32 protein-coding genes and 1 pseudogene are annotated in these 44,305 nt (G+C 60.7%); 13 read left to right on the forward strand and 20 right to left on the reverse strand.

All coding sequences use genetic code 11. The annotated features are described in order from the left end of the window. Positions 1–454 precede the first annotated feature (454 nt). A complete protein-coding gene (locus ACS5Q0_RS22955; protein ID WP_473129001.1) occupies positions 455–1,375 on the forward strand; it encodes a LysR family transcriptional regulator in 921 nt (306 codons plus the stop codon). A gap of 124 nt (positions 1,376–1,499) precedes the next feature. Here the strand turns inward: ACS5Q0_RS22955 and ACS5Q0_RS22960 are convergent, their stop codons facing one another. After that, complete coding sequence (locus ACS5Q0_RS22960; RefSeq protein WP_473129002.1) at positions 1,500–2,270, reverse strand: TSUP family transporter; 771 nt, start codon at positions 2,268–2,270, stop codon at positions 1,500–1,502. A gap of 960 nt (positions 2,271–3,230) precedes the next feature. On the opposite strand from ACS5Q0_RS22960, the gene ACS5Q0_RS22965 reads away from it, so the two are divergent. Further along, positions 3,231–3,659, forward strand: coding sequence for an Lrp/AsnC family transcriptional regulator (locus tag ACS5Q0_RS22965; RefSeq protein ID WP_473128973.1), 429 nt, complete (start codon positions 3,231–3,233; stop codon positions 3,657–3,659). Positions 3,660–3,775: 116 nt separating this feature from the next. After that, a complete protein-coding gene (locus tag ACS5Q0_RS22970; RefSeq protein ID WP_473128974.1) occupies positions 3,776–6,811 on the forward strand; it encodes an aminotransferase class III-fold pyridoxal phosphate-dependent enzyme in 3,036 nt (1,011 codons plus the stop codon). A gap of 295 nt (positions 6,812–7,106) precedes the next feature. On the opposite strand, the gene ACS5Q0_RS22975 is transcribed toward ACS5Q0_RS22970, so the two are convergent. The 15 genes from ACS5Q0_RS22975 to ACS5Q0_RS23045 all read right to left on the reverse strand — a co-directional run bounded on the left by ACS5Q0_RS22975 (position 7,107) and on the right by ACS5Q0_RS23045 (position 25,922). After that, the gene (locus ACS5Q0_RS22975; protein ID WP_473128975.1) at positions 7,107–8,219 is read right to left on the reverse strand and encodes an amino acid ABC transporter permease; all 1,113 of its coding nucleotides are present in this window, start codon (positions 8,217–8,219) and stop codon (positions 7,107–7,109) included. Between the two features lie 3 nt (positions 8,220–8,222). Continuing rightward, positions 8,223–9,395 carry an amino acid ABC transporter permease gene (locus ACS5Q0_RS22980; protein ID WP_473128976.1) on the reverse strand — a complete coding sequence of 391 codons (1,173 nt, stop codon included), beginning with the start codon at positions 9,393–9,395 and terminating at the stop codon, positions 8,223–8,225. Positions 9,396–9,461: 66 nt separating this feature from the next. Next, a complete protein-coding gene (locus ACS5Q0_RS22985; RefSeq protein ID WP_473128977.1) occupies positions 9,462–10,499 on the reverse strand; it encodes an amino acid ABC transporter substrate-binding protein in 1,038 nt (345 codons plus the stop codon). Positions 10,500–10,783: 284 nt separating this feature from the next. Next, positions 10,784–11,500, reverse strand: coding sequence for an amino acid ABC transporter ATP-binding protein (locus tag ACS5Q0_RS22990; protein WP_473129003.1), 717 nt, complete (start codon positions 11,498–11,500; stop codon positions 10,784–10,786). Between the two features lie 71 nt (positions 11,501–11,571). Further along, on the reverse strand, positions 11,572–13,023 hold the full coding sequence (locus ACS5Q0_RS22995; RefSeq protein ID WP_473128978.1) for an amidohydrolase family protein: 1,452 nt from the start codon (positions 13,021–13,023) through the stop codon (positions 11,572–11,574). Positions 13,024–13,054: 31 nt separating this feature from the next. After that, complete coding sequence (locus ACS5Q0_RS23000) at positions 13,055–13,738, reverse strand: aspartate/glutamate racemase family protein (RefSeq protein WP_473128979.1); 684 nt, start codon at positions 13,736–13,738, stop codon at positions 13,055–13,057. Positions 13,739–13,751: 13 nt separating this feature from the next. Beyond that, positions 13,752–15,101 carry an amidohydrolase family protein gene (locus ACS5Q0_RS23005; RefSeq protein ID WP_473128980.1) on the reverse strand — a complete coding sequence of 450 codons (1,350 nt, stop codon included), beginning with the start codon at positions 15,099–15,101 and terminating at the stop codon, positions 13,752–13,754. Positions 15,102–15,266: 165 nt separating this feature from the next. Then, positions 15,267–16,730, reverse strand: a complete 1,464-nt coding sequence (gene hydA, locus ACS5Q0_RS23010; protein WP_473128981.1) for a dihydropyrimidinase — start codon at positions 16,728–16,730, stop codon at positions 15,267–15,269. A 107-nt stretch (positions 16,731–16,837) separates the two neighbouring features. Next, positions 16,838–18,064, reverse strand: coding sequence for an MFS transporter (locus tag ACS5Q0_RS23015; RefSeq protein ID WP_473128982.1), 1,227 nt, complete (start codon positions 18,062–18,064; stop codon positions 16,838–16,840). A 151-nt stretch (positions 18,065–18,215) separates the two neighbouring features. Then, positions 18,216–19,670 (reverse strand): amidohydrolase family protein, encoded by a 1,455-nt coding sequence (locus ACS5Q0_RS23020; RefSeq protein ID WP_473128983.1) that lies wholly within the window; start codon positions 19,668–19,670, stop codon positions 18,216–18,218. A 19-nt stretch (positions 19,671–19,689) separates the two neighbouring features. Continuing rightward, entirely contained in the window at positions 19,690–21,420 is a 1,731-nt protein-coding gene (locus ACS5Q0_RS23025; RefSeq protein ID WP_473128984.1) for a dipeptide ABC transporter ATP-binding protein, read from the reverse strand. Further along, entirely contained in the window at positions 21,417–22,331 is a 915-nt protein-coding gene (locus ACS5Q0_RS23030) for an ABC transporter permease (RefSeq protein ID WP_473128985.1), read from the reverse strand. The genes ACS5Q0_RS23025 and ACS5Q0_RS23030 overlap by 4 nt, the downstream gene beginning before the upstream one ends. Continuing rightward, the gene (locus ACS5Q0_RS23035; RefSeq protein ID WP_473128986.1) at positions 22,328–23,299 is read right to left on the reverse strand and encodes an ABC transporter permease; all 972 of its coding nucleotides are present in this window, start codon (positions 23,297–23,299) and stop codon (positions 22,328–22,330) included. Before ACS5Q0_RS23035 ends, ACS5Q0_RS23030 begins: the two co-directional genes overlap by 4 nt. A gap of 61 nt (positions 23,300–23,360) precedes the next feature. Further along, positions 23,361–24,929, reverse strand: coding sequence for an ABC transporter substrate-binding protein (locus ACS5Q0_RS23040; RefSeq protein WP_473128987.1), 1,569 nt, complete (start codon positions 24,927–24,929; stop codon positions 23,361–23,363). 243 nt (positions 24,930–25,172) lie between these two features. After that, on the reverse strand, positions 25,173–25,922 hold the full coding sequence (locus tag ACS5Q0_RS23045; protein ID WP_473128988.1) for a GntR family transcriptional regulator: 750 nt from the start codon (positions 25,920–25,922) through the stop codon (positions 25,173–25,175). 316 nt (positions 25,923–26,238) lie between these two features. Between ACS5Q0_RS23045 and ACS5Q0_RS23050 the strand changes: the two genes are divergently transcribed. Genes ACS5Q0_RS23050 through ACS5Q0_RS23085 form a run of 8 tightly spaced genes read left to right on the forward strand, consistent with a single transcriptional unit; the run spans position 26,239 to position 35,364 of the window. Continuing rightward, the gene (locus ACS5Q0_RS23050) at positions 26,239–26,973 is read left to right on the forward strand and encodes an aspartate/glutamate racemase family protein (protein ID WP_473128989.1); all 735 of its coding nucleotides are present in this window, start codon (positions 26,239–26,241) and stop codon (positions 26,971–26,973) included. A gap of 53 nt (positions 26,974–27,026) precedes the next feature. Next, on the forward strand, positions 27,027–28,601 hold the full coding sequence (locus ACS5Q0_RS23055) for an ABC transporter substrate-binding protein (protein WP_473128990.1): 1,575 nt from the start codon (positions 27,027–27,029) through the stop codon (positions 28,599–28,601). A gap of 58 nt (positions 28,602–28,659) precedes the next feature. Next, positions 28,660–29,655: an ABC transporter permease gene (locus ACS5Q0_RS23060; protein WP_473128991.1), complete on the forward strand. Its 996-nt coding sequence runs from the start codon at positions 28,660–28,662 to the stop codon at positions 29,653–29,655. Continuing rightward, positions 29,642–30,604, forward strand: a complete 963-nt coding sequence (locus tag ACS5Q0_RS23065) for an ABC transporter permease (protein ID WP_473128992.1) — start codon at positions 29,642–29,644, stop codon at positions 30,602–30,604. The genes ACS5Q0_RS23060 and ACS5Q0_RS23065 overlap by 14 nt, the downstream gene beginning before the upstream one ends. Positions 30,605–30,627: 23 nt before the next feature. Next, complete coding sequence (locus tag ACS5Q0_RS23070) at positions 30,628–31,818, forward strand: amidohydrolase family protein (protein ID WP_473129004.1); 1,191 nt, start codon at positions 30,628–30,630, stop codon at positions 31,816–31,818. After that, the gene (locus ACS5Q0_RS23075) at positions 31,818–33,323 is read left to right on the forward strand and encodes an amidohydrolase family protein (protein WP_473128993.1); all 1,506 of its coding nucleotides are present in this window, start codon (positions 31,818–31,820) and stop codon (positions 33,321–33,323) included. The genes ACS5Q0_RS23070 and ACS5Q0_RS23075 overlap by 1 nt, the downstream gene beginning before the upstream one ends. Then, positions 33,320–34,351: an ABC transporter ATP-binding protein gene (locus tag ACS5Q0_RS23080; protein ID WP_473128994.1), complete on the forward strand. Its 1,032-nt coding sequence runs from the start codon at positions 33,320–33,322 to the stop codon at positions 34,349–34,351. The genes ACS5Q0_RS23075 and ACS5Q0_RS23080 overlap by 4 nt, the downstream gene beginning before the upstream one ends. Next, positions 34,348–35,364 (forward strand): ABC transporter ATP-binding protein, encoded by a 1,017-nt coding sequence (locus ACS5Q0_RS23085; RefSeq protein WP_473128995.1) that lies wholly within the window; start codon positions 34,348–34,350, stop codon positions 35,362–35,364. Before ACS5Q0_RS23080 ends, ACS5Q0_RS23085 begins: the two co-directional genes overlap by 4 nt. Positions 35,365–35,806: 442 nt before the next feature. Here the strand turns inward: ACS5Q0_RS23085 and ACS5Q0_RS23090 are convergent, their stop codons facing one another. Both ACS5Q0_RS23090 and ACS5Q0_RS23095 read right to left on the reverse strand, forming a co-directional pair. Next, a complete protein-coding gene (locus tag ACS5Q0_RS23090) occupies positions 35,807–36,640 on the reverse strand; it encodes a transporter (RefSeq protein WP_473128996.1) in 834 nt (277 codons plus the stop codon). 480 nt (positions 36,641–37,120) lie between these two features. Continuing rightward, positions 37,121–39,232 carry an alkyl/aryl-sulfatase gene (locus ACS5Q0_RS23095; protein ID WP_473128997.1) on the reverse strand — a complete coding sequence of 704 codons (2,112 nt, stop codon included), beginning with the start codon at positions 39,230–39,232 and terminating at the stop codon, positions 37,121–37,123. Between the two features lie 1,811 nt (positions 39,233–41,043). Between ACS5Q0_RS23095 and ACS5Q0_RS23100 the strand changes: the two genes are divergently transcribed. After that, complete coding sequence (locus ACS5Q0_RS23100) at positions 41,044–42,114, forward strand: L,D-transpeptidase family protein (RefSeq protein WP_473128998.1); 1,071 nt, start codon at positions 41,044–41,046, stop codon at positions 42,112–42,114. Positions 42,115–42,231: 117 nt separating this feature from the next. Here ACS5Q0_RS23100 and ACS5Q0_RS23105 read toward each other — a convergent pair. Next, positions 42,232–42,550, reverse strand: a pseudogene (locus ACS5Q0_RS23105) (ZIP family metal transporter); the annotation flags it as partial. Between the two features lie 143 nt (positions 42,551–42,693). Next, positions 42,694–43,365, reverse strand: coding sequence for a transglutaminase-like cysteine peptidase (locus ACS5Q0_RS23110; protein ID WP_473128999.1), 672 nt, complete (start codon positions 43,363–43,365; stop codon positions 42,694–42,696). A gap of 235 nt (positions 43,366–43,600) precedes the next feature. Here ACS5Q0_RS23110 and ACS5Q0_RS23115 point away from each other — a divergent pair, with 235 nt between their 5' ends. Continuing rightward, on the forward strand, positions 43,601–43,984 hold the full coding sequence (locus ACS5Q0_RS23115) for a hypothetical protein (protein ID WP_473129000.1): 384 nt from the start codon (positions 43,601–43,603) through the stop codon (positions 43,982–43,984). The last annotated feature ends 321 nt before the right edge of the window (positions 43,985–44,305 follow it).

Genomic DNA, 44,305 nt, shown 5'->3' on the forward strand with positions numbered 1-44,305 from the left:
GGCCTGCGACCTGGTCTTCAAGGGCGCCGCGCAGCCCAACGGCTATACCGAATGGATCCTGCACGAACGCCGCCGGGAAGCAAAGGCCGAAGGCGCCGCAGACCTCACACACGAGAGCGGGGTTCAAGGCCGATAAGGCAGTCCAGCCCCTCACGTGAGAGGCTGGCTCGGAAAGGTGTCGCGTGGGTTTCCCTCCCCACAAGGGGGAGGGCAGCTCGCGCTTTACGAGCCAGATTTTGAGGAGGCTGCAAGACGAAGCCCGTTAGACAAGCTGAAGACGTCTGAACAAGAGTTCGATTTATCCTCACATTTCCTTCGGGTCGGAGCAAATTAATCTAACCCGCCTGCTTCCGTGGGGTCTTTGACCGTAAGTTCGCATACCCTCTTGCATCACACCTCGCAGCATGCTCCTCACTGGACATATTTCTGCGGGGAGGAGCCATCTGTGCGGACCTTGGATCATCTTCGTGACCTTGAAATTTTCGCAGAGGTCGTTGCTGCAAAGAGCATGTCAGCGGCCGGGATAAATCTGGGTTTATCGCCAGCTGTCGTCTCGAAGCGGATCCGCAGGCTTGAGGAGCGTTTGGGAGCGAGGCTTCTACAGAGAACCACGAGGCAGCTCGCACTGACGGAGATTGGTCAAGGGTTTTATGACCGCGTCCTGTCCATCCTTGCGAGTGTCGAAAATGCGGAGATGTGGGTTGCTCACGGAAGCGCCACAGTTCGCGGCCTGCTGCGGGTTTCTGCCCCGACATCATTCGGACGGATGCACATTGCTCCGCACCTGAGGGGCTTTCTTGAACTGTATCCGGCTTTGACCGTCGACCTGGTACTCTCCGACACATTCGTCGATATCATTCGCGACGGTTTCGATCTCGCGATCCGCATCGCAGACTTGGAGGACTCAAGCCATGTTGCTCGGCGCCTTGCACCGAATTACCGACTTCTGTGCGCAGCGCCGATTTACTTGGCCCGTCATGGAATCCCCAAGTGTATCGATGATTTAGCCAACCATGTGCTCCTCTCTCACGCGTCAGCGGAATGGCAACTAGAAGGACCCGATGGGCCTAAGACTGTTCGAGCCGAGGGGAGACTGCGGACGAACTCTAGTGAGGTCGTGAGGGAAGGGGTCATTGCGGGCATCGGAATCGCTCTGAGATCAACGTGGGATATTGGTCCAGAGTTAAAGAGCGGATCCGTTGTACAGATACTTCCAGAATACACAGGATCGAGGCGCGTGGCTGTTCAGGCGGTATATCCTAGCCGACGACATCTTGAGCAGAAGGTGCGCGCGTTTATAGACTATTTCCGGTCTGTTTACGGAGAGATACCATATTGGGATAGAGGCCTGAACCTGACGCCAGTTTCTGACTGACTTTCACGACGGGGGATATCGAGGCTAGCGTTGCTGATGAGCCGAATCGATAGGTAAAGTATCCCATATTGAGCAAATTCTGTACGGCTGATGATGCCGTGCTCCGCACCCTCCCTTTGCGCTGTCACGAATGGCCTCCGATCATGTGTAGGACGGCGGGCATGCCGAGCGACACGCCTGAGAGAAACAAAAGGATAAACACGATCCGGCGCATCGTCAGCGGTGCCAGCGGCGGCGGCCAGCGCCGGGCTGCATAGGTGGCACTCATCACGACCGGAATGGCGAACAGCCCCGACCACACCAAGTCTGATGGCAAATCGCCGGAAGCCACCACGATGCCATTGCGGCAGAGCGCATTAAGCGCGAACACCGTCACGAGCGTCTCACGGATCTTCACCAAGGGCATGGGCTGGCGGTAGAAGTGGTAGACGAGCGGCGGGCCGGCGGTCGAGAACAGGCCGCTCATCAGCCCCGCAATGACACCGAAGAACAGGAAGGAGACCTCGCGCGACTGGCGCGGCAGCGGCTCCGGCTTGTGGGCAAGCTGCAGGCTGGACGCGATGATCACAAGGCCAAGGGCCAGGCGCAGGGCATCAGCACGAGTATCAGCGAGCCAGCCGAGAAGCAGATAGCCGATTAGGAGCATAGGAATGCCGGCAGCCATAATGAGCCCGAGCTGGCGCCAGGCGACATCGCGCCAGCCCTTGAGGAGCATCTGGGAGGCATTGACCAGGGTAAGCATGCTCACGAGCATGGCGGCATCAGGCAAGGAGAGCAGGCCGCTGAGGCCCACGCCCCCCATGGTGATGAGGCCGAAAGCGAAGCCCGTCAGGGTTTGCAGGTAGGCTGCCACGCCAGTGAGCAGCAGGAACCCAATCAGTTCCACAGACGACATCACTTATTCATTCCTTGATCCGGCGAGCAGCTCCGCGCCGCCGGAATCGCGTCGTTGCGGGATAGGTGGATGATCGAGGCGCGCTGGGGCCGCTGCTCCCTGCCCACCCGACGGTACGGCTCGATCAAGCCTAGACCTAGTCCGCACTCTTCGGAGGATCCGTGGCCACTCCATTTGGTACTGTCGCAAACCCATTCGTAATTCAGCTTGGCCTATATGCCGGCAACCTCCGAGACCAGCAAGCGTGTTGATGCGCCTGAATCTCTGGAATGCGAGGATGGCGAACTCAACGATATGCCCACATGAGCGCCGATGATTCGGTTTCTTTGGCGCGCTGAAAATAAGCTCTCGCCTTGAACAACGTGGTGGGGACCCGCTTCTGAGTCCATCGGCAGGAGGTCGTGCATTGAAATGCGCGCATGGGTGGACTGACATTCCGGAGTGCGAGAATCGGCTGTTCTCGGATCACGATGTTTCGGATCGGAGCATTCTGGACGAAAACCGCAACGATTCTCTGGAAAACGAGGGGGAGCCCTACTCAACTGAAGGCCGCTGCGAGCAGCGGATTTTTACGGGGACCATGCCAGGGTATGACTTGAATGACGAGCACCGGACCAGATCAGGTGGAAGCGGAGGTACGAGCGCTTCTTAAGGAAGCCATTGAGCGCTGTGGGTGGTATCCTATCCTTTACTCTCAAGAGCGATGCAAGCGTGTCGAGCAGAATGCCGAGCGCTACTGACATTTTTCAGGCTAAAGACGTGGAGAGGCAGGTAGAACCCGTTTATTTGACGATGCTTCGCTATTCAAGCTCGCGGCATTCGCCGAGATCCGCTCGTTACAGGCGCCGCAAGCCTGTTTCGTGACTTCTCTACACCTGTGGTAAGGTATGTGGCTGCTCTACCTTACCTCTCCCGGACAATTTGAATTCTTAGGCCATAACCGTTCTAGGCTTGCACTGCATGGACGACAAGAACCAACAGATATTGCGGCTTCTCCAGCAGAACGCCCGGCTTCCACTCAAGACTCTCGCCGGCAAGGTCGGGCTAGCGCGTAGTTCCGTTCGCGAACGGATCGCCCGTATGGAGGCCGAGGGTATTATTCTCGGCTATAAGGCGGACGTGCAGCCGGACCAGCGGGGAGGCGAAGCTGTTTATGCTCTGCTGATGATCCGGCTGAGGAGAACGCCGGCGCGGGAGACCGTTTCCCGCATCACGGCCCTACCGTCCGTTCGCCGGTGCTTTTCCGTTAGCGGCGACCTCGATCTTGTGGTCGAAATCGAAGTGGCCGCCATGTCGGGCCTTAATGCAGCCCGGGACGAGATCGCTCTCATGCCAGACATCTCAGACGTTACGACGGCGATTGTGCTTAAGGATGAAAAGCCTATATAGGGAATTAAAGCAAAAAATAGGCCGCCGAAATGGCGGTTTGACCGCCATATTGACTAGTGCGGCCGCCACTCCGTCGGTGTCATATTCTGGGAAAACCACAAACCCGGAATGCTGCCGTGACCATCCTCAACAACCCTCGTCCCACCTTCTCCAGCGCCGAGGCGCTCGGATATCTGCGGGCGCATTTTGGCATCGAAGGTGAGTTGACCTCTCTGCCGAGCGAGCGGGACCAGAACTTCCTTGTCGAAACGGCAGACCAGCAGAAGCTGACGTTCAAGATCATGAACGCTGCGGAACCTCTCTCAGCCATCGAGTTTCAGACCTCTCTCCTGCGCCATTTGGAGAGTTGCGATCCAGGCTTGGCCGTTCCGCGCATCCTGCCCACGGTCGATGGACAGGATTTTGCCCTGATCAACAGCGTGTCAGGACGGCATGCTCTGCGTCTTGTCTCCTATCTTCCAGGGCGGCCGCTCGCTGAGGAGGTGAAGACGCCGGAAATTCTGCACAGCCTCGGGAGGCTTCTCGGGCAGCTGGATCGAGCACTTGCCAGCTTTGGTCATCCAGGAGCGCACCGTTCCTTCGATTGGGAGATCCGGACGACGCCATGTTCTCGAGAGCGTCTGCGTGCCATCACCGATTCCGAGCAGCGTCGCCTGGTAGAGAAAGCTCTCGACGCTTACGATGCTCGTGTCGCGCCGGCCCTGAAGCACCTACGCTGCGGAGTGATTCATAACGACGCAAACGATTGGAATGTCCTTGTTGCCGACGGGTGCGTGAATGGCTTGATCGACTTCGGCGATGCCGTGCATTCCCCCATTGTCGCTGAAATCGCCGTCGCCTGCACTTATGCGATGCTGGATGAGGTCAACCCGATCGAGGCAGCTGCACGGATCGTCGCCGGCTACCATGCCCAATATCCTTTCCAGGATGCGGAATTCGCCGTCATTCTGGATTTGATCATCGCCCGCCTCGCTATCAGTGTCACCATGTCGGCAGCCCGTCGTGCGGGTGCAGCTGATGATCCATACCTTTTTATCAGTGAAAAACCTGCATGGGATCTGTTGCGAAAACTCTCGGTAATCGATCATCGCATCGCAACAGGTATCCTGCGCCAGGCTTGCGGGCTTGAGGCCGTCCCCGGGGCTCGTCGCGTTCGGGAGTGGCTCTCCACCAATCGCCGGAATTTAGCGCCTTTCATGAAACCCCACCCAGCGCGCCAGGCAAAGCATGTCTTGAATCTCGGCAGCCTTGACGAGCCCTTGGCCGCTGCAAGCGCCGCCCAGGACAATGCTGGCGCCGACCGCGCTTATGCAGAACTCGTGCAAAGGCACAAGTTCACTCTTGGCCTGGGGCCCTGGGGGGAGCGGCGCGTCATCTATACTGCGCCGTTCTTTGAATCCGTGCTTGCCGAAGGCAAGCGCCGCAATGTGCATCTGGGTCTCGACATCTTTGCGCCGGCCGGAACCGAAATGTTCACGCCGCTGCCGGCAACAGTCGTCGCGGCCACGATCAACCCGGAGCCACAGGATTATGGCGGTCTCATCCTGCTTGAGCACGAGCCGGAGCCCGGCTTGCGCTTTTGGACTCTCTGGGGCCATCTCGACCATGCCTCTATTCGAAAGCGCTACATTGGAGAGCGGCTCGATGCCGGTAGCTTCGTGGCTCGACTCGGGGATTATGCGGAAAACGGCGGCTGGGTACCCCATGTCCATCTGCAGCTGATCACGACGCCTTATGACGATGTCAGCATCATCCCCGGCGTCGGTGAAGAGGCGTTCGTCGCAGTCTGGGAAGATCTCTACCCCCGTCCTTACGACTTTGCGGGCCTGGCACCCGAAACCTTCGTGAGGACCGGCCGCACCAGAGAAGAACTGGTCGGGAAGCGGCGCGAGCGGCTGGGCCGCAATGTCAGCATGTCCTACAATACGCCCCTCAAGATGGTACGAGGTGAAGGCGTCTGGCTCTTCGACGATTCAGGGCGCGCCTATCTCGACTGCTATAACAACGTGGCTCATCTCGGACATTGCCATCCCACCGTGGTGAGCGCAATCGCCCGTCAGGCAGCGCTTCTCAACACCAACACGCGTTACCTGCACGACACCATCATCGACTATACGGAGAGGTTGACCAAGACGCTCCCGAAAGAGCTCGACACGTTTTTTATCGTCTGTACGGGCAGTGAGGCCAATGATCTGGCCTTGCGCATGGCGCGAACCTTCACGGGCCGCAAGGACATGTTGGTGCTGGACTGGGCCTATCATGGCCACACACAGGCCCTGATCGATATCAGCCCCTACAAATACAAGAGAAAAGGGGGTGGTGGGCGGCCTGCCCTCACTCATGAGCTCCCGATACCTGAAGTCTATCGCTCTCCCATTGAAGGAGCGCCAGAAGATGTCGGGCGGTATTATGCCAACGAGGCGGGGAGGATGATTTCTGACCTCGTGTCGCAAGGTCACGCTCCGGCAGCTTTCATTGCCGAGACAATCCCCAGTGTGGCCGGTCAGATCTTTCTTCCTCCGGGATACCTGAAGGAGATCTATGCACATGTTCGTCGCGCAGGCGGCGTCGTGATCGCCGACGAGGTCCAGGTCGGGTTCGGTCGTGTCGGAAGTTCCATGTGGGCATTCGAGGAACACGGCGTCGTTCCGGATATTGTCACGATGGGCAAACCCATCGGCAATGGCCATCCTCTTGCGGTGGTCGCAGTTCGCCGCGAAGTCGCGGATGCCTTCGCAAACGGCATGGAGTACTTTAACACCTTCGGCGGGAATCCCGTATCCTGTGCCGCGGGTCTTGCGGTCCTTGAAACCCTTGAGCAGGAGAATCTGCTCGCGAATGCTTCAGAGCAGGGCGCTTATCTCCTTGAGGGCATGATGAACCTTCAGGAGAAGTATCCGGCAATCGGTGATGTGCGCGGCCGTGGTCTGTTCCTCGGAATCGAGATCGTGCGGGATCGCTCAACGAAGGAGCACGCAGGCGACCTGGCCTCAAGGATATCCAACAGGGCGAAGGAGCTTGGCGTTCTTATGGGCACCGACGGACCTTACGACAATGTCATCAAGCTCCGCCCCTCGATGATCTTCAAGCGCGAACATGCGGATCTGCTGCTGCAAATTCTCGATCAATCGATGGCCGACATTCTGCAATGAGATCTCCATCGTGGTTTTTGAGGCGGAGCGGTTGGCTGGGGCGCGTCGGGCCGCAATGGAAGCTTCGTCGGCCCTGGCTCTGCACGGAGCGACGCTCCCTTCGGAGTTGCTGCAATTGAGCTCATGAATTGGACCTATCAGGCCACGGACCTTGCCAAGGGGCATCGCGCGGCAGTGCTGCGTGAAACAGCTCTCCGCATCACGAACAGCAAAACTGAGAGGCCTCTCGATAGCTCGAGAGGCCTTTGGCATAGGGTGAGTTGAACAAACTGAGTGGATAGATCCCTCAAGTTCATCAGTCGTATCCAAGACGCATGCGACGCTCCAGGAAACGGCTATAAGCGCCCATTCCATAGGAGAAAATCAGGAACACCACAGCAGCGAAGACATAGCCTTCCATCACTGCGATGCCGACCCAGTTCGGATCCTGCATCGCCGTGCGAACGGTGGAGAGGAAATCCAGAAGGCCAATGATCGTGACAAGCGTCGTGTCCTGAAAGAAGCCTATTGAAATATTCACCAGCGGTGGAATCGAGATCTTCAAGGCTTGTGGCAGAACAACGAGCCGCATAGCCTGCCAGTAGTGGAGCCCCATCGCACTTGAGGCTTCGTACTGTCCTCGTGGGATCGCCTGCAAGCCACCACGGACTGCCTCCGCAATATAAGCGGCAGCGAAGATGATGATCGCAATCTGCGCCCGCAGCAGCTTGTCCACCGTGATGCCGCTCGGCATGAAGAGGGGCAACATGACGGAAGCCATGAACAAGATGCTGATCAGTGGGACGCCTCGGATCACCTCGATGAAGACGATAGCGATCACCCGCACCGCGGGAAGCTTCGAGGAACGGGCCAGAGCCAGCACGACTCCAAGAGGGAACCCGAGTGCCAGCCCGACTGCCGAGAGCAGGAAGGAAAGCGGCAAGCCGCTCCATTGCGTGGTCGGTACATAGGTGAGACCGAAAACGCCGCCCCCGATCAGCACCGCCGTTGCCACAATCGTCGTGCCCCAGAGAACGAGAAGCATCCTGCTCCAGAAACGTGGGATCATCGTAATGATGATCGCGCTCAGGAAGAGGATCATCGCCAGCAGGACGCGCCAATGTTCATCGTAAGGGTAGATGCCGAAGATCATGAAGCGGAGCTTTGCTTCATAGAAGGGCCAGCAGGCCCCTTGCCCCACTTTGCAGGCTTGCGCCCCTCCCTCTGTCACGGCTCGGGTCACGAGCCAGCCGTAAGCGCCCTTTGCTCCAAGCCACAGGATCCAAAGACAAACCAGTGTGATCACTGCATTAGCAGGGGTCCCGATGAGGGGCTTGAGCGTGCGTCGAAGCATGCGACGCCCCACATCCGGCTCGCGCTGGACAGGCATCTTCAGTTGCGCTTCGGCAATGTCGGTCGCAGTCGTCATGGCCTAGCGCTCCTTTAGCGCGACACGGCTATTGTACCAGTTCATAAATACGGAAATCGAAATCGACAGGCCGAGATAGACCAGCATGAAGATCGCGATTCCTTCGATCGCCTGTCCGGTCTGGTTCATGGTCGTGTTCGAAACCATCACGAGATCAGGATATCCAATGGCAATGGCCAGCGATGAGTTCTTGAAGAGGCTCAAGTAGCTGCTGGTCAGCGGAGGGATGATCACCCGAAGCGACTGGGGAAGAACAACGAGGCGCATAGTCAGGCCATCTCTCAGCCCCAGAGCCCGGGCCGCTTCCCATTGTCCTTTGTGCACCGAAAGAATGCCGCTTCGTACAATCTCGGCGATGCCGGCCGAAGCAGAAAGAGCAAGGCCAACAAGTAGAGCGGTGAACTCAGGCCTGAGCTGGGCGCCACCCGTCAGACGGAAGCGCCCCTTCTCGGGAAGGCTCACCGCGAGATCAGGCTGAACGATCAGAAGCGCGAGAACGGGCGGGATCAGAAGTGCCAGAGCCGTCAAGGGCCAAGTGATCCGCTCCTTGCCGGTTCTGATCCGCTCGGCGGTGGCGCGACGGTGCACAGCAACTGCCAGGATTCCTCCGAGGACCAGCGCGGCAAGGACGATTGTATGGGCGCTCGTCCACGTCAAGGACGGCACACTCAGCCCGCTATTGCTGAGGAAGACATGGGGGATAACCTCCCATGCCTCGCGGACACCCGGCAGGCCCGTAACGATCAGGGCATACCAGAGGAAGAGATAGAGCAGGAGAGGCACATTCCGGAGCGCCTCCACATAGAGAAAGGAAAGCAAGGCAAGGAGCGGATTGCGCGAGAGGCGGGCAATGCCGACGAATAAGCCGATGAGCGTGGCCAGCACGACGCTCCAGGCCGAAACCCAGACCGTGTTGACGATGCCGGCCAAAATGGCCCGGCCATAGGTATCGGTCGGCTTGTAGTCGATCAGTGTCTGGCTGATAACGAATCCTGCCTCGCGGCTCAAGAACGCGAAGCCTGTCGCAATATTCTGCTCTTCAAGCTTCTGCGAGACATTTGAAAAAAGGTAGAGTCCCAGAAACAAGATGCTTCCAACGGCGAGCACTTGATAAAGGATAGCTCGGAAGCGAAGGTTGTAGAGAAGCCTCGTCCCGCTCAACGCATCGACGCGCATGATAGTCCTTCCCGGAGAGTGCCGAGGGGGAAACGGGCAGCCTTGCGGCCGCCCGTCAATCTCAGATTACCGGAATGGCGGCGAGTAAAGCAGGCCACCCTTTGTCCAAAGCTCATTGGGACCGCGTGAAAGACCCAGCCGGGTCTTCGGACCCAGATTGCGGTCGAAGACCTCTCCATAGTTTCCGACGGACTTGATGATGTTGTAGGCCCATTTGTCGTCGAGGCCGAGCATCTTTCCGAAGTCGCCGTTCACGCCGAGCATCCGCTGAACTTCCGGATCCTCGCTCTTGAGATGCTCATCGACATTGGCCTGAGTTACGCCCTTCTCCTCGGCCCCGATGAGGGTGTAGATCGACCAGTTCAGGATGTCGCGCCAGTTGGGATCGTTCTGGCGGATCGTCGGAGCAAGCGGCTCTTTTGAGATGGTCTCGGGTAGAACTACATATTGCGAGGGGTCGTTGGCTATGGCGCGCACGGAAGCAAGGTCCGAGCGGTCTGTCGTGATCGCATCGCAACGTCCATTGAAGAAGGCATTCCGCCACTCATCGGAGTTTTCAAACACGACGGATTCGTACTTGATGTTCCTGGGCCGGAAGAAGTCCTCCAGGTTCTGGAGCGTCGTGGTGCCGGGCAGCAGGCAGATTGCTGCATCGGCAAGTTCGCCAGCGCTCTTCACGTTGAGCTTGGCCGGAACCATCAGACCCTGGCCGTCATAGAACACCACGGGCCCGAAATCGAGGCCAAGGGATGCGTCACGTGAAAAGCTCCAAGTGTTCTGGCGAGAGAGAATATCTACCTCACCCGACTGAACAGCCTGAAAGCGTACGTTGGTGTTGAGCGGAACATATTCGACCTTGTCAGGGTCGGCGAAGACCGCAGCCGATACCGCACGACAGATATCGATGTCGAATCCGCGTCGAACGCCCTTGTCATCGGCATAGGAGAAGCCTGGGGCAACGGGCGACACGCCGCAGAGAATCTTGCCGCGCTTTTTGACAGTCTCAAGTGTCGTTTGAGCGGATGCTGGTGCGGCGGACACCGCAGCAACGCTGACAATGAGGCCCATTGCAAGCCAGTGGGCCTTAACCTTTGATCTTATCATTTCACTCCCTCCTTCGCGCCTTATCTGGTCGCTAACAACTGAAGCTAGCCCTGAAATAACCAGATTTTCAAGCGTAGATTTTCCCGCAGTAGAGCATTTAAGGTCCTGTTCGCTTGATAAAAGGTATGCTCGACTTCGTGGACTTGCGTTGCAACTTCTTTTTTGTTGCGCGAGTGCTCTATGACCTTCTTATCAAAAGCCGATACTGTCCTCACGGACGGCGCACCTTTCGAGGATTTTCAGAACAGGTGGCCGAAGCAATCTCTCTAAGGATAAGGCAGATTTCAGTGCAGGATCTGGGACAGGAAGAGCCTGGTGCGCTCGTGCTGCGGGTTCTTGAAGAACTCGTCGGGCGTGTTCATTTCCACGATCTGTCCGTAATCCATGAAGATCACCCGGTCGGCCACCTGGCGGGCGAAGCCCATCTCGTGGGTGACGCAGAGCATGGTCATGCCTTCTTCAGCCAAGCCCACCATGGTGTCGAGCACTTCCTTGACCATCTCGGGATCGAGAGCGGAGGTCGGCTCGTCGAACAGCATGATCTTCGGGCTCATGCAGAGCGAACGGGCGATCGCCACGCGCTGCTGCTGACCGCCGGACAGCTGGCCCGGGTACTTGTTCGCCTGCTCGGGGATCTTGACCCGGGTCAGGTAGTGCATCGCGACCTCTTCCGCCTCCTTCTTGGGCATCTTCTTCACCCAGATCGGCGCGAGCGTGCAGTTCTCGAGGATCGTGAGATGGGGGAAGAGGTTGAAGTGCTGGAACACCATGCCGACGTCGCGCCGCACCTCGTCGATGCGCTTGAGGTCGTTCGTCAGCTCGGTTCCGTCGACGATGATGCGCCCCTTCTGGTGCTCTTCCAGGCGGTTGATGCATCGGATCATCGTGGACTTGCCGGAGCCGGACGGGCCGCAGATGACGATGCGCTCGCCCCGGCGCACGTTGAGGTTGATGTCGCGCAGCACGTGGAACTCGCCATACCACTTGTGCACGTCGATCATCTGCACGGCGGATTCGGTCTGCGGGTCGCGGGCGGCCTGAACTGTTTGGGATGTCATTGCCTGTTCTCTCGTCAGCCCCGGATAGGAAACACTCGTGGGCTCAGTTGCTCCAAGCCTCGACCGGCCCAGTCACGCTGGGGCGCCGCCGCAATCGCCTCGGCCTGTCCTCTGCGCAGCATCTCAAGATCCTCGCTGATGTCAAAATCAAGCACTCCTCCGTCGCGAACGACCTGACGGCCATCGACATAGACATCCTTGATGGCTCTATCATTGGCGGAGTAGACAAGACTGCGAATGGGTTCGTAGTCGGGCTGCATGTAGGGATTACTCATGTCGACGACCGAGAAATCCGCTTTGCAGCCGGGGGCAAGACGCCCGAGATCGGGACGGCGGATCATGTCGGCGCCGACGGCCGTAGCAGCCATGAATGCGTCATGCGTGGTCGCAGCCGTGAAGCTTCCAGCAACGATGCGGCCTGCGTAGCAGGCCATACGCAGTTCATCGAGCATATTGTGCGGGAAACTGTCCGTGCCGATCCCGCACGGGATGCCCGCCTTTGCGTAGCGGCTAAGGGTGTTCAGGGCAATGCCGCGACGGGCGAAGACGACGGGGCAGTGCGCAACCTGAGCGCCGCTGTCGCGCAGACGCTCGAAGTCGTTGGCATGGGGCCAATGGATCCAGGGATGATCGTTCAGGAAGATGCAGTGGCCGATGATCGTGTCCGGTCCGAGGGCACCGATCTTGTCCAGCCATTCAATCGGCGTACAGCCATAGCGGCGCATGATCTCCTGGAATTCCACGATGCTCTGGGCGGCGTGGATTTGAATCGGCTGGTTCCGATCGCGTGCCGCATCCAGCGCATCGCGGATCTGCCCTTCTGTGCAGGTATCGATCTGAGCCGGGCTGATAAATCCTGTGATGCGTCCGCTTGGATGCTTCGACGCGGCATCGGCGATCTCGATGGCCTCACGCAACAGTCTGTCCCCAGTAGCCGGATCGAGATCATACTCGACCGAGTGCCCATTGGTGGTCTTCCAGGGGCCGGACCGGAACATTCCCCAGAGCACGGCGCGAATTCCCGTCTCGGCATATTCGTCGGCCCAGCTGTCGCGGGGTCTGCCGAGGTCGCAGATGGTCGTTACGCCGCTTTTCAACAACTCCGATGTCGCGACACGAAGAGCCGGGCGGGTGTACTCGGGCCCGATCTGGAAGACCGGCATGAACTCGTACAGCGAGCTCTGACCGAGGCGCGGGCTGCCCAACTCTTCCAGCATGCCCTTCCAGCCAGGTTCATGACCAGGGTGGCTGTGCACGTCGACGAAGCCTGGAATGATCATCATCCGGCGCCCATCCACCTCGGCGTCAGCTGTACCGGTATATCCCTCTCCGACATGGATGACATCGGCGCCCCGAATCACGAAATCCGCGTTGCGGAGGTAGACATGGGATCGCGCTTCTGCATCCCATGCGACAATCCAATCGCAGTTCCGGAAGAGCGTCGTCTTGGGGGCAGCACTGGTCATTTCAGACTCCAGGTCAGAGAGATTCAACATACTACAAGTTCAGCGAGCATGCGGGAGCTTGCGATAGACGAACATGGCCGACAGCCATAGCGACAGCAGCCTGAGTAGGCTCGACGACAGGAATGCCGACTGTCTCCTCGACGGACGCGCGGTAGCGGGCCATGCCAGCGCACCCCATCACCAGGACGTCGGCGCCATGGACCGTCTTCAATCTGCGGCCCACGTCGATCATGCGGCTTAGGGTGCGCTCTTCATCGGAAAGCTCCGCAACACCAAGTCCAATCGGCAGGTCAGCTGCAAAACGGTCCATAACTCCCATCGCGCCGAAATAGCGAAGATGGCGCGGAACAGAGGTGGGGAGAATAGCAATGACGCCAAAGCGTTGCCCAAGTGTGAGAGCAGTCAGAACCCCGCATTCGGCGATGCCGTAAACCCTATGGCGGCTCTGTTCGCGCAAGGCATGGAGACCAGGATCCGAGAAACAGGCGATCACAAAGGCAGCTGCGCTCTCCTCAAGCTCGGAGCTCTTGCGCAACAGGGGCACGATCACGCCGTCCACGTCCCCTTGCGATTGGATCCCGGGCGGACCCTCCGCCAAGCCAATGCAGATGATGTCCGGCCCATCGGTGCTTCTCAGGGGAGCCACAGCCCTATCGATCGATGCCGTCACAGATTGTGAGGAATTGGGGTTGATGACATAGACCGAAGATCCCATGGCGGTCTCAGCCTCAAGCCAGTAGCGGAAGGGAATAGGGAGCGAGCACGCTTAAGGGGCGGCCTTGCGGATCGCTCTGCTCGGCGCATTTGGACGCACGCCTTTGCGCATCCCGCAGCTCTCGTACCGCGCCTTCATAGTCAAGGTTGGCTACACGGTGATCCCTGACGACGGCTTGCCCATCGACATAGACGTCCCGAATGGCACGCTCGGCGGCGCAGTGGATCAGATTGCGCAGCGGATCATGGACCGGCTGCATGGTCGGATGAGTCAGGTCCACAATCGCCAGGTCTGCTTTGGCGCCAGGAGCCAGCCGTCCAATGTCAGCGCGGCCAAGGGCCTTCGCTCCGCCGATGGTGGCGGCGGAGAACAGGCCCGCTGTATCGAGATCGAAGACGCTTCGCCCGGCGATGCGCGAACAGATCAGGGCCTCTCGCATCTCTTCCAGCATGTTGAAGGGATAGCTGTCGGTGCCGATGCCGAGATTCACGCCCGAGCGGCGGTAGGCGCCAAGGCTTTCCAGCGTCATACCGCTGCGTGCGAAGGTGACGGGACAATGGGCGACGGACGTGCTGCTTCGGGCAAGCCGGGTGAGGTCGTCACGGCTGCGTTGCCGGGTCCAGGAATGGTGATCGAGGAAGATACAATGGCCCAGGATCAGGTCCGGGCCAAGGACCCCCAGACGCTCTAGGAGGGCAGGAGCCGTTTCGCCGGTTCTGCGCAGCAATTCCTCATGCTCGGCCATGGTCTGGGCCGCGTGGATGGTGATGCGCATCCCACGGCGGCGTGCTTCGGCGACAGCGTCCTGGATCAGTTCCTCCGAGCACGTCTCGATCTGTGATGGCGCGACCACGCCATCGATGCGGCCGCTGGGATGAGCGCGGGCTTGATCCACAAAAGCAAGTGCCTCTGCATAACGTTCGCGCCCTTGCGCCTTGTTCCACTCGAAATCGAGACGATGGCTTCCAGCCATGCGCCAGCTCGCCTCGCGAAATCCTGGCGCTAGGTAGGCCCGCATGCCGCTTTCGACGGCGAGGGAAAGCCATCTGGAATGAGGCGATGCGATATCGAGACAGGTGGTGACGCCGCTGCGCATCAGATCGCACAGCATCACCGTCTGGCAGGCGGCCTTAGCATCCGCATCTGCATCAATCAGCGCAGAGTACTCGTAAAGGGCGTTGCCCCATAGAGCCGCAGTTCCGACATCCTCGAACAAGCCCTTGGCGATGGGCTCGTCCCCGGAGTGGCAGTGGATGTTCACGAGGCCGGGCATGATCATGGCGGATGTCCCGGAGATCACATGATCGGCGCGGCCCTCATAGTTGGGCCCCACATGCAGAATTCCGGCCCTGGAGAACGCCACGTCAACATCCTGCATGTACACATGCTGAGAGGAGGCTTCATTCCAAGCAACGACCCAAGCTGCGTTGCGAACGACCGTTATTGTGTCAGTCATGATGTACCGAGACGATGAAGATGTGCTGGATGGGAAGCAGCCAACTGGCTGCCGGAGAGTTGACGAAGCGGGTCACAGGAGCTGCGCGCCAAAATTGGTGGCGGGATCGAATTCAGGGCTCAGCCTTCCCGTCGGCTTCATGGATGCGGCGCACCCGCGTAGCTGCAGCTGACCGGATCCTGGTGCGGCACAAAGCGCTCCATCGGCGATAATCACATTCCCTCGCAGCAGAACCATTTCTGGCCAGCCTCGCAGCCTGCGGCCGGCAAAGGGGTTATACCTGACATTGTCGTGCAGCCCGTCGTCCGTGAGCGTCACTTCGCGATTGGCATCCCAGATTGCAATGTCCGCATCTGCGCCCACCGCGATGGCTCCCTTACGGGGGTGAAGGCCATAGATCTTCGCCGGGGCCGTCGCCGTCAGCTCGACGAACTTCTCAAGGCTCGACCTTCCCTGGCTCACCATGGCGTCGAACAGAAGCGGCAGGCGAGTTTCGAGCCCCGGCAGCCCGTTTGCGATCTGCTTGAAATCTGGGTTGGGGCCAGCGGAAAGCTTGCCGCTGGCATCGAATCTGTAGGGCGCATGGTCGGAGGAGACAATTTGAAGGTCGCCGAGATCAAGCGCTCGCCACAGTGCCTCCTGATCCGCCGTGGAGCGTGGGGGAGGGCTGCACATCCATTTGGCGCCCTCGAGATCCGGCCGATCCAGGTCCTGCGCCGTGAGAAACAGGTATTGCGGACAGGTTTCGGCAAAGACCTTGATGCCTTCGCCGCGCGCTCGTCTGATCGCAGCGGCGCCCTCTGCGGTGGAGACATGGAACAGCATGATGGGCTGATCGAGAAGCTGGGAGAAGCGAAAAAGCCGCTCGAACGCCTCAATCTCGCATGCCCGCGGATGGCTAACGCTGTGGTACTTTGGCTCAACATAGCCGCGGGACACAAGTCTTTCGGCCATCCATTTGATCATGCCGTGGTTCTCGGCATGAGCGCAGACTAAAGCTCCATGCTTGCGGGCGACCATCATTACATCAAGCACCTCCTCGTCGAGGAGACGTACGCGGTCATAGGTCATGAAGATCTTGATCGAGCGATGTCCGGCTTCGATCAGCCTCGGTAGATCTTGCTCCAGCGTCTCCGGAGTCGGGTCGGAAATCCACAGATGAAAGGCATAATCCGTGACTGCGCCGGCTGCAGCGAGGCGCGAGTAGTTCTCGACAACCTCGCGTAAACTGTCCCCCCGATGCTGGGCCGCGAAGGAAATCACGGTTGTCGTGCCACCGAAAGCGGCAGAGCGAGTGGCTGTCTCGAATGTATCGGCATTCATCATCCCGCTACCGGAGATCTGCTGAATGTGACAGTGGGCGTCCACCCCGCCGGGAAGAACGAGCTTGTCCGTGGCATCAATGGTGCGCCGTCCCTGCTGAAGGCTCCGGCCGAGCGCAACAATCTGGCCATTGTGAATTGCCACATCCATGGTCGAGACGCCCTCGGAGGTGACAACGTTTCCGCCTTTGACGACCAGATCATAATCGATCAATGGTTCCTCCGACGATTGGGCTGTGATGTGGTTCAGCCTTTATTCTCTGTGTAATTTAGGCAGATGGATTGAAGCTCAGCAAGGGGAACTTGACCCGAAGGCCCGTCTCAGTCGTTTAAGCTCGCTCGGGAAAGTCGTACTTGCTCTGGACCGGCCGCCTGCAGGCCGGACCAGATGCACAAAACCACGATAGAAACAAACAGAAGAACAGGCCCCTCCAGCCGGTTCGAGATGCCTCTCAGGAGACTGACGGCGAACGGCCCGCATGACGCGCCAAGATAGCCTATGCTCTGAGACATCCCTGAGAGCATCGCTGCCGCCTCAGCAGAGGGCGAACGGAGCGAGATGAAGAGGAGAGCAAGCCCAAATAGCCCGCCCTGTCCGAGACCCAGGAGCGCCGCCCAAAGGAGTCTGGTTTCGACAGGAGCATAGAGAAGGCCGAGAAAACCCACACCCGTGGCGGTCAGGACGGCCATTACAAGGATGGATGGGGAGAGCTTCTGTGTCGCGAGCATCGGCACCAAGAGGGCCGTTGCCGCTTGAGCCATGATCGATACCGAAGTCACCAGACCGGCATCCACAACAGTCAGGCCGCGGTCACGGAGCAAGGTTGGAAGCCACCCGAGAACAATGAAGGCCAGAGATGCCTGTAGGCCCATGAAAATAGTGACATGCCAAGCGACCGGATCGCGGAGCAGAACGGAGAATGGAGGAAGCCGCGCGGTTCGACTTGCTCCGATTGTTCTGAAGGATAAGGCGGACCACAGCATCGCGGCCAGAAGGGCAGGAGCGCCCCAGAAAGCCAGAGCCCATGTCCAGCTTCGTGCCGCGTGTTCTATCATCGGGGTTGCGCCAGCGGCACTGGCGCCACCGAGACTCAGCACCATCGTGTAAAGCCCCGTCACCAGACCAACCCGTTGTGAAAAATCCCTGCGGATGATGACCGGCAAGAGGACGCCGACCATGCCGATCGCTGCTCCAGCCATCAATGCACTGAACATAAGAGTTCCGGCATATGGGAGGATCCGGAGCCCAAGCCCTCCCGCGAGAAGCAACAGCAGCAGGAAAATGGCTCTTTCCGTACCCAGGCGGAGTGACAGAAGGGGAGCCAAGGGGCCGAAGGCTCCAAAACAGAGCACGGGAAGGGTCGTCAGAACGCCTGTCCAGACGCTGCTCACAGGAAGGCCATTCTGGATCTCGGCAAGCATCGTTGCCACGCTGGTGAGAGCGGGGCGCAGATTGAACGCCGCAATCAGCAGACATGCCGCCATGCCCGTCATGAGGAGAGAGGCGGAAGAGTGCCTTTTAGCGGGCTGCAGACAAACCTTGTCCATGACAGAGACTCAACATCATCTTAGTGGGTGGGCTGGCGTGTGCGGCGGCCTCACCCGGTAGAACAGCGTCATTTGGTGAGCAGGGGACTCGACGCGTCGCAATTCATGAACACCGCAATATTGCGTCGGAGCGAGCATCGCGCCACAGGGGTTAGTGCTCGATCTGGTCTGTTGCTCGGACATGCTTCCAGAACATCGCTGGCGTCTCCAGCATGAACCGGAAGCCGGTCCGATCGAGCATCGCCTCCGTCTCGCGCTGCGCATCGTCGAGCACTTCGTCCTCGTTGACGAACATGGCCTTGCGGCCCTGAAGAACGATGCGGCCGTCGACGATCACGGTTTCCACATCATTGCCGTTGGCGAAGTAGATGAGCCGGAAGAGCGGCATGTTGAGCGGATAGAGATGCGGGCGGCGCAAATCCAGCAGCACCACGTCCGCCTTCTTGCCGACTTCGAGGGATCCGATGTCCTTTTCCATCCCGAGCGCCTTGGCGCCGTCGATCGTGCACATCTCCAGCACACGGCCTGGCGGCAACCAGGTCGGATCCTTGAAGTAGGTCCGGTGGTAATGCATGCATTGCTGCATGTGACGGAACATGTCGCCCGACCGGTCCGGCGCCGTGGCGTCAGACCCGAGGCAGACATTGGCTCCCGCTTCGAGAAGCTCGGGAACAGGACAGCGACCGAGAATCGAGGCGATCGCGCTCGGGTTGTGAGCGATGCTCGTTCCAGTATCGGCCACGATCCGGATCTCATCCTCCGACAGATCGGTCGAGTGCGACAGGAGCGCATTCGGCCCCAGGATCCCGAGCTCCTTGGCATAAGCGACACTGCCCCTGGTATGGCCATCCTGGGTGAAGACAAGGCCGACCTCGCGCGCCAGATCGGCGGTTATCTTCGTTTGGCGACGGGCTTCCATCAGGTTCGCCTCGCCGAGCTGTTCCCGATGTTCATCCCGCAGGGTTGGCGTGATGAGGGCAATGTTGAGACGGCCGCCGTGACTGCCGTGCCTTGTTTTGATCAGCGTCCGGCAGGTCTCGAGCTGCTCCTCGAAGCTGACGGGTCGCTCCACTGTCTTTCCATCGACGAAGCGTGCATAGGTGCGAGGATGCGGCGGTCGCGTTGGGCCAACCGCCACGACCGAACGCGTGCCGACCTCGCGCACGCCTTCGCAATGGGCATCGCCGTAGACAGGCTCGTCGGTGCGCAGGATCGTGTCGCCACCGCCGAGCAGGGAAACACCAGTCGTGACGCCGAACCGAAGTCTCTCGAGCGACGCAAGTCGTGCCTCGGCGCGCCAGAACTCGGGCGTTGACGCGACCGTATAGGCCGCCTCGCAGGCTTGATACCATTGCTCGCTGTCGCCGCCACCCATAGTCTTGATCAGCCCATGTCCGGCATGGGCGTGGCCATCGATGAGCCCGGGCATGACGATCTTGTTTGTGGCGTCGATGATCACTGGCGCCTGATGCGCTGCCAGGACCTCGCTGGTCGATCCCACGGCGACGATCCTGTCTTTGCTGATCGCAACAGCGCCGTCTTCGATCACGCGACGGGTCGGATCCATCGTGACCACGATGCCATGGGTGATGATGATGTCGGCCATTCAGAAAACTCCGGTCGGGTCAGGCGGCTTCGGTCTCACCGCGAATGTGGTCGAGGGTCGGAACGAGAGACAGCAATTCCCGCGTATACGAGTGCTGCGGTGCGTTGAAGAGCGTCTCGGTGTTAGCCTCTTCCACCAGCTTTCCGCGTCTCATCACGGCCACGCGGTCGCACATCTGCCGCACCACCGCTAGGTCATGGCTGATGAGTAGCAGCGTCAGCCCGGTGGCGTCGCGCAGATCTTTGAGCAGGTTCAGGATCTGGGCCTGTACTGAGACATCAAGGGAGGAGGTGGGCTCGTCGCACACCATGAGCCTGGGTCTTGCCCCCAGGGCACGGGCGATTGACAGGCGCTGGCGCTGGCCGCCCGAGAACGCGTACGGGAAGCGTTGGGCCGCGTCGGCCTCAAGCCCGACCGCCTCGATCAGCTGCGCGACATCGCTCTCGGCCTCGGCCTTTGAGGACGCGAGATGGTAGAACAGGATAGGCTCGGCCAGGATCGATCCGATGCGCATGCGGCTGTTGAGAGACGAGTAGGGATCCTGAAAGATCATCTGAATGGCTTGACGCAAGGGGCCAACCCGCCGCGTCGCACCTTCCCCCGCGATCGTCTGACCACGATAGACCACTCGTCCGGATGTTGGCGTGAGGAGCCCCGAGATGACGTTTGCAATGGTGGTCTTGCCGCAACCCGACTCGCCTACGAGGCCAAAGACTTCGCCGCTGCTAACCGAGAAGCTCACATCGTCGACGGCGCGGAACTGATGGCCCTTCGAACCAGGGAGCCAGCCGCTGGTGACGTAATCGACACGCAGATTCTCGGCAGACAGAATGGGAGTGCCCTCGGCGAGGTCGTCTTTGCGCTCCGTCTTCGCGCGCAGAGCTGCCCGGGCCTCGGCTGCGCGCCCCTTGCCCTCCTCGCCTAACACGGGAAAACGTTCCAGCTTCATGTCGATCCGCGGAACGGCGCCGATCAGCGCCTTCGCATAAGGCGCTTTCGGGCGACGCAGAACCTCGACCGTCGGCCCCGTTTCGACCACCTTGCTGCGATGCATGATAGTCACCCGATCGGCAATCTGCGCTACGACACCCATGTTGTGGGTCACCAGCAGGATGCCGATGCCGCGCTGGTCAGCGAGATCGCGCAACAGCTTAAGGATTTGAGCTTGGACGGAAACATCCAGAGCGGTTGTCGGTTCATCCGCGACCACGAGCTTCGGGTCGCAGGACAGGGCAGCGGCGATGACGACCCGCTGGCGCTGACCGCCCGAGAGTTGATGCGGATAGGCTTTGAGTCGGCGCTGCGGCTCGGGAATGCCCACCGCCTCGAGAAGCTGCATGGCGCGCGTGCGGGCTTCTGCCCGATCGAGCTTGAGATGCGCCCGCATGGTTTCGGTGATTTGGCTTTCCACTGTGAACAGTGGGTTGAGGCTCGTCATGGGGTCCTGGAAGACCGCGCCGACGTCACGTCCGAGCACGACTCCCTCAGCAGACCCTCTGGCAGGATCGAACGGTTTGCCACCGATGTGAATCGTGCCGGAGGCAATGCGGCCCGGTTTCTCGAGCAATCCCATCACTGCGTTGCCGATGGTGGTCTTGCCCGCGCCCGATTCACCGACGAGGGCATGGATCTCACCAGGCTGAATGATCAGGGACGCGCTCTCGACGGCGGTAAAGACTGACCCATTGGCGAGAGGATATTCCACCCTTAGGCCATCGATGGCGAGGACAGGCGGTTTATGAAGGCTCATCGTTTCACCCGCAGTTTGGGATTGAACCGGTCGCGGAGCCAGTCGCCGACGATGTTCACTGCCAGCACCAGGACCACCAGGGTGAGGGCGGGGAACAGGGCGATCCACCAGATGCCTGAAAAGACGAACTCGTTGCCGACGCGGATGAGCGTGCCGAGCGAGGGATAAGTCGGCGGCATGCCGACGCCCAGGAAGGACAGGGTGGCCTCCGTCAGCACGGCCGCAGCGAGATTGATCGTGGAGATCACCAAAACCGGGCTCATCACGTTCGGCAGGATGTGCCGGAGCATGATGCGATAGGCGGGAAGGCCGATGACCTTGCCAGCGCGCACGTAGTCCTTGGCCGTCTCGACCATCGTTGCGGCCCGCACCGTACGGGCATACTGCACCCATTCATGGATTGCGATGGCGCAGATGAGAATGACCGGCGCCCATTCGGCTGCCGCAGCGCTGGGGAAGAGAGCACGGGCGACACCACTCACCAGCAGGGCGAGCAGGATAGTGGGAAAGCTCAGGATGATGTCGGCAATCCGCATGATCACCGCATCCACTTTTCCGCCGTAGTATCCTGCGAGCAGTCCCAGGATCACGCCGAGGGTCGCCGCCACGAGAACCGCGCCGCCGCCGATCGCGATGGAGACGCGCGCGCCGTAGAGCATGGCTGACAGGAGATCCCGCCCCTGATTGTCGGTGCCGAGAAGGAAGCGGGCATCTCCATCGGCCGTGAAGGCGGGCGGCAGTTCGGCATTGATCAGCTCAAAGGATGCGAGATCGGTAGGATCGTACGGTGCGATCCGCGAGGCTAGCAAGGCGGAGGCGATGATGACGAGCGCCAGAACCGCTGCGATCATCACGGAGATCGGCGCACCAATGCGGGTGAGGAGACCTGGAGAGGTGGTGAGCGTGTTCATGCGGACCTCGCACGCAGGCGCGGATCGACTACCGCATAGAGGATGTCGACCACGGTGTTGATGAGGACGAAAAGCAGGCCCACAAAGAGCAGATAGGCTGCCATGACGGGGATGTCGGCAAAGCTCACGGCTTGGATGAAGAGCAGGCCCATACCCGGCCATTGGAACACCGTCTCGGTGACGATGGCGAAGGCAATGAGGGAGCCGATCTGCAGGCCCGTAACGGTGATAACGGGCATCAGGGCATTGCGTAAGGCCAGCCGGAAATGAATGTAGCGGGAGGGCAAGCCGCGTGCTCGGGCGAAACGGATGTAGTCGCTAGACAGCACGTCGATCATCTCCGCCCGAACGAGGCGCATGATCAAGGTCAGCTGGTAGAGGGCGAGCGTGATGCCCGGCAGCAGGAGTGATTTCAGACCGCTCGCGGTGAGGAACCCCGTGGACCACCAGCCTAGATTGACGATGTGTCCACGACCGAATGAAGGCAGCCAGCCCAGAGTGACCGCGAAGACCAGGATGAGAACAATTCCGGTTACGAATGTCGGCGTTGAAATACCGATGAGGGAGAGGGCCTGCACCAGCCGTGCTGCGATCCCGTTGGGCTTCAGGGCACAGAGAACTCCGAGCGGGATCCCCAGGGACAGGGAAAGGATCGTTGCGATGATGACGAGTTCCAGCGTCGCCGGCAGACGCTCGGCGATGAGCTCCGTGACGGGCCGCTGGTTGCGATAGCTGATGCCGAGGTCGCCCTGGACAGTCCGTGCAAGGAAACGCCCGTACTGGGCGACGACGGGCTGATCGAGGCCAAGCGAACTCCGCAGCTCGGCCTTCTCCTCGACGGTGGCATTCTCGCGCGACATGGCCGCAACGGGATCGCCGACGAACCGGAACATCACGAATGATACGGCCGAGACGACGAGCATCACGAGAAGCGCTTGCCCGAGTCGAGAGAGAAGGACTTTCAGCATGACCATCTCTGGCAGCCCGCCTCCTTGCTGAAGACGGGCCGCGAGTCCTTTGTGGGAGGGCTTACTTGATGTTGGCGTACCACAGGCGGACGTATTCGTCCGGGAACTGAGGGACCTCGACGCCGTCGCGGGCGGCCCAGGCCACCGGCTGCTGGTGGATGGGGATGTAGGCCACCGTGTCACGAGCGACCTTCAGAGCCTCAATCAGCATAGACCGGCGCTTCTCCTCATCGAGTTCGACCGCGGCTTTGCGCGTCAGTTCCTCGATCTGCGAGTTGGTGTAGCCGCTGGAATTGGAGCCGCCGTAGCCTTCTTTCTTGTCGGTCAGCAGAGAGGCGAGCACGCTGAAGCCGTCCATGGGCGGCAACGTTGCCCAGCCGACCATGGAGACGTCGAACTCACCCCGATCCTGCCGCGGGAAATAGGTAGCGCGGGATTCGGTCTGCAGTTCGGTCTGGATGCCGACCTTGGTCCACATCGACGCGATGGCGATGCAGATCTGTTCGTCATTGATGTACCGGTCGTTTGGACAGTTCAGCTTGGTCTTGAACCCGTTCGGATAGCCCGCCTCGGCCAGAATCTGCTTCGCCTTCTGAGGGTCGTAGCCGAAGGGTTGATCATTGTCCTTGGAATAGCCGGGCACCGGTGGCGCCACGAGGGTGCCGGTGCTGCGGGACTTGTCGCGCATGACGCGCTTCTTGATCGCCTCGAAGTCGATGGCGTGCCACATGGCCTGGCGCACCTTCAGGTCAAGCATCGGGTTCTTCTGACCCGGCATCGCCTTAAGTTCGGGCCCGAAGTTAAGCGAGAGCATGATGAGACGCAGAGACGGCTCTTCGATCACCTTGAAGCCGGACGAAGCGCCGATGCGCTGCAGATCCTGCAGGGGCGCGGGGGCGATCAAGTCGAGCTCGCCGGAAAGAAGCGCAGCCACGCGGGTTGCGTCGGACTTCACAGGCTTGAACTCGATGCGGTCGATGTTGTGCTGGGGCTTGTCCCACCAATCGGGGTTCACCACGAAGGTGGTTCCAGCGTCGGGCTTGTAGGACTCGACCTTGAACGGGCCGGTGCCGACGGCGGAGGTCGAAGCGGCCGTGGTGATACCGGTTGCGATGTTGCCGGGCTTCAGGGCGTCGTTCGCCTCCATCCACTCCTTGTCCATGATGTATACGCCGGCAAGGTCGTTCAGCAAGAGCGGGTAGGGGCCGTTCGTCACGATGTCGACCGTGTAGTCGTCGACCTTCTCGGCCCTGACGACAGTCGCGATATTGCCGCGGGCGCGGGCGCCAGGGTCGAGGAGGCGTGTGAACGAGGCGACCACGTCGTCGGCGGTGAACGGGTTGCCATTGTGGAACTTCACGTTCTTGCGCAACTCGAAGCGCCACGTGTCGGGCTTCACGTTCTTCCAGCTGACGGCCAGGGCCGGCTCGAGTTCAAGGTTGCGGCCACGGCGCACCAGCGGATCGAAGACGTGGTGCAGCATGCTGGTCGTGAAGCTCTCCGTATGGGCATACGGATCGAGGGTGGTGAGGTCGGTTGGCGATGACCACCGCAGAGTCTTGGCCTCTGCGGAGAAGCTCAGCAGGATCCCGACAGCGGCCGACAGACCGACAATGTGCCTTGTTTTCATTGTGAGCCTCCAATGCCCTCTGGCGGGCTTATAATTGAATACAATGGAAACAGAGTTTTGCATACACTATTGTGTGCGTCAATCAGGCCGGGCGGTCTCTGTAAAGTCGATGCTTCAACGAGTGGCGCGGCAGCTGTTCGCCCAAGGCGAGGCACCCGCAGGGGAGCGAGGCGTCGATGGTATTGCGCGCAGGAACGGACTCGTTCCGAACCTAGCTACATTATAGAGCTCGTGTTCGCCCGATCAGCGGGCGTAACGGTCAAGAATGGATCTGATGTCCCTCGGCGTATCCGCTTCAGAGAGGAGCAGGGCACGCTCGGTGACCGCATGCAGGTGATGATCCATTGACGAGATGGCCAAGCTGGCGTCCCGGGCACGAAGCGCGTCAATGATCTGCTGGTGCTCGTTCACCGAGCACTCGGAGGAGTGCGGGCGGCTGTAGAGCGCGAGAATCAAAGAGCAACGAGATGCCAACTCATTGACATAGCGGGCTAGAACGCTGTTGCCGGCAAGCTCCGCCAAAAGAACATGGAATTCTCCGGCTAGACGGATCGCGGCTGCTCCATCGTGTGCGCTGGCCTTGGCCTCCAGGCCTACATGCTGCTCAAGCCGCCGAATATCCTGATCGGTAACCTTCTCGACGAGGCGGGCCAGGACCTGTCTTTCGACGCACATTCGCGCCTCGAAAATGTCATGGGCTTCAGAAAGACTCGGCTGTGCGACGGCAGCGCCTTTATTGGGGGGCAGATCAACCAGCCCCTCTGCATTGAGACGCGCCAAGGCGGCTCTGACAATCGTGCGGCTCACCCCGAACCGCTCTCCGATCAGATCTTCCGTCAGCTTGTCGCCCGGGAGAAGGGCCTGTTCGATGATGGCTCGGCGGAGGCCGGAGTAAACCGAATCGCTTCGAGAGTTAGGCCCGGTCGGCTTCTTGTCCTTGGACTCTGCACTTTGTGCAGACGACTCTCGGGACTTCCATGACTTCGTATCCATCGGACTCTCTCAGGCGCAACGGGCAAATATACCGCTCCCACTGCCTTATGTATACAGTATTTGCTCTTGTGCAACAGTGCAACCGGTCCTCGGCTGAGCAGCCATGGTGGGATGCAGTTGAGTAAGCGCCTCTGGTTTTCGACTCATTCCGGCTGAAAATCGATTTCACTTGTACACTGGCACACAATGTAAAATTTACTCAGTTATATCAATATGTTGTGATGCCAGACAGTATATTTCTGCGGGAATTGATCCACAGGAGGAGAGCGCCAAAAAGAGGATTGTCGAGAATACAATACATGTATACAGTTATTGTATGAATGGTTCATGGCGCCGGCTTCTCCTGATCAATGGCAACACCACCGCCGACCTGACAGTGCGGATGCACCAGCGCGCCTGTGCGGTTCTCGGATCTGAATGGGTCGTTCGAGCAGAGACTGCCGGTTTCGGCTCCCCTTACATTACAAGACGAACTGAAGTGACCGTTGCGGCCCATGCCATCCTTGAGAAGGTCAGCGACGTCGCGGAAAAGGATCCTGGGCTCGACGCGTGTCTGATCGCCTGCTTTGGGGAGCCGGGTATCGCGGCCGTTCGAGAGGCGCTTCCATTCCCGGTTATCGGCATGGCGGAGGCTTCCGTTCTGTGCGCGCTCCAGCTCGCGCGCCGGTACGCGATCGTCACCGTTGGCGAGCATTGGCCCGCCATGATCGAGGATTATCTCCAGGCGGCATCGCTCTACGACCGCTGCCTCGGCATTATCCCTGTCCCCGGCCAAGCCTTGGACTTGGCCGCAGATCGAACCTTCGCTCTCCGTCAGATTTCATCGGTGATCGAGCAGGCTCTGGATCGTGGCGCAGACGCCGTGATTATCGGCGGCGCCGCCGTAGCGGACATGACTGATGATCTGCAGGGAACGTTCCGTATCCCGTTGATCAACTCTTTCGATGCGGGTCTCGCCCAAGTCGAAGCCCTGACGCGGCTGCGGCCGAACAAGTCCGCCAGCGTCGTCGCTCGGCGGAGCATTCCAGCGGTAACAACAGAGGGACACTGACCGTCTGGACGCTCCACTGTCTAAGACACCCGATACATAATGGGAGGAAGACTATGAAACGCACAAGATCCAGGCTCCTGGCCGCCGCTGCCGTCCTGCTGCTTGCCGCTCCAGCAGGCGCCGCGACCCTCAAGTGGGGAGCCCCACGCGACATCGCATCTCTCGATCCCTATTCCTTCGGGGAAACCTTCACGCTCTCTGTCCTCAACCACGTCTACGAGGGTCTTGTCCGCTACGATGCGAACCTCAAGATCGAGCCTGCATTGGCCGAAAGCTGGGAGACAGTCGAGCCACAAGTCTGGCGCTTCCGCCTGAGAAAGGGGGTCAAGTTCCACAACGGAGCCGACTTTACGGCGGATGACGTCGTCGCGTCGCTCAAGCGCGTCAGTCACGAGACCTCGCCGCTCAAGGGAAATCTCCCGGCCTACAAGGACGCCCGCAAGGTCGACGACTACACAGTCGACATCGTGTTGAACGGGCCATACCCGCTGCTGCTCAACGATCTCACCAACATCTTCATCTTCGACAAGGACTGGCTGGTCGCCAACAATGCCGAACTGCCGACGGATTCGGCGAAGGGCGTCGAGGGCTATCCGACGCACAATGCCAACGGCACCGGGCCGTTCAAGGTCGAGTCCCGTCGTCCGGACGCCAAGACCGTGTTCGTCGAAAATACCGGCTGGTGGGACAAGAAGAAGCACAACATCGACCGCATCGAGCTGATCCCCATTACCTCGGCCCCGACCCGCGTCGCTGCGCTTCTGTCGGGTGAAATCAACTTCACCAACGTTGCGCCCTTGCAGGACCTGCCGCGTCTTGAGCAGGCTCCCAACGTCAAGGTGCTGCAGACGACGGAACTCCGTACCGTCTTCTTTGCGCTCAACATGCGCGACAAGCCGTTTGAATCCGATATCAAGGACCGCAACCCCTTCCAGGACAAGCGGGTCCGTCAGGCACTCTACCAGGCCATCAACATCGACCAGATGCAGAAGCGTGCGATGCGTGGCCTCTCGCGCAACACGGGAGCCATCGTGGCGCCTCAGATCCCGGGCTATTCACCCGACATGGACGAGCGATTGCCGTCCGATACCGAGAAGGCGAAAAAACTCCTCGCAGAGGCGGGTTATCCGAACGGCTTCGAATTCGCCTTCGTGTGCTCCACGGATTCCTACACCAACGAGGAAGAGCTGTGTCAGGCAGCCGTCTCCATGTGGTCCCGCGCCGGCTTCAAGCCGCAGCTTAACTCAGGGCCGCGCACGATTCAGAATCCGAAGCGCGTCCGTGGTGATTTCGACGTGACAACGCTGGGCTGGGCAAATGAGCCGATGATCGACGCCTACAGCATTCTGGTCCAGGTGCTGCATTCGAAAACAGGCACGGCAGGCGTCTTCAATTGGGGCAGCTGGGGTAACGCTCGGATCGATGAACTCACCGACAAGTCCGCAAGTGAGCTCAACCAGGAGAAGCGCGTCGCGATGATGAATGAGGCCCTCAAGATCGCTCGCGACGAGATCATGTTCATCCCGCTGCATCAGCAGCCGATGGCCTGGGCCGCCAGCAAGGACGTCACGGATATCGTCCAGCTGTCGGACAACAAGGCTCGTCACTGGCTCACGCGCATGAAGTAGCGCTGCCCCGGCACCTCGCCAACAATGCGCGAGGTGCCGGCAGGGGAGAGGATTTTCCATGTTGGCTTTTGTTTTACGCAGGATCGCAGGTGCCGTCGGCGTGATGCTGACCGTCGCTTTCCTGGCCTTCCTGATTTTCCGGTTCGTCGGCGACCCCGTCGATTTGATGCTCAACGAGCAGGCGACACAGCAGCAGCGCGACGAACTGCGCGAGCGGCTCGGTCTTAACGACTCTTTCGTGGTTCAGTACGGCAAGTTTGTCGTCCGCGCAGTCCAGGGGGATTTCGGGATCTCGTTTCGAAACCAGCAAGACGTGTCGGCGCTGATAGCGGAACGTTTTCCGGCAACTCTTGAACTCGTCCTCGTCGCGACATTGCTGTCTCTCGTCATCGGCATTCCGATGGGCGTCATCACCGCCATCTACCGCCGTAGCGTTCTCGCCGAGACACTTCAATTCGCATCCATCGTCGGTGTTTCGCTTCCCAGTTTTGCAGTGGGTATCTTCCTTATTCTCTTCTTCTCGGTGAAGCTCGGCTGGCTTCCAGCCTTCGGACGCGGTGAGACCATCGATCTCGGTATCTGGAGCACCGGTCTTCTCACACCAAGCGGGCGCGCGGCGCTGATCCTGCCCTCTATCACGCTGGCCCTGTTCCAGATCACGCTGGTTCTTCGTCTGGTGCGCGCCGAGATGCTGGAGACGCTGCGGACGGATTTCATCAAGTTCGCTCGCGCCCGCGGCCTCCCCAATGGGGTTATCTATTTCCGACACGCCCTGCGTAACTGTCTCATGCCCGTCATCACGATCACGGGCATGCAGATCGGCAATCTCATTGCCTTCGCACTGATCACCGAAACCGTGTTCCAGTGGCCGGGCATGGGCATGCTGTTCATCCAGGCGGTCACATTTGTCGATATTCCGGTGATGGCGGCCTATCTGGTCATTGTCTCCTTCATCTTCGTTGCCCTCAACACGATCGTCGACCTTCTATACGGCTTCGTCGATCCGCGTCTTCGTAACAAGGGCGCCATGGGAGGTAGTCATGCCGCAGCCTGACACAACCTCGGGAATCCCCGTGACACTTGCCGGTCGTAAGTCGCTCATCGCCCGCTGGCGCGAAAGCGATCTCTGGTGGAGCCTTACGCACAGCCGTCTCGCTCTGGCAGCCGGGGTCATCCTGGTCCTGACCGTGCTAGGCGCTGCTTTTGCACCACTCCTCGTGACGCAGGATCCGTTCGATATGAGCCAGCTCGATCTGCTCAACGCGGAACTGCCGCCCGTCTGGGAGCCTGACGGCGTCCGCCAGTTCTTGCTGGGAACGGACAATCAGGGCCGCGATGTCTTAGCCGCCATCCTGTACGGCTCGCGCATCTCCCTGATGATCGGAGCTGCGACGGTCGTTCTCTCCTTCGTGATCGGCATTCTGGTCGGCCTCGCATCCGGCTATTTCGGAGGCTGGATCGATAACCTGCTGATGCGTATCGGCGACACGATCCTGTCGATTCCCACCATCCTGGTCGCGATCCTCGTCACCTCTGTGTTCCGGCAGCTTCTGCCGTCCAATCTCCGAGAGGCCTTCGCTGCCCTGATCCTGGTGCTGGCCATCTCCATGACGAGTTGGGTTCAATACGCACGCACCGTACGGGCCGCCACAATGGTGGAGCGGCGCAAAGAATACGTGCAGGCTGCGCTGCTCATCGGCGTCAAGCCGCTGAAGATCATGCTCGGCCATATCCTGCCGAACACCCTCACGCCCGTGATGGTCACAGCGACCCTCAATCTCGGGCTTGCGATCCTGATCGAAGCGACGCTCAGCTTTCTCGGCCTCGGCATGCCGCCGACACAACCGTCGCTCGGAACACTCATCCGTATCGGCAATCAGTATCTGTTCAGCGGCCAATGGTGGGTGATCTTCTTTCCGTCCCTTTATCTCTGCGTCCTCGTCTTGGCCGTGAACCTGCTCGGCGATTGGCTGCGGGACGCACTCAACCCGAGGCTGAAATGACCCAGACGCACACTCTTCCCCAAATGGCCGATCTCGTCGTAACACAGGTCAGGCCAGCGGCCGGGCCGGCGGTGAACCTCGTCGTAAAGGATGGACGGATAGCCGCGCTGACTTCTGTCGCAGTCGAGGCGAAGGAGACCATCGAGGGCGGCAACGCCATCCTCCTGCCCGGCCTCGTTGAAGCTCACACGCATCTCGACAAGACGCTTCTTGGCATGCCTTGGTACCGTAATGAGGTCGGGCCTCGGCTCATCGATAAAATCGACAACGAGCGCCTTCAGAAACGCATGCTCGGCATCGACCCGACCCGGCAATCCGCTCGCCAGATCCAGTTGTCCGTCTCCAAGGGCACGACGCATATCCGGTCCCACGTGGACGTCGACACGGATTGCGGTCTTTCGGGAATCGAGGGTGTCATGCGCTCCCGTGAACAGCTGAAGGACATCTGCGATGTCGAGATCGTGGCCTTCCCGCAGAGCGGAATGCTGGTGCGCCCTGGCACCGTCGAACTGATGACGGAGGCGCTCAAACTCGGGGCGGAGGTCGTGGGCGGTCTCGATCCGAGCGCCATCGACCGCGACCCCAAGGGCCATCTCGATGTGATCTTCGGTCTGGCCGAGCGGTTCGGCCGTCCGCTCGATATTCATCTCCATGAACCCGCCGAACTTGGGGCCTTTTCCCTCGAGATGATCATCGATCGCACACGTGCCTTGGGCATGCAGGGGAGCGTGACCGTCAGTCACGCTTTCTGCCTTGGCATGGCAGACCAGGATTATGTCGCGCGGCTCATCGATGATCTTGCAGCGAACCGGATCCACATCATGACGACGGGACCGGCCTCTCGTCCGGCGCCTCCTGTCAAGCGCCTGCGCGACGCAGGCGTCCTTGTCTGCGCCGGCACGGACGGCATGCGTGACACTTGGGGGCCCTATGGCAACGCGGATATGCTGGAGCGCGCGATGCTGGTCGGGCTCCGCAACAACTTTCGCCGCGACGACGAGCTTGAGATCGCACTCGATGTCTGCACCTACCGCGGCGCCCGTGTGATGGCACTCAACGACTATGGCATCGCTCCGGGTGACCGGGCGGACTTCGTCCTGGTCCAGGGAGAGACCCTGGCCGAGGCCGTCGTCAACCGTGCACCGCGCCAGATCGTCGTTAAAGGCGGACGCGTGGTTGCCCGGGACGGCCAGGCACTTTTCGAGGTCGCGTGATGAGCACTCTGCTTCTTCAGAATGGACGGCCCGCGGGCCGCGTACGCCTGCGCGCCCGCTGGGTCGTCGGCCATGAGGGTGGGCGTCACCGGATCTTCGAGAATGGCGAAATCGTCTTCGAAGGAAACGAGATCGTCTTCGTCGGCCACGATTTTCCGGGCGAGACTGCGCAGGACATCGACTATGGCAAGGCGCTCATTGCGCCGGGCTTCATTGATCTCGATGCGCTCTCGGATCTCGATACGACGATTCTTGGTTTCGACAATCAGCCCTCCTGGCGCAAGGGGCGTATCTGGCCCGAGAGCTACATGAAGCGCGGGCCGTACGAGATGTACACTCTGGACGAGCTTGTATTCCAGAAGCGTTATGCCTTCGCCCAGCTCATCCGCAACGGGATCACGACCGCTCTTCCGATCGCTTCGCTGTTCTACCGAGAATGGGGTGAGACCAACGAGGAATTCGAGGGGGCGGCGCAGGCTGCGGAAGATCTCGGCCTGCGCGTTTATCTCGGCCCGGCCTATCGGACGGGCAACACCTTCGTCCACGAAGACGGCCGCATCGACATGTTCATCGACGAGGAGCGCGGCCTGGCGAACCTTGCCGATGCCATCCAGTTCGCCGAGCGGATCGATGGGTGCGCAGGCGGTCTCGTCCGTGCCATGCTGGCGCCAGACCGGATCGAAACCTGCACTCAAGAGCTTCTTGTTCGCAGTGCGGCGGCTGCGCGGGATCTCGATTGCCCGATCCGCCTCCATTGCTGTCAATCGAAGCTCGAATACGATCTCGTCCTGTCAACGCACGGCATGAGCCCCCCCGAATGGCTGGAGAGCATCGATTTCCTGTCGGAGCGGGCCATTCTGCCCCACGCGACCTATGTCTCCGGGTCGAGCCGCATAGCGCGGCCAGGCCGCGATCTCGAGATCATCAGGGATAGCGGCGCGTCCGTCTGTCACTGTCCGGTCGTGTCCGCGCGCCACGGCTCGGTCATCGAGAGCTTCCGCCGCTTCCGTTCCATGGGCCTGAAGATCGGTCTCGGCACCGATACTTGGCCCCCGGACATGATCTACAACATGCAGGTCGGTATGATGCTCGCGCGGGTAGCGGATGCCTCCGCTGAGGCTGTGCGGTCGGAGGATTATTTCGATGCCGCGACGCTCGGCGGGGCCGACGCGCTCCGGCGCCCGGATCTCGGCCGCCTCGCTCCGGGCGCGAAGGCCGACATCATCGTCGTCGATTTGGCACACGACCGGATCGGTCAAGTGATCGACCCGATCCAGACTCTGATGATCGGCAGCGCAGGACGGGACGTCCGGCATGTGATCATCGACGGACGCTTCGTCATGGTTGACGGCAGGATTCCCGGTTTTGACGAGAGGGCAGGGCATGAGCAAGCCCAGGCGCAGTTTGATCGCCTCGTCTCGCGCTACCCGGAACGCACGCTCGGCCACCCACCGGTCGAGGCGATCTTTTCAACAAGCTACCCGACCGTAAGGGGCTCCTCATGACACGTGTCGCCAATGCCCTTGTGGACCGTGCGCCCGATCCGGTTGTGCAGTCCAGCCGACCCATTCTCAGCGTGCGCGGCGTCGGGGTGGAATTCCCAACCCGCCGCGGCATTCTGAAGGCCACGACCGATGTGAGTTTCGATATTGCGCCCGGCGAGATTCTCGGGATGGTCGGTGAGTCGGGCGCCGGCAAGTCGCTGACCGGCATGTCCGTCGTCGGGCTTCTCGATCCTCCCGGCCGCCTGTCGGCCGGTGAGATCTGGCTCGAGGGTGAACGCATCGATCATCTGCCGCCTCGGGAGCGCCAGCGCGTGCGGGGACGCAAGATCGGCGCGATCTTCCAAGATCCGTTGACAAGCCTGCATCCGCTTTTTTCCATTGGCCGCCAGCTCTGCGAAACGATCGCCTACCATCTGCGCCTCGATGCGAAGGCCGCACGGTCAAGGGCGCTCGAACTCCTCCATCAGGTGGGAATTCCAGGGGCCGAGCAGCGGATCGATCATTACCCGCATCAGTTCTCAGGTGGCATGCGGCAGCGGGTCGTTATCGCTCTGGCCTTAGCTGCCGGACCCAGCCTTATCATCGCCGACGAGCCGACGACCGCCCTCGACGTCTCGGTTCAGGCGCAGATCACGGCGCTCCTGAAGAAACTGTGCCGGGAGCATGGAACGGCGGTGCTGCTTGTGACCCATGATATGGGCGTCATTGCGGAGACGACTGATCGCGTAGCCGTCATGTATGGCGGCCGTATCGTCGAGATCGGTCCTGCGATCGATGTCATTCAGCATCCGCTGCACCCATATACGCAGGGCCTCATGAATGCGATCCCAAGCCTGCGCGGCCGCGTCGAAGCGCTCAACCAGATCGAAGGATCGATGCCCCGGCTCGATGCGATGCCTCCCGGATGCGCCTTTCACCCGCGCTGCCCGCATGCGGGCCCGCGCTGCGCGGTTCAAAGGCCGGCTCTCGCTAAAGTCGCCCACGCCACGGCCGCTGCCTGCTGGCTGCACCAGGGAGGTGTTCAATGAATGCCGCTGAGAAGGACATCGTCGTCGCCGTCGACGATGTCACCTGCCTGTTCGACGTCTCGGCCCCGCTTCTGAACCGCGTCATCGAGCGACAGCCGAAGCGTATCCTGCGTGCTGTGGACGGCGTGAGTTTCCAGGTCCACCGTGGGACGACGCTGAGCCTTGTCGGCGAATCCGGCTGTGGCAAGTCGACGATGGCACGGCTGCTTGTTGGACTGCACCGCCCCACATCGGGAGCCGTGACGTTTCCGGGGCGCGGGGGGCGCCCACGTGTCCAAATGATCTTCCAGGATCCCTATGCCAGTCTCAACCCGCGCTGGCGCGTGCTCGACATTGTTGCGGAACCCATCCGCACGCTGGGATTGCGAAAGGGCGAGGAGGCGGTCAGGGCACGCGTCGCCGAGCTGCTCGGTCTCGTCGGTTTATCTTCGCGGGATGGCGAGAAGTACCCGCATGAGTTTTCGGGCGGACAGCGGCAACGCATCTCCATCGCACGCGCGTTGGCGACCGAGGCGGAATTCCTCGTGTGCGACGAGCCGACCTCGGCTCTCGATGTCTCAGTGCAGGCGCAGATCCTCAATCTCATGCGCAAGCTCCAAAAGGAACTCGGGCTGACCTACGTCTTCATCAGTCACAATCTATCGGTGGTGCGTCACATGTCGGAACGCGTTGCCGTGATGTATCTGGGACGCATTGTCGAGGAGGGGGAGGCAGACGAGGTCTTCTCAGACCCGAAGCACCCCTATACCCAGTTGCTCATCGATACGATCCCCGATCTCAGCGCGCCCAACCGTGACCGGCAGCCTCTCGGTGGAGAGGTGCCGAGCCCGATCAATCCGCCCTCGGGCTGCGCCTTCAATCCACGCTGCCTGCTGGCGACACAGCGCTGTCGCGAGGAGCGGCCTGACCTCGTGTACCATGGTGAGGGGCACAGAGTCGCATGCTTTGCGGTCGAGCGCGCATCTCAGCTGGCAACAGGCAAACAAAGGGGCTTTATTGCAAGCCCCGACTGAAGCTGAAGAGATGGGCACGTCTTACAGGAGATGCTGATCCCTCGCTCAAGCAGCATCTTCTTCATCAGCCGAAGGCTTAGAGCATCGGACGTGAATTCGAACTCACGTCCGATGCTTTAGGCTTTTGATTGTGAGCCTCTTTCCACGCAAAACCGGTTCCCACTTTTTCGTCCGAGGCTCTGGAGGAAACCCGAAGGATAACCAGGACGCTGACTTTCACGCTTTCTGATCGCCCGCACACCGTCGGTGTGCCGTTCATCGGGATAAGCCAGCGATAGGGGTGAAGAGGAAGGTCCAAGCGGGAGGCGCCACGACGACAGCTGCAGGAGCCGGCGCAAGGGCGGCCGCGAATGTCGTCTCTCCCGTCACGGCCGGGAGGCAGAACGATGCAAGAGGGTTGCGATGCAGGTGGTGCAAGCAATGACGCATAGGAGCGATCCCTTCATTTTGGGAACAGGAGAGTCATGCCGGCCCGCAGCCCGAGGCCTTTCGGCCCTGCCTCCGGCGAGAAGGCGTAGTAGCGTGCGCCAACGAAAAGGCTGACGCGCTGGTCCCCAATCTTGACCAGCTTGGAGACGATCGCATTGATCGGGACCGTCAGCTTATCGTTTGCCCAATCGTACGAGGATTCACTTTGGAGGGTGAAGGTCCAGGCGTCGGCGGTGGTGTAGGCGATGAACGGCTCCACGAACGTGCTGCCGACGTTATTGGTCCCACTGCGGGTGCCGCCGCCGACGGACCAGACGTGGTTGGCCAGGGCGCCAATGGTCCACGGCCCCGACTGCCTGAGCACGACTACCGTCGGCCCCATGCCCCAGCGCCCGTTTCCGAGCAGGTCGTCCGTCGCGGTGGGCAGAAGGACGGCCGGTCCGACACCCCAGATGATGCCGCCTGGTCCGGGAGCGCGAGGGGACAGGAACAAGCTCTGGAGCGTGTCGCCCAGCCCGAATTGATGGCCCGTGCCCGGCGCGATGTCCCATTGCGAGATGACCGGAAGGATTGTTCGGGAGATGAGGTTCCACTCGGGATTGAGAGTGATGGGAACGACCGGCTGGATGTTCAGAGCCGCGCGTCGGCCATCGTCGCCGGGACCGATCCTGCCGTCGACGTTGAACTGGAAGGGAACACTGATCAGATCCGCCACAGGATTGCTGAGCTGCTGGGCAAGACCGGCGTCCTGACTTTGCACCGGGCCTGCATCCTGGGCCAAGGCCGCGTCCGGCAATGGCGCCAGTGACACGGCAGCGCCGAGCAGGATGGCACGAGAGCGTTCCACGTGAACCTCCTTCAAAGTCATCCACGATGCCTGGTCCGGGATACGCCCGTGCCGGCGCATGTCATATCCGAACACGGGTCGGCCGCGATGCCGGCGAGAGGCATTACAGACCGGATGCTGATCCGATGGAGAGCTTGCCGTCAATGCCAATGGGACGGGCCCCACTTCCGGAGTGCCCATCCTGAGTGGGGTGCCAGTTCAAAACCGACCGGCATCACGCGAGCGGAGCATGTTCCGCTCGGCTGGATCAAGCCGGTTCATCTGGTTGCGCCGGTTTTAACCCCGGGAAACCGGGCGGTGCCTCAGCACCGATGGCGCCAAGTCCGCCAGGCGCGGCAGACGCCGCCGCGGGACCACGCCACGCAACGCCGGTGTGTGTGCCGGAATGCGCGGCAACGAAGATGGACGCGATCAATCCACGGATAGGAGCCAACGCCATTGCATGTTTCATGGGATGCTCCTTTCGACAGACGAGGCTGCCTACTCGGCGATCGTATGACCTGGGTCGGCTTGGTAGTCCTCGGCTACCGTCATCGTCGCAGCCGTCGACTTGGTGCCGGGCATAATCTCGAAGCGTGGGTCGAACTCGACGAAGGTCGATGCAAGCTGCTTCAAAATGCCGGGATCACCCTCGATCTTCGCGGTTCCATCGGCGATCTGCGCCTCGAGGGTCTTCGCCCCTGTCATGGTCTGCTCCAGATCGGAGCGATTGATCGTGAGCGTCAGGTCCGGTTTTTGGGCAACGAAGCCCATGATGTTCGTGAGCGTTGCATTCTCCAGCTCGACCGCGAATTGCTCGCCGTTGTCCGGCGTGATCAGGTTGAGCGTGAACTGCATGCCCTCGGCCTTGCGGCTGTCCATGCGGATGCCTAAGAAGTTGAGGAACAGTTCGGTCGACATGGCTCGCACCACGTCGGGGCTGCTTGAACTGGCGGTCGCCCCCTCCGGAATGCCCGTTCGCAGCTCATATGCAGCCGCGAGATAACAGTTCCTGAGACCCGGATTCTCCTGCTGATATCCGAGCTGCTCGAAGATGTCCGCCAGCAGGTCCCTGGCGGTCTGGTTCTGCGGTTCGGCCTGCACCAGCTTGTTGACGATCTCCTGGGCCAGCAAGTACTTGCCTTCCTCGTGCAATTGCCGGCCCCGGTCGATGATCCTCTCGCTGCCGCCCATCATCTCGACATAGAGCGGCGCGGAATCCTCCGGCGAGAGCGGGATCAATGTTGCCGGGTTGCCGTCCCAGAAGCCGAGGTAGCGCTGCACGACGCCACGGCTGTTGTGCTCGGGCGAGCCGTGATAGCCCCGGCAATACCACTTGGCCTGCAGGCTCTTCGGGACTTGGTAGACATTGTGGATCTCGTTGATCGTGACGCCTTGGTTGGCGAGATGAAGAACCTGGTTGTTCATGTGGGCGTAGAGATCGCGTTGGGCGCGAAGAACCTCCTGAATCCTGTCATTGCCCCAGCGAGGCCAATGGTGAGAAGCGAACATGACGTCCGCATCCACGCCGAAGCGGTACAGCGCCTCGCCGATGTACTTCGACCAGCGCAGCGGGTCGCGCACCTGAGCGCCGCGCATCGTGTAGATGTTGTGCAGCGACGCGATGACGTTCTCCGCCATCCAGAGGGCCTTCATATCGGGGATGTACGTGTTCATCTCCCGTGGCGCTTCGGTGTTCGGCGTATTCTGGAAGACCATCCTGACACCATCGACATCGAATTCCTCGATGTCGTTCTCGACGTGGCGGGTGGGCGCGAATAGACCCGTAGCCCCGGACGAAACGGCCTGGCCGAGACCTTGGCCGACATACCCGTACGGACTAGCCGGAAGCAGGAGGCCGTACTGGTAGAACAGGCGCCGGTTCATGGCGTTGCCGGCATAGACGTTCTCGGACACCGTGAAATCCATGAAGTCGGCGGGAGCGATAATGGGAACCTTTCCGGACCTCACGTCCGCCTCGTTGAGGATGCCGCGCACACCGCCCCAATGATCGCCGTGCGTGTGGGAATAAATCACAGCCGAGACAGGGAGGCCTTCACCAACATGCTCCTGGAACAGCTTCCACGCCGCGCGGACCGGTTCCGCGCTCACCAGAGGATCGAAGACGATCCAGCCTGTCTTGCCCCTGACGAAGGAGATATCGGACAGGTCGAGGCCGCGGACCTGGTAGATGCCCGGGATGACCTCGTAGAGTCCGTAGTTGTTGTTCAACTTGGAAATGCGCAGCAGCGATGGATGGACGCTGTCGAAATCCTCCTTCTCGTCTAGGAAGCGGAAGCGCTCCATGTCCCAGGCCACATGGCCGGCATCGGCCATGATCTTCATGTCCTTCATGGGCGCGATGAAACCCCGCTTCTGCTCCTCAAAGTCGCGCGTGTCGCCGAACGGCAGCTTGTCCCGCGCCTGCTTGAGCACCTCCAGCGTGAATTTCGACGGTGCCTTGCCCTTGGGATGGAAATGTCCGGCGGCAGGCACCGACGCCGACGCTGGCTGCGCCTGTGCGGGGCTGTCGTTCAGGGTTAGGCGGCCCGCGACCGCGAAGGCGGCGCCCGCAGCCGGCAGGGCCGTGATGATGTCTCGACGGGTCGTCATGGATACGTCCTCCCTGAGGTTCCTCACTGAGCCGCGACATGATCCGTCATCGTTCACGGCATTCTGCGGTGCCTTGCTTGCCCTGAAACCGGATTTGCCCAACGGCCGGCCATTCGCTGCCGCATCTCGGGACCGACGCGTCATCGAAGACCTCACCGAGCACGACGATCCAGCCCCGCCTGACACGCAGCGGCTCAAGTCTCTGAACTGCACACCCCAGAATGGGTGTACCGACATTGGCCGTGTTCGAGATGGGTTCGTCCTATGCAAGAACAGATGTTTCCAGCAAGGAAGGTGAATGAAACCACATCCGGTGAGGGGTTGCTTGACCCCTCCGGACAGCGATTTGACTTTTCTCGACAAAGTCGCGGCAGATCGTGTGTCAGGTTGGCACGTGCGTGCCGACGACATCGAGACCACATCCAGTGGAATCCTGCTTCGTCAGTATGCGTTCATGGAAGGACATGTCCGAAACTCAATGCGACAATGCCCGGCAAGATTTTTGAGCGGGTTCCGACGATATCGTCCGAAAATGTTCAGCGGTTGTCGCGTTTGATCAAGAGTTTCCCTGGTCGGTATGATTTGATTGGCGTCGACTTGAGAACGCGTCATGCGCACCACCCAAGTCCCGGCCCAAGTCCCTGCGCGGAGCAGTGCGACAGCCGCTTCCTTGGGAATGGCGGGTCCGTCCATGCAATGTCCAGAGACGCGGCGTGGTCGGGAGTGGTGAGGCGGTCGCATTCCTTACGCGTGCTGGCACCGGCGCCCGATCGACTTGACGGTGTGCACTCTGGTCACGTCCTTACAAGGTCCAAGAGGAGGATCTGATGAAAGCAGTGGTGGGATTGATGTCAGCGGCCGCTTTGCTGGTTGCACTCGGTGGATCAGCCTGGGCACAGGCAACTCCCTCGAACAGGGCCTGCAAGCGCGGAGAGCAAATGGTCGGCGGCGTCTGCAAGCCGCTCACGAGAACCGCCCCCCGAAGCGAAGGCTATTACAGCGCTCCCCGCAGCAACACGAGCCGTAGCACGACCCGAACGGCTTCGGCACAGACGACCCCCTCGAGCAGGCCTTGCAAGCGGGGGGAGCAAAGGATCGGTGGCGTGTGCAAGCCACTCACGAGAAGTCCTAACCGTTAGACCCGGCGCTGCACTCAGTTGCCCTGCTTGAATGCCTCAATGCGGGAGGATTGCCCGTCACCTTAAGGAAGCCGTCGGGATCGTTGTCGTGTGGTTCATTCTTGCTTCCCGTAAGTAAACAACTGGCATCGGCCCCGATGAGCTCTCCAGGCCGGAGTTGAAAGGTTCCCGACCCGGACGATTGCGGGCAGGCGTTTCCTTCCCGCTCCGGCCCGGGTTTGCCTTTACGAGCGCATAGGATGGGACGGGTTATCCGCCATGTACAGATGCGTGTAGCCGAAGTACGGCAGCATGGGGAAAACGCGGTTGACGTAAGGCGAGTCCGGCGGCCTCGGCAAGGCCTCCTCGATTTGCTTTCTAGACGGGTCCTGGGCTCCAACTGCTGAAACGACTGGCCCATCTTCGCCATTGCCGTGTTGTCCTCCCGTCAACAGCATGGTGTAGCCTACGAGAGCTATCGCGCGTCGGTGCCCCGATGGATCGGGCAATCCAGGCATCCTGTTGATCATGGTTGAATAGGAGCGATTGCCTCAATCCTGCCGGACTTAGCGGCAAGCTATGCCTCGGATTGACCATACGTGGCACGGCGGACCTAAAGCCAGCGGTCAAGTCAAGAAAATGGGGAACCGCCCGGCATCCATGCCGGGCGGACCGAATGCGGGAATAGTCGTCATGAAGCGCTTCATATTGGCCGCGGGCCTTGTGCTCGCACTTGCCGCCTGTCAGGGCGAGAACAAGTCCACACGCCATTTGGCGCCGATCCCGCCTTCCGCCATGGCATTGATGGCCAGCAAGGGCATGGCGCAGACCGATCCGATTCTGATGCGGTCGTTCAAGAAAGAGTCGGAAATCGAGGTCTGGAAGCGCGGCCGGGATGGCAAGTACGCACTGCTGAAGACCTATCCGATGTGCCGCTGGTCGGGCCAGCTCGGGCCGAAGGTTCGTGAGGGTGATCGTCAGGCCCCCGAAGGGTTCTATGCGATCACGCCAGCCCAGATGAACCCGAGCTCCGCTTATTACCTGTCGTTCGATACCGGCTATCCGAATGCCTATGACCGGTCCCTCGGCCGGACGGGTGCGCATCTGATGGTGCATGGCTCCTGTTCGTCGAGCGGCTGCTTCGCTATGACGGACGACGCCATCGCAGAGGTTTACGCGATTGCCCGGGAGGCTTTCGCGGGCGGTCAGCGGAGCTTCCAGTTCCAATCCTACCCGTTCCGCATGACGGCCGAGAACCTCGCCAAGCACCGGCTCGATCCGAACATCGCCTTCTGGCGGAACCTCAAGGAAGGGTCGGACTATTTCGAGGTTGCGAAGCAGGAGCCCCCGGTCGGCGTGGCCAACGGGCGATATGCCTTCGGAGGAGATCCCTCCGTCATGGCGTCGGTCGCGCAGAAGCGACAGAAGGACGAACGGGACATCGCAGCTCTCGTGACTGGGGGCGTTCAACCGGTCAGGCTGGTCTACAATGATGGCGGACAACACGAGAGCTTCCGCCAAGCTCTGTCCGGGAATGCCGGCGCTGGCAACCGTCTCGGCGATGTGAGCCGGCCCGAAGCTCTTGCTGCGGGGCCGCAGGAAATCATGCTCGACCGGAGTGGCAAGCTGCGGCAGGGATCGCAATCCACGATGGCCTATACCTCGCAAAAGCCTGTGGCTCCATTGGCCAAGCCGATGGCCCAACCGGCGGCAGACGAGGATCTCTCGGTGCTCGGGCGGCTCAAAGGCATGTTCGGCGGTTAGAGCCCCGAAGTGAGTTCGGTCGGTGCTTTCGACCATCGTCGAACGCGGTCCGAAGGATGAAGTCGCTTGAAAGCCGGATAGCGGAGCGGACTGGTCGCTGGGTAAAACGGTTGCACCCTAGCCGACAGCCTCCTCCAGCAGGAGGAGGAGTAGGAAACCGGCGAAGAACATCGCCGTGACCCATGGCCGGTCCGGGACCTCGTGCGCCTCGACGAGCAATTCTTCCGTGACAAGGGAGAGAAGTGCGATCAGTCCGAAGGACAGGAACCCGGTCAGTAGACCTCCGGCAGCGACGCGACCGGAGTCGCGATCAGGACGCCGACCGGCAGCAGGAGGACAGGTCCGGCGGTGGGGCCGACGACACGGCTCGGCGAGGGGCCTTTTCCGCCAGCTCTGTCGCCAAGGTCAGCCCTAAGAACAGCACCTCGATGGGTAGTAGGCGGCGACTGCCGCTCCGATGATGGCGGACGCGACCGGGATCAGGGTGTAGGGGATCGCTTGCAAGGCCATATCCGCCGGAAACCCGGCGGTGGTCGACTCCGTTCCCTGGCGCCTAGCCCGCGAGAGCTATAGGACTGCTCAGCGACCGGCGGTGGCCGTCGGCGAGGCGAAGGCGCCGCCGAGCGAGGCCCAGTTCGAGCCGGTGTCCCCCTCACGCTTCACGTAGGTGTACCCGGTCCTGTGCCAAGGCAGGATGGCGTTGCGCTTGTTGTCGAGGATGAAATCGCCACGGTTGGTACGAACCATCATGACCGCGTGTCCGGCACCTTCCTCGTCGATGACCACGGTCATGCGCAGGGCGCGGCGGGGAAAGCCTGCCTCAACCAGCTTCCTGCGTTTGACGAGCTGATAATCCTCGCAATCACCGTAGCCGTCCTCGGCAAAGTCCCAGCGGTCCTCGACGCCCCAGTGATCGGCATCGGTCCTCGCCTTGATGGCGGTATTGACCTGCTGATTGATCCGCACGAGCGTCTGCCACTCCTTGGCGCCTAATTGAATGGTTGCAGGCTCGGACGGGTCGACGGCGCACTCCGCTGGATTTTGCTCGCAAAAGCGAACCCAGCCCATGATCGGCTTGGCAGCACCCACCGGAGAAACCGGCTGGGAGGCGCCCGGCAGGATGCTTCCGGTCCTGGTCTGTGCCTGAGCTATCGTGGCAGCGATGCTCAGGGCGAGGGTAGCAGCGGCGAACCGGAGCGCGTTCCTGGAAAAAGACCGAACGTTCAGAAGCTCGAAGAGAGGTTGCCGCATTGCCCCCACCGATGTGCCGTTAAGGATTTGTTCATCTTGTCTGGCACGGCAGGGATGGCGAATTCAAGGCAGGAGTTAAACAAAGGTTAACAGGTCGCACTCTCTTTCGTTCCGATCTTTGGTCGGTAAGGCGCGTCATGTCGCATCCGGATACGATATCCTATGCCTTCGGAGGGCACGCTCTCGTGATCCTGCCGAACTTCCCTATTCGGCGGTGATGTGACAGGTTCCCGCCATGCAGTCATTGCGCGCTATCACACGCATGCTCTCGATCCTCGTGATCCTCGGGCTTGTGCTTGCTCCGTTCACCGTTCCCGCGGCGGCCGACGGCATGTTCGCGCCAATCGCGAGCGGCGACGCCTCGAAAGGCGGGATGTCGGCCGGTCAGGGTATGATCATGACAGGGGAGCCGTGCTGCATCCCCGCGCATCCATCCATGCCCGAGAGTCCGAAGGCCTGTCCGCTTGCGGCCATGTGCCATGCGAAGATCGTCGAGGGTGCCATGATCACCAGTCCGCTGGTGCGCTGGTCCCGGCCCGTGCAGGCTCCGGTGCCCGGGGACGATGACACTCCGGACACTCTGCCCCAGGCTCCTCCCTCCCGGCCTCCACAAGCCTGAGGGTACCGCCGCAAGTGCCTGTGCCTCAAACCGTGCGGGTGCCGCTGCGCGCCGACGATTCATTTCCTTCATGGCCGCCGCCTTTTGGGGATCATCCGGGACAAGGCCACTGCCTCGCGCCTGTTCTCACGTCCGCACTCCTTGGCGCAATGCCCGAACGGTCGCCACGGCATCCCATCACCCGTTCGATGATGCCTCCTAGTCCTTTGCCACAGGGGAGCTGCGGGATGGTTCGAGGGGGTGTAAACTGAGCGGATCTGAGGGAGGGCTCTCCCATGCTCAAGCGCTATCTTGTCGATCTCACCCGCCGCGAGCGCACTG

The sequence above is a fragment of the Microvirga sp. HS2 genome (assembly GCF_055792805.1).

Coding starts and splice junctions, on each gene's coding strand:
- ACS5Q0_RS22960 (WP_473129002.1), bottom strand. CDS start 2,270: ATGTCGTCTGTGGAACTGATTGGGTTCCTGCTGCTCACTGGCGTGGCA.
- ACS5Q0_RS22965 (WP_473128973.1), top strand. CDS start 3,231: ATGGACGACAAGAACCAACAGATATTGCGGCTTCTCCAGCAGAACGCC.
- ACS5Q0_RS22975 (WP_473128975.1), bottom strand. CDS start 8,219: ATGACGACTGCGACCGACATTGCCGAAGCGCAACTGAAGATGCCTGTC.
- ACS5Q0_RS22980 (WP_473128976.1), bottom strand. CDS start 9,395: ATGCGCGTCGATGCGTTGAGCGGGACGAGGCTTCTCTACAACCTTCGC.
- ACS5Q0_RS22985 (WP_473128977.1), bottom strand. CDS start 10,499: ATGATAAGATCAAAGGTTAAGGCCCACTGGCTTGCAATGGGCCTCATT.
- ACS5Q0_RS22990 (WP_473129003.1), bottom strand. CDS start 11,500: ATGATCGACGTGCACAAGTGGTATGGCGAGTTCCACGTGCTGCGCGAC.
- ACS5Q0_RS22995 (WP_473128978.1), bottom strand. CDS start 13,023: ATGACCAGTGCTGCCCCCAAGACGACGCTCTTCCGGAACTGCGATTGG.
- ACS5Q0_RS23000 (WP_473128979.1), bottom strand. CDS start 13,738: ATGGGATCTTCGGTCTATGTCATCAACCCCAATTCCTCACAATCTGTG.
- ACS5Q0_RS23015 (WP_473128982.1), bottom strand. CDS start 18,064: ATGGACAAGGTTTGTCTGCAGCCCGCTAAAAGGCACTCTTCCGCCTCT.
- ACS5Q0_RS23020 (WP_473128983.1), bottom strand. CDS start 19,670: ATGGCCGACATCATCATCACCCATGGCATCGTGGTCACGATGGATCCG.
- ACS5Q0_RS23025 (WP_473128984.1), bottom strand. CDS start 21,420: ATGAGCCTTCATAAACCGCCTGTCCTCGCCATCGATGGCCTAAGGGTG.
- ACS5Q0_RS23030 (WP_473128985.1), bottom strand. CDS start 22,331: ATGAACACGCTCACCACCTCTCCAGGTCTCCTCACCCGCATTGGTGCG.
- ACS5Q0_RS23035 (WP_473128986.1), bottom strand. CDS start 23,299: ATGCTGAAAGTCCTTCTCTCTCGACTCGGGCAAGCGCTTCTCGTGATG.
- ACS5Q0_RS23040 (WP_473128987.1), bottom strand. CDS start 24,929: ATGAAAACAAGGCACATTGTCGGTCTGTCGGCCGCTGTCGGGATCCTG.
- ACS5Q0_RS23045 (WP_473128988.1), bottom strand. CDS start 25,922: ATGGATACGAAGTCATGGAAGTCCCGAGAGTCGTCTGCACAAAGTGCA.
- ACS5Q0_RS23050 (WP_473128989.1), top strand. CDS start 26,239: ATGAATGGTTCATGGCGCCGGCTTCTCCTGATCAATGGCAACACCACC.
- ACS5Q0_RS23055 (WP_473128990.1), top strand. CDS start 27,027: ATGAAACGCACAAGATCCAGGCTCCTGGCCGCCGCTGCCGTCCTGCTG.
- ACS5Q0_RS23060 (WP_473128991.1), top strand. CDS start 28,660: ATGTTGGCTTTTGTTTTACGCAGGATCGCAGGTGCCGTCGGCGTGATG.
- ACS5Q0_RS23065 (WP_473128992.1), top strand. CDS start 29,642: ATGCCGCAGCCTGACACAACCTCGGGAATCCCCGTGACACTTGCCGGT.
- ACS5Q0_RS23070 (WP_473129004.1), top strand. CDS start 30,628: ATGGCCGATCTCGTCGTAACACAGGTCAGGCCAGCGGCCGGGCCGGCG.
- ACS5Q0_RS23075 (WP_473128993.1), top strand. CDS start 31,818: ATGAGCACTCTGCTTCTTCAGAATGGACGGCCCGCGGGCCGCGTACGC.
- ACS5Q0_RS23080 (WP_473128994.1), top strand. CDS start 33,320: ATGACACGTGTCGCCAATGCCCTTGTGGACCGTGCGCCCGATCCGGTT.
- ACS5Q0_RS23085 (WP_473128995.1), top strand. CDS start 34,348: ATGAATGCCGCTGAGAAGGACATCGTCGTCGCCGTCGACGATGTCACC.
- ACS5Q0_RS23095 (WP_473128997.1), bottom strand. CDS start 39,232: ATGACGACCCGTCGAGACATCATCACGGCCCTGCCGGCTGCGGGCGCC.
- ACS5Q0_RS23100 (WP_473128998.1), top strand. CDS start 41,044: ATGAAGCGCTTCATATTGGCCGCGGGCCTTGTGCTCGCACTTGCCGCC.
- ACS5Q0_RS23110 (WP_473128999.1), bottom strand. CDS start 43,365: ATGCGGCAACCTCTCTTCGAGCTTCTGAACGTTCGGTCTTTTTCCAGG.
- ACS5Q0_RS23115 (WP_473129000.1), top strand. CDS start 43,601: ATGCAGTCATTGCGCGCTATCACACGCATGCTCTCGATCCTCGTGATC.